Origin of the sequence: Streptomyces sp. NPDC048331 (assembly GCF_043201215.1) — a bacterium.
In the GTDB taxonomy this organism is placed as follows: domain Bacteria; phylum Actinomycetota; class Actinomycetes; order Streptomycetales; family Streptomycetaceae; genus Streptomyces.
The window spans coordinates 340,396-398,066 of the sequence record NZ_JBICYT010000003.1; the positions used below are offsets into that span (position 1 = coordinate 340,396).

Below are 57,671 nucleotides of genomic sequence, written 5' to 3' on the forward strand. Positions count from 1 at the left end.
GATCAGGCTCTCCGCGTGCCGGCGCATCCGGGTGGTCAGGTGGTCGAGGCGGAAGAGGTCGCCGAGTTCGTTCGGGTCGTCGGCACGCCGCTCCATCGAGTCGAGCAGGGTGAGCTGCTTGTGTACGAGGACCTGGCTGCGGCGGGCGAGGTTGACGAAGACGCCGGAGATCCCGCCGGCGAGTTCCGCCCGCTCGACGGCGGCGCTGAGCGCGGCCCGGTGGACGGTGCCGAGCGCCTCGCCGACCTGGGTGATCTCGTCCTCGGCCGGCGGCCCGGGCGGGGTCTCGGAGGCGACGTCGATCTCCTGGCCGGCGCGCAGCCGTTCCATCGCCTGCGGGAGTTTGCGGTGGGCGATCTCCAGGGCGGTGTTGCGCAGCGAGACGAGTTCGACGACCAGGGCCCGGCCGATCCGGACCGAGATGACGAGGGAGGCGGCGACCGCCACCAGGCCCAGGAGCACGGCGGCCCCGGCCGGGGTGAGCGCCCCTTCGGTGAACGGGTCGGCCCGGTCGGCGGCCGCGACCTGCGCCCCCGCCTCGACCTCCCGCATCGAGGAGGCGACGGCCAGGTACGCGGCCTCCCATCCGGCGGGCACCCCACGGCTCTCCTTGGCGGTACCGGCGGCCAGCGCCCGGTCCTCGGCGCCGGTGAGGTCGGCGTAGGCCGCGCTCTTCGCGGCGGACTCCCAGACGGCCTGCTGGTCGGCGGGGAGGTCGCGTGCGGCGGATTCGGTGAGCGCGCGGCGGGACTCGACGGCGCCGGTCAGCTGCCGAAGCGTTTCGGCGGTGCGCGGGCCGGAGGCGGCGAGCAGCGCGTCCTCGCGGGACAGCAGTTCGGCGGCCCGGGAGAACTCGAGCAGGACCCGGGCGTCGGGGCCGAGTTCGGCCTTCTCCCCACCGGTCAGCGCGCCGCCGACGGCGAAGGCGGAGTCGACCACGCGGGTGTAGATCGTGTAGGCCGCCTCGGGGGTGGCGCGGCGGTCGACGATGTCCTTGCGCGAGGAGCCCAGGCCTTCGGCGGCGGCGACGAACGCCTCCAGCCGGACCACGATGTCGGAGCGGTAGTCGCCCGAGTCCGCGACGGTGTGCCGGTCTCCGAGGCGCAGCCGCTGCACGGCGGCATCGGTCCGGCGGCCCTGCTGGTCCAGGGCGCCTTGGTCGGAGGCGGGGTCGGCGAGGAGCCGAACGGCGGCGCGGCGCTCGGCCTGGAGCTCGGTGACGGCGGCCGCTACGGGCGTGCGTATCTCGGTGTCGACCTGGTGGACGCGGCCGAGCCGGGCCATGTCCTGGGCGGTGTTGACGGTGGCGAAGGCCCAGAGGGCGAGGAGCGAGACGACCGGGACCATCAGCAGCGAAACGATCTTCGCGCGGACCGTGGCGGGACGCAGCCGCAGTCGGGGCCGGGGTCCGCTCGCGCGCGCGGCGGGCGGGTAGCTCGGGTGGTCCCGCAGTTCCGCGGGTTCCTCGGCCGGCGGCCCGGCGTGGGCCCGGCGGCCGCGTGCCGGGGGCGCGGGCAGCCTCGGCGCCGCTGCTTCCGGTTTTCTGCGGGGTGTTCGCATGGGCTCCTCGTTCCGGGCGGTGCCTACGGGTGCGGTGGGGCGGGGGCAGATGGGGCGGTGGGCCAGGGGGGCCAGGGGGTGGCGGCCGGTGCGCGGTGGTGCGGTGCGGTGGCGCGGGATCCGGGCGGTCGACGGACGGCCCGTGCGCGGCCGAGGGGCCGGGGTCGGGGACCGCCGGTGCACCGGCCGGTGGACGCCGCCGGTGCACCGGCGGTGCGCCCGGCCGGTGCACGCGGTCGGTGCGCGGGACCGGTACCCGTCGCCGGTTGTCGGTCAGTGGGCTGTCATGGTCCGCTCCCCCACGTGCCGGGCCGAAGCGGAGGCGGCGCGCTCGTCGACCGTCGGGGAGAGCGCGACGAAGGCGGCGGTGATGAACAGGTAGGAGCCCAGACCGACCGCGAGCGGGAAGATGAACTGCATGGCCGTGGCGCCGGGCAGGACCGCGTCCGAAGGACTGACGCCGACCGCGACGGCCATCATCCCCGTGTAGTGCATGCTGCTGACGGCGGCACCCATGACGAGCGAGGCGACGGCGACCGCCACCGGTGACTTGATGTTGAGCGCGGCCCACAGGGCGGCGGTCGCGGCGATCACGGCGATGGCGACCGAGAGCCCGACGGTGAGCGGGTCGTAGGAGACGTCTCCGTGCAGTCGCAGGGCCGCCATGCCCAGGTAGTGCATGCTGGCGACGCCGAGTCCGGTGGTGAGGCCGCCCAGCACCATGGACCGCCCGCGTTCCTTGCCGTAGCCGACGGCGAAGACGCCGGCACCGACGACCAGCACGGCGACGAGCAGACTGAGGATCGTGAGCGGCACGTCGTAGCGGATCTCGGTGCCCGTGACCTCGAAGCCGAGCATCGCGACGAAGTGCATGGTCCAGATGCCGGTGCCGATGGCGGAGGCGGCCGTGAGGAGCCAGTTGCGGCGAGAGGCTCCGGTGGTGGCGAGCGCACGGACGGTGCAGCGCAGCCCGAGGGCGGCGCCGATCGATGCCATCACATATGACAGCACGGGTGTCAGCCACCCATAGGCGGCGTGGTCCAGATGTCCCAGGTGTCCCATGGCCACGGGACGCTAGTCCGGGTGAGGGCGCGAACAGGGGGCGCATTTCGAAAGCAGCTGGAACTGCTGGAATATGACAGAGCTACGTTCATCTCCGATCGCACCACGTGCCAGCTTGCACACGGTCCACTGAGACGCGGGCGGACCGCCGTGGGGGATCATGGGCCCATGAGCGAAGACCGGACACACGTGCAGGAGTTCTTCGGGGCCCGCGCGGCCGACTGGGACCGCAAGTTCCCCGGGGACGGGCCCGCGTTCACCACCGCCGTGACCGACTTCGGACTGCGGCCCGGAGACCGCGTGCTCGACGCGGGCTGCGGCACCGGGCGGGCCATGGCCGCGCTGCGGACCGCCGTCGGACCGGGCGGGACCGTGCTCGGCGTGGACCTCACCCCGCAGATGTTGGCCGCCGCACGGCGGGCGGGGCGGGACGCCGACGGCGCCCTGCTGCTCGCCGACGTGGCCCGGCTGCCCGTGCGCGACGAGGTGCTCGACGCGGTGTTCGCCGCCGGTCTCATCGCCCACCTGCCGGACCCGGGGGCGAATCTGCGCGAGCTCGCCCGGGTGGTCCGCCCCGGTGGCGGGCTCGCGCTGTTCCACCCGATCGGGCGAGCGGCCCTCGCCGCGCGCCACGGCCGCGAGCTGACCCCGGACGACATGCGGGCCGAGCACAACCTCGGCCCGCTGATGAGCGGTTCGGGCTGGGACATGACCTCGTACGCGGACGACGACGACCGCTTTCTGGTGCTGGCCGTGCGTCACCCGTGACATACGCCGGTACGTCGACACCTCGCCCGGGGTCCGCGGAGGTGCCCGGGATCAGGCCGGAGGCTGGGCCTCGGCTCCGGCGGGCCGGCGGGGATGCGGCACGGGGCAGCCGCCCGAGCCGGGCACGGGGAACGTGCCGAGCTCACCCACGTCGTAGCCGTCCGGGTAGCCCTTGATCTCCGGGTTCTGGCGAGCGTAGTGCGGGGCCCGACGCGGCGGCAGCAGCCGTACCGCCCGGCCGCGCAGCCACAGGGCGCCCTGGACGAGGCGCCGAACCGGGGCGGGCGGGGCCGCGTACCGGAAGGCGTCCAGGAGCGACTCGTCGAGGAGGGCGAGACTCGCGCGCCGCACGGCGGGGGCGACCGGCGCCGGGTACCAGGAAGCCATGAGGTCGAGGGTGGCGTCGGCGACCTCACGGGCGCCTTCGTCCCAGCCGAAGTGGGCCTCCTCGTAGGCCGCGAGGGTGGCTTCGAACTCCTCAAAGGAGCCCGGGATGTCCGTGATGCCCAGATGACGGCCGAGGGCGGCGTAGTAGTTCGCGCAGGCCCGACGCTCGTGGTGGGTCAGCGGACGCCAGCCGTACGCGTCCAGCCAACGCGCCGGAATCACCACGAAGGTGCACAGGACGTACCGCATGTCCTCGTTCGAGATGTCGTAGCTGCGGTGCATCTGGTTGACGCGGCGGATGGCGGTGCGCGCGGTGTCGCTCTCGAAGCCGTGCTCGACGACCGCGTCCAGGAGCAGCGCGGTGTCGTCATACCGCTTCTGGGTGCGGTCGGTGAACTCGGCCGTCTCGGCCAGCAGGCCACCGATGCTGGGGACCGCGTAGGTCCGGAACAGTGCGAGTTCCAGGGCGCGGGCGAAGTCCCAGGGGAACTCGTAGGTGGCGGTGAGCCGGTAGATGGCGAGGAAATCCTTGTCGGGATCGAGACGGAGGATCTCCCTCAGCCGATCGTAACGCTGCACCTGGTGTCCCTTTCTGTGGCGGGTCCCCAACTCTACGTGCAGGTAGCAGCCTTGGAAATCGTGTCCCGCCGGCTCTCGACGGGCGGGTTACCCGCTGGTTAAGGTGCGCCGACGAGAGAGCTACCAGGAGGCCAGGTGTCCGACGACGAGGGTGGCGGCTCGCTGTACGTGCTGACCGCTGTGCTGCTGACCCCGGCGCAGTTCCCCAGCATCTTGGGCGACGACTTCCCCGAGGCCTGCGCCCTGCTGGGCGTGGCGCCGGGCGGGGAGGGGTACGGGCTGGTGCTCGGCCAGGACGAGGAGGGCGCGCGCTGGACGGTCGTCGTGGACGACGTCTCGCTCGTCGCGACGGCCATCGCCTCCTGGGACTGCGGGATGGAGTACGACCTGTCCCCCGACGAGCGGTCGATCGTGGTCTCGTTGGCGGGCTGGCCGCTGGAGTTGTCGGTGGCCGCGTCGGGGATCCCGGAGCCGCACGATCCCGCGCAGGGAGCCGACGGTACCGGGCGGGTCCCGCTCGCCCCACCCTCGGCGGACGCATGGGGTCCGGTGCAGCGGCGGATGGGTGCGGACCAGATCGCGCGGGAATGGGCGGACTGGCGGGAGCGCGAGGCCACGGACGGCGGGGCGGCCGCCGCCGCGCATCCGGGGCTCTCGCGGGCACTGGAAGAGGCCCTGGCGTACACGAAGACCCCGCCGCCGCTCGGCCGGGTGCGGTCCTCCTTCGCCGGCGAGGGGGCGCGGACGCTTCGGGTGGACGGGCCCGGCTGGTCGCTGGTGGCGCGTACCGGTGAGGCGGCCTTCGTCCTGCTGGACGAGGAACCGAGCGAGGTGCTCACCGTCCCCCGCGAGGGGAACGACCTGCCGGACCTGCCCGACCTGGCGGACCTACTGACGGAGCTGGACCGGATCGCGGTCCGCCCGTCATGAGCCGGGGCCGGAGCGGGCGGCGTCGGCGGTGACGGCGACAGCGGGCGGGATGTGCGACCCATACCGATCGGTTCGTCGACGCCCGATCCCAGGCACGGGCCGCACCGACCCCTCTTCATCGAAAAGATCCGGCCGATGAGGCCGGAAATCGCTCTGGATCCCCTTCCTCCGGAATGATCGAATCGGCCAGTCACGCGGCGCAAAGGTGTGCACCTCGCACCCGCGGCCCATTCCACGACGGAGGCCATTCTTGAATTCCATGTCCTACCTGGACCTGCACCGGGAAGTTTCGCAGGACATCGACGCGGAGATCGACACCGCGCTGGCGCGCCTCGGCCTTCTGGCCGGCACGACAAGGAACTCGGTGGCCAAGCTCTTGGAGCACCGCAAACTGAGACATCCCCTGTCGGTGCTGCCGCTCCTCACGCACGGCATAGAGACCGGCAATCCGAAACCAGCCATTCCGCTGTCCGCCGTGCATCTGCTGTGGTGGACCTCGGCCTGCTATCTCGACGACCTGGCGGACGCCGACGGCGCCTCCATCTCCGGCGAGCTCACCGAGAACGAAGCACTGCTCGCCTCCGTCATCACGGGAAACTCCCTGCCCATTCAGATCCTCATGTCGCAAGATCTCCCGGAGTCGGCGCGCGGTGCGCTGATAACCGAGATCCTCAACGGCTGGATCATCGGCGTCGACGGGCAGATCGACGACATGCGCGGGGACATCTGCGGCGCCTCGCGGAAATCGGTGGTCGAGACGTACCGCGGCAAGTCCGGCGCCCCCTTCGGAATGATCACGGCAATGGCCGCCATATTCTCGGGAACGACGGCCGAGCGGGTGGAGCTGTGGCGGGAATTCGGCTACGTCTTCGGCATCCTTTGGCAAATATTCAACGACCAGGAAGACATCCTGTCCGGTCGTAACGAAGACCTGCTCAACGGCACCGTCACCTATCTCCTCGCCTCCGTCGTCGAGGACGCCTCACCCGACCACCGGGAGCACATCCTGGGCCTGTGCGCCACCGCCGGGCGCTCACATCAGGCCAGGACGGAACTGGAGGGGCTGCTACGAACGCCCACCGCCCTGGACCGGTACCGGGCGGAGATCGACGCGTTCCGCGCCGAGGGGCACCGCATCCTGGACGAACTGGGCGGCGACGAGACCTACGTGCCGGTACTCCGGCACCTCGTGGACCACGCGTCCCAGATGCTGCTCGAAGCGGACCTCGACCTCGATCTCGTCCCGGTCGCCGCGAGTAGCGCCGCCTGACCCGACGGTCGTCGCGCGCGGCGCCGCCCGACCCTGACCCAGACCCTGACCCGGTCGTCGTCAGCGGCGCCGCCCGACCCTGCCGTCGCCCGGGCGGGCCGCACCGCTCGGGCAGGCCGCACCGCTCGAGCGTGACCGCGAGGGAGCGGATACGCACCCAGGCGGACCCCCGCCCCGCGGTCCTGCCGGGCTCCGCGCCGAAGCCGGAGCCCGGCCGCCCGGAAGGGGGACCGCGCGGCGGCTGCCCTCAGCGGCCTATCTGCTTCCTGGACACGCCTCGCAACCGACGCCGCTGGGAGGGGTCCAACAGGAGATAGGCGGCGAGCGGCACTCCGATCAGGACCAGCAACCCCGCCCAGAACCCCACGGTCCAGAACAGCGCGATGGCTGCCACGACTCCGGCAACCGCGATCTTTCCGCTCGTGGACATCTGCGGACACCTCCTTCTGCCGTCGACCACTACCACCCGCTCAACGCACCGTCACGACCGCGCGTTCCCCGACACCCGAACGGCCTTCGAAGTGACCCGGGTCACGGCCGCGCCCCCGTCGCCGGGCGCCCGCGGTGGGGTACCCTCGGCCACCCCGTACCCAGTAGTCAAGTTTGAGGAATGCGTGCGCTCCGAGATCTCCGGCCTCATCCACCACTCCGCCGTGTTCCTTCCCGCGGACCCGGCCCGCGGCGGCCGGATCGCCCTCATGCGGACCGACGGCCGGCCCCCCGTCGCCGACGTCGAGGGCAGCCGGGAGGCGCTCACGGTCATCACTCCCGACCTGCGTCGGGCCACCGTGGCCGCGCTCGTCCTGTCCATGGATGAAGCCCTACCCCTGCTCACCCGCGCCCGGTCCGTCGCGGCGGAGGCCGACACCGCGGCGACCGGGACCGACACCTCGGCGGCCGAGGCCGACGCCCTAGCGACCGGGGCCGACGCCGCGGCGTTCTGGGGCGCCGCCGCGCTGCTCGCCCTGCGCTTCGCCGCGCGCGGCCGGCTCCTGCCCGGCTTGAGTACCGCCGGCCACGACGCCTGGCGGATCGGGCCGCTGGACGCCGCCGACCTCGAAGAGATCCGCGGGCTGGCCGCGGCCATGCCGCCCGCCGCCCACTGCGTGCCGCTGAACGTCGACGGGCCGCCCCGGCTGCCCGCACCGGAGCCGCTGCTGCGGGCCTTCCTCGATGCCGTCGCCGACACCCTCCCCCGCTCCCCCGCCGCCCGCGCGGCCGCCGGGGGGCCTTCCTACGCCGACCGCCCGCCGCGGCTCCACCCCGAACTGCGCGGATGGGTCGCCGAGGTCGCCGCCGCGCACGACGCCGGGGTGCGGATCTCCCTGCGGGTCGAACTCGACCGCGTCCCCGATCCGGGCGCGGTACATCCGCCCGAATCCGCCCCCGTCTTCCGCGCCGTCCTGCAGCTGCACAGCCTGGCCGACGCCGCCCTCGTCGCCGACGCCGCCGACGTCTGGGCCGGATCCGGAGCCACCGCGGCCGCCTTCCCGCCCGGGGCCCGGATGGACGCGCTGCGCGCCCTGCGCCGCGCCGCCCGGTTGTGGCCCTCGCTCGACCCGCTGCTGGGCGCGGCCGTCCCGGACAGGGTCGAACTCGCCGACGAGGAGGTCACGGAGCTGCTCGGCGAAGCCGGCGCCGCCCTGGGCGCCGACGGGGTCCAGGTGCATTGGCCGCGCGGTCTCCTGCGCGATCTCAGCGCCCGGGCCGTCCTCGGCTCGGCCGACGACACCGCCGCGAGCACCCGCCCCTCCGGTCTGCTCTCCCCGGGCGCCCTGCTCTCCTTCAGCTGGCGCCACGCCCTGGGCGACCAGGGCGATCTGACCCGGGCCGAGCTCGACCACCTGGCCGAGTCGAAGCGCCCCCTGGTCCGGCTGCGCGACCGGTGGGTCCTGGTGGATCCCGCCGAGGCCCGCCGGGCCCGCGCCCGCCAGGACCGTAAGATCGCGGCCGCGGAGGCGCTGGCCGCCGTACTCACCGGGTCGGCGGAGATCGACGGCAAGTGGGTCGACGTAGCGGCCACCGGCCCGTTGGAAGGACTGCGTGCGCGGCTGACCGCCGACCCGCAGGAGGACCCCGCCGCCGTCGGAGCGCCGCCGGAGCTGCGCGCCACCCTGCGCGACTACCAGCTGCGCGGCCTGCGCTGGTTGGCCCGGATGACCTCGCTCGGCCTCGGCGCCTGCCTCGCCGACGACATGGGCCTCGGCAAGACCGTCACCCTCATCGCGCTCCACCTGCACCGCAACCGGCCCACGGACCTCACCACCGCCGGACCCACCCTGGTGGTGTGCCCAGCCTCTCTGCTGGGCAACTGGCAGCGGGAGATCGAGAAGTTCGCCCCCGGCACCCCCGTACGCCGCTTCCACGGCCCGGGCCGCAGCCTCACCGGACTCACCGGCCTTCCTGACCCCACCGATGCCACCGATGCCACCGACCTCACCGACCCCACCGACCTCCGCAGGGGCTTCGTCCTCACCACCTACGGCACCATGCGCCTGGACGCGCCCGAACTCGCCGCCGTCCGCTGGGGCATGGTGGTGGCCGACGAGGCCCAGCACGTCAAGAACCCGCGTGCGTCCACCGCCAAGGCCCTGCGCACCATTGCGGCCCCGGCCCGCGTGGCCCTGACCGGCACCCCCGTCGAGAACGACCTCTCCGAGCTGTGGGCCGTCCTCGACTGGACCACCCCCGGGATCCTGGGCCGCCTCGGTACCTTCCGCTCCCGCTACGCCGACCCCGTCGAAAGCGGCCGTGACCCGCAGGCCGCCGCCCGGCTCGGGGCGCTCGTGCGGCCGTTCCTGCTGCGTCGCAAGAAGTCCGACCCCGGCATCGCGCCCGAGCTGCCGCCCAAGACCGAGACCGACCACACCGTCACCCTCAGCCCCGAGCAGACCTCGCTCTACGAAGCGGTCGTACGCGAGACCCTCGCCGCGATCTCGGAGTCGGACGGGATGGAACGGCGCGGTCTGGTGGTGAAGCTGCTGACCTCCCTCAAGCAGATCTGCAACCACCCTGCCCACTACCTGCGCGAACACGACCCCACGGTCCGCGGTGCCAAGGATTCCGGTGGCAGCGCCGCCGCTCGCTCCGGGAAGCTGGAACTCCTCGACGAGTTGCTGGACACGATCCTGGCGGAGGGCGGCTCGGTGCTGGTCTTCACCCAGTACGTGGCCATGGCCCGCCTGATCGAGCGGCATCTGCAGGCCCGTGGGATCGGCTCGCAGTTGCTGCACGGGGGGACGCCGGTGCCGCGCCGTGAGGAGCTCGTCGACCGGTTCCAGGCGGGCGAGGTCCCGGTCTTCCTGCTGTCCCTGAAGGCGGCGGGCACCGGGCTGAACCTCACCCGGGCCGGGCACGTCATCCACTTCGACCGCTGGTGGAACCCGGCCGTCGAGGAACAGGCCACCGACCGCGCCTACCGCATCGGCCAGACCCAGCCCGTCCAGGTCCACCGCATCATCGCCGAAGGCACCGTCGAGGACCGGATCGCACAGCTCCTCACACGCAAACGGGCCCTCGCCGACGCCGTCCTCGCGGGCGGCGAGGGCGCGCTGACCGAACTGACCGATGCCGAACTGGCCGAACTCGTGGCGCTGCGCCCGACCACGCGCGGGGAGTGAGTGATGAACATCCGAGGCCGGGACCGAAACAGCGACCGAGACCGAGACCGAGACAGCGACCGAGACCGGGACCCGGACCGCGACCGGGACCCGGACCGCGACCGCGACCCGGACCGCGACCGCGACCGCGAGCCGGACGAGAAGACCTTCCCGGCCGTGCCGCCCACCCGCGGCCGCGGCTTCGCCCACACCTGGTGGGGTCATGCCTGGCTGCGCGCCCTGGAGGACAGCGCGCTCGACGGGACGCAGGTCAAGCAGGGCCGCCGGTACGCGCGGTCGGGTGCGGTCGGCGCGGTGTCGGTACGTCCGGGCGGGATCACCGCGGTGGTGCGCGACCCGGACGGGACCGCGCACCGGACGGACGTGCTGGTACAGGAGTTCACGGAAGCGGAATGGAACCGGCTGTTGGATCTGGCGGCCGCGGAGGCCGGGCACATCGCGGCTCTGCTCGACCGGGAGGTGCCGCCGGAACTCGCCGAGGACGCGGCCGCCGCCGGGGTGGATCCGCTGCCCGGCCTCGGAGACCTCGATCCGCGCTGCGACTGCGGCGAATGGGACCACTGCCCGCATACGGCCGCACTCTGCTACCAGGTGGCCCGGCTGCTGGACCAGGACCCGTTCGTCCTGCTGCTCCTGCGGGGCCGGGGCGAGCGGGAGCTGGTGGAGGATCTGGCGGACCGGAGCAGGGCGAAGGCGGAAGCGGAGGCCCCGGACGGGCCTGTCGACGAGGGGGTCCCGGCGGCGAAGGTCTTCGCGGCCGACGATCCACGCCCCGCGCTGCCCCCGCTCCCGGAGCTGCCCGAGGCGCCGGGCCAGCCGCCGACGCTGGACACCGAGGCGGAACCGGAACCGCCGCTCGATGTGGACGCGGTGGAGTTCCTGGCCCAGGCGGCCGTGACCGAGGCCTACCGGCGGCTCGCGGAGGCCCTGGCTCCGGGCCACGCCGATCGCGCGCCGGCGGCCCCGCTCACCTTCACCGAGGACGCCGTACGCCTCACTGCCGAGGCCGATGACGTCCGGGTCCGCTCCCGCCTGGCGGCGGCTACCGGACGCAGCCGGGCCGAGATGGAACTGGCCGTACGCGCCTGGGGCTTCGGCGCGGCCCCGGCCCTCGCGGCGCTGGAGGACGACTGGACGCCGGACCGGAGCACACTGGCCCGCGCCCGGGCGGCCCTGGCCACGGCCTGGGCGGACGGGGAGGCTCCGGTGCTCCGCCGGGTCCGCGCCCGCTGGACGCGGGCGGGCTCCGACCGCCAGCTCCGGCTGGGGCGGGAGGGACGCTGGTGGCCGTACCACCGCGAGGAGGGGCGGTGGATCCCGTCGGGCCCTTCCGCGCCGGACCCCGGCTCGGCGTCGGAGGCCGATCCCGCCCGGTGAGGTTTCGGCCCGCGCGAGCCGCGTACCGCCGCCGCCCTGGCCGACGTACTGCTTGCCGGGACCCGATCCCCGGACGACGATGGAGACGCTCGACGACTCGACGACTCGACGGCTCGGCAACTCGGCGGAGCCGCAACTCGGCGGAGCGGCCGCTCGACCACTCCGCGGCTCCGTACGTCCGTAGCCCGCACCGCGCGGCACCTCGGGAGGGTGACATGGGCGATCCGTCGGTGGCGCTGCCGGGCGGGGCCGATCCGGCGGCGCGCACCCGCGAACTACGGCGCGCCCATGCCGCGTTCACACGCGACGGGCGGGTCGACGCCCCGGTGCGGGCGGTCATCGCGCGGTCCTGGCGGCGGTGCGCGCGGGCCCGGCTCAGCCCGGAATGCGCGCCGCGGGTGGAACTCGCGGAGGCGGAGCTGCGGTCGTACCGGGAGGAGCACCCGCTGGCCCCGGTGATGCCGCTGTTCCGAGATCTCGTCGGGGCGTTCGCCGCGCAGGGGGCGCACCTGCTGGCGGTGTGCGACGCCCGGGGCAGCCTGTTGTGGGTGGAGGGCGAACCGGGCACCCTGCGGCGCGCCGAGGGCCTCGGGTTCGTCCCGGGCGCGCGCTGGGCGGAGTCGGCGATGGGGACCAACGCCCCCGGGACGGCGGTCGCGACCGGCGAGCCGGTGCAGGTCTTCGGGGCCGAGCACTTCAGCCGTCGGGCGCATCCGTGGACGTGCGCGGCGGCCCCGGTGCGGGATCCCCGGACGGGCAGGCTGCTGGGCGCGGTGGACATCACCGGGGGCGACGGCCTGGCCCACCCGCACTCCCTCGGCTTCGTTCGAGCGGTGGCCCGGGCGGCGGAAGCCCAGTTGACCCTGCTCGCACCGGAACCGCCGGCCGCCCCGGACACCCTGACCGCACTGGGTCAGGACGAGGCGCTGCTGGTGACCGCCGGTCGCACGCTCCGACTGGGACGGCGGCACAGCGAAATCATGGCGCTGCTGGCGCACCACCGCGAAGGCCTCTCGGGCGAGGAGTTGACGATCGCCCTGTACGAGGACGAGTCGGTGTCACCGGTGACACTGCGCGCCGAGATATCCCGGTTACGCGCCCTGCTCGGACCGTCGGCGCCGCTCTCGCGCCCGTACCGGACCGCCGCGCCGTTGGAGGCGGATTTCACCGCCCTGACCCGGCAGTTGGCCGCCGGGGCGGTGTCCGCGGCCCTCCACCACTACCCCGGGCCGCTGTTGCCCGCGTCCACGGCGCCGGGCATCGTCCGGCTGCGGCGTCGGATCGAGGACCAGGCGCGGGCTGCGGTGATCGCGCGGGCCGATGCCGGGCTGCTGACCGACTGGGTGTGCGGCCCGTGGGGCGCGGACGATCCGGAGGCGTGGCGGGCGCTGGCGGCGGCGCTGCCGCCGGAGCGCCGACCGGCCGCGCTGGCCCGCGTACAGGCCCTGGACCGGGAGCTCGGCACACGTCCGGACCCTCGCGCCGGGACGCGTGCAACGTATCCGCAACCTGCCCGCTCCTAGCCTCCGTCCGAGCGCTGTCCGACGGCGGCCGGCGCCCGGCAAGGGGAGGACACCATGGCCCGCTACGCTGCGCCCGGAACCGAGGGGGCGCTCATGACGTACGCGCCCCGCTACGACCACTTCATCGGCGGCGCGTACGCTCCGCCCGCCCGTGGCCGGTACTTCGAGAACCCCTCCCCCGTCAACGGCCAGGTCTTCACGGAGGTCGCCCGGGGCACCGCCGAGGACGTGGAGCGGGCCCTGGACGCGGCCCACGCGGCGGCGCCCGGGTGGGGGCGTACTTCGGCGACCGAGCGGGCGTCGATCCTGCTGCGCATCGCCGACCGGACGGAACAGCACCTGGAGGCCCTCGCGGTCGCGGAGACCTGGGAGAACGGCAAGCCGGTGCGCGAGACCCTGGCGGCCGACCTGCCCCTGGCCGTCGACCAGTTCCGGTATTTCGCGGGAGCCCTGCGGGCGCAGGAGGGCGCGCTGAGCCAGCTCGACGACGACACCGTCGCCTACCACTTCCACGAACCGCTGGGCGTGGTCGGTCAGATCATCCCGTGGAACTTCCCGATCCTGATGGCGGTGTGGAAGCTGGCCCCGGCGCTGGCGGCGGGCAACACCGTGGTCCTCAAGCCGGCCGAGCAGACCCCGGCCTCCGTCCACTACTGGCTGAGCCTGGTGGCGGACCTGCTGCCGCCGGGCGTGGTCAACATCGTCAACGGTTTCGGGGAGGAGGCGGGCAAGCCCCTCGCGTCCAGCCCTCGGGTGGCGAAGATCGCCTTCACCGGGGAGACGGCCACCGGCCGGCTGATCATGCAGTACGCGGCCGAGCACCTGAAGCCGGTCACCCTGGAGCTCGGCGGCAAGAGCCCGAACCTCTTCTTCGACGACATCTGGTCCACGGACGACGACCTGCGCGACAAGGCCCTGGAGGGCTTCACCATGTTCGCCCTGAACCAGGGCGAGGTGTGCACGAGCCCGTCGCGCGCCCTGGTCGAGCGGGGCCGGTACGGGGACTTCCTCGACGCTGCCGTCGCCCGTACCGAACTGATCGTGCCGGGGCACCCGTTGGACACGGACACGATGATCGGGGCACAGGCCTCCGAGGAGCAGCTGAAGAAGGTCCTGTCGTACGTGGAGATCGGCCGGCGGGAGGGGGCGAAGATCCTCACGGGCGGCGAGCGCCGACAGCTGGAGGGCGACCTCGCGGGCGGCTTCTACGTCGAGCCGACCGTGTTCGAGGGCGACAACCGCATGCGGATCTTCCAGGAGGAGATCTTCGGTCCGGTGGTGTCGGTGACCTCGTTCCATGACTTCGAGGACGCCGTCCGGATCGCGAACGACACAGCGTACGGCCTGGGCGCGGGCGTCTGGACCAGGGACATCAACACGGCCTACCGCGCGGGCCGTGCGATCCAGGCGGGCCGGGTCTGGACGAACTGCTACCACGCGTACCCGGCGCACGCCGCTTTCGGCGGCTACAAGCAGTCGGGCATCGGCCGGGAGACCCACAAAATGATGCTGGAGCACTACCAGCAGACGAAGAACCTCCTGGTGTCCTACTCGCCGAAGCGTCTCGGCTTCTTCTAGGGCCGCAGGAAGGCGCCTGACCTGGGTGTTGTCCGGCAGGCGCCTTCGGCTCGACCCGCTCGAAGCCGGCATCACGCCGGGAGCGCCCGCCGGAGGGGCCGAAGCGGTACCGGGAGTCAGGCCGCGGCGAGCTCCGGCTCGCGGTCCGGCGTCGTGACCTTGGGCTTCCTGTTCGGCAGCGAGAGCCGGACGACCTTGCGCCACGCGGAGTACACCTGCTTGGGCAGGGGCCCGGTGACGTACTCCAGCTCGTACTTCTCGAACAAGGCGCGCACCTTCACCGCGACCTCGGCGTACCGGTTGCTCGGCAGGTCCGGGAACAGGTGGTGCTCGATCTGGTGCGACAGGTTGCCGGTCATGAAGTGCATGGCCTTGCTGCCGCTGATGTTCGCCGAGCCCATCATCTGGCGCAGGTACCACTGGCCGCGCGTCTCGCCCTTGATCGACCGGCGCTCGAAGACCTGCACACCCTCGGGGAAGTGCCCGCACATGATCACCGAGTGGGACCAGATGTTGCGGACCAGGTTCGCGGTGAACGTGGCGGCGAGCGTGGTGAGGAACGACGGGCCCGAAAGGAGCGGGTGGATCACGTAGTCCTTGAGCACCTGCTTGCGGATCTTGCGGCCCACGGCCCTGGCCCGCGCGCGGAACTCCGGGTTGTTGCGGCGGCGCTTGTGCAGGTTCTTGCCGAGTTCCAGGTCGTAGGCGGCGATGCCGTACTCGAAGAAGCAGGCGTTGATGAAGTTCCACAGCGGCTGGCCGAGGTGGAAGGGGTGCCACCGCTGGTCCTCGTCGACTCGCATGATGCCGTAACCGAGGTCGTTGTCCTTGCCGATCACGTTGGTGTATGTGTGGTGCAGCTCGTTGTGCGAGTGCTTCCACTGGTCGGCCGGTGAGACGTGATCCCACTCCCAGGTGGTGGAGTGGATCTTCGGGTCCCGCATCCAGTCCCACTGGCCGTGCAGGATGTTGTGGCCGATCTCCATGTTGTCCATGATCTTCGCCACGGACAGCCCGGCGGTGCCGATCAGCCACGCGGGCGGGAAGAACGAGAACAGCAGGACGCCCCTGCTGACCAGTTCGAGCTTGCGCTGCGCCGAGATGACCTTGCGGATGTAGGCGGCGTCCTTCTCACCCCGGCTGGCGATCACCTCGTCGCGGATCGCGTCCAGCTCGCGGCCGAGCTCCTCGATCTGCTCCGCGGTCAGGTGGGCGGTGGGGTCGATGGCGGTCAAGGTGCTCCTACCGTTCGATGTCGCAGGGGCCCGCCGCGGCGGACACGCAGGTCTGGATGAGGACGCCGGGCTCGGCCTCGGTGATCTCGCCGGTGCGCAGGTCGCGGACGGCGCCCGCCGTGAGCGGTGTGACGCAGCCGAAGCAGATGCCCATGCGACACCCGGACGGCATGAGTACGCCGGCCTCCTCGCCGACGTCCAGCAACGGCGTGGCGCCGTCCGCGTCGACGGTCTTGCCGGTGGTGCTGAACGTGACCTGGCCACCGTCGCCGGTGACGACGACGCCGGGGCGGAAGCGTTCGGTGTGCAGGCGCTCCGGGACGCCGTGCTCGGTCCAGTGCTTCTCGGCGGCGTCGAGCAGGCCCGTGGGCCCGCACGCCCAGGTCTCGCGCTCGGCCCAGTCGGGGACGAGTTCGCCGAGACGGGCGATGTCGAGCATGCCGTCCGTGTCGGTGTGCAGCTCGGTGAGACGCAGCTTCTTGTCCGCGACCAGGTCGTGCAGCTCGTTGCGGAAGATCACGTCGTGCGGCTGAGGTGCGGAGTGGACCATGACGACGTCGTCGAACTCGCTGTCGCGCAGCATGCCCATCACTGGCGTGATGCCGCTGCCGGCCGTCAGGTAGAGCACCTTGGCGGGCTTGACCTCCGGCAGCACGAAGTCACCGGTCGCCTGGTCGAGCTGGATCAGCGTGCCCGGTTCCGCCTTGCGGACCAGGTGGTTGCTGACCTTGCCGTCCGGGATCGCCTTCACGGTGATCGTGATCCGGCCGTCCCCGCGGTGTGTCGGCGAGGTGACCGAGTAGGCACGCCACAGGCGTACCCCGTCGACGTCGACCCCGATCCGTACGTACTGACCGGCCGTGTGGCCGCGCCAGCCCCGTCCCGGCCTGATCACGATCGTCGCGGCGTCACCCGTCTCGGGGTGCACGGCCTCGATGCGCCCCCGCAGATCTCCCCCCGCACGCAGCGGGCTGACCAGGTCGAGGTAGTCCGACGGCAGCACCGGCGTCGTGACCATCTCCAGCAGTTTCCACGCCCTACTGCGGAGGGCTGCACTCGTCATGAGCCCAGCTTGATGCGCTTCGGAGGGTAAAGTCCTGTCCGTAGGACGTGAATCTGATCGGTTGAGTTGTTCGCAGGGAACAAAAAGTGAGCCATGCAGTCCGGAGGGCCAGCGAGCTGGTCCTGGATGAGACGACGGTCACCGCGCTTCGGGCCGCGCTGAGGACCACCGCCGACGAGGTCGTCCAGGCGATCATCGACGAGGTCCCGCCCTACGCCAACGCCCTTTCGGGCCGTATGGGCGCCACCATCCGCCGAGCCGTCCGCACCGCCCTGGGCCTCTACCTCGACCTCGCGAGCGGGAACGCCACCGGCGGCGACGCCGGCGCCGCGGCCTACGAGCTGGGCCGTGGCGAGGTCCGCGACGGCCGTTCCATGGACGCCCTGCTCAGCGCCTACCGGGTCGGCGCCCGCGTGGCCTGGCGAGGCCTGGCCGCGGGTGCCGTACCCGCAGGCCTGCCCGCCGCCCAGGTCGCCAAGTTCGCCGAGCTGACCTTCGCCTACATCGACGAGCTCTCCGCCGCGAGCGCCGCGGGCCACGCCGACGAGCTGGCGGCGCGTGGTCGGGCCCACGAGCGCCACCTGGAACAACTGGCCCGCGACCTGCTCTCCGGGGCGAGCCCGGACGTGCTCCTCGCCGCTGCCGGGCGGGCCGGGTGGCAGCCGCCGGTTTCGCTGACCGCCGTCCTGCTGCCCGCCGCCCAGGCCCGGCCGGCCTACCGCACGCTCGACCCGAACACCCTTGTCCTCGACGATCTGCCGGACGCCTCCGGCGTGCTGCTCGTCCCCGATGCCGACCGGGCGCACCTCCTGAGGCGGCTGCCCGACCGCACCGCCGTGGTCGGCCCGGCCCGGCCGTGGACGCGTGCGTCCGCCTCGTACGCGCGAGCCGTACGCGCGCGGTCCCTCTCCGCCGACATCCGCGACACCGAGGACCACCTGCCCGAGCTGGTACTGAGCGCCGACGCGGACGCGTTCGCCGACCTGCGTGCCCGAGCCCTCGCACCGTTGCGGACCTTGCGGGCCGCGACCGCGCGGCGGCTCGAGGAGACGTTGCGGGCGTGGCTGCTGCACCAGGGCAGGCGGGACGAGGTGGCGGCGGCGCTGTTCGTCCATCCCCAGACCGTCCGGTACCGGATGTCGCAGCTGCGGGAGCTGTTCCCGGATCTCGGGTCGCCGCACCGGGTTCTCGAACTGACGCTGGCGGTCGGTCTCCGGGTGGGCTGACCGACCCCTGGCCCCCAGGCCGTCTCTTCCGGATCACGCCCTAGCAGTGGCAGAGCCCCGGATCCGCGATCCGGGGCTCTGCCGCTGCCGGCGCCGATCCGTCCGCGAGTCCCGCGTGTCGACCGAGCCCACCCCCGTGAAGCTCGGCCACGTTTCGGCCGGCGCCGCCGCCCCTCGACACTTCAGTGGCGCGGAAGCATTGGTAACGTACACCAGAGTAACTGTTCGGCGTCAACCACAGTGTGGCCGGAATCGAACTGACGGGCTCCGACGAACACTGTGGTGGATTTGGACCCGGCATCGCACCAAGGAGGTCGTGTACGTGGAGGATGACCGGTCGCCCACCTTCGCCCAGCTCCTGGACCACCTGTTCCGCGAGGTGCACCCGCCCTCCCGGGGGCCCTACACCTATGCCGAGGTCGCCGAGGGGATCCGTAAGGCCGCGACCGGCGAGGGACGCGGGGTGACGGCGAGCGCCATCCAGCAACTGCGCACCGGCGCCAAGCGGAACCCGACGCGGCACACCATCAAGGCCCTGGCCGATTTTTTCGGTGTGCCCGCGGGCTACTTCGTCGACAGCGCGGCGGCCGAACGCACCAAGGCGGAGATCGGCCTCCTCGCGGCCATGCGCGACCGGGACGTCCGCAAGGTGGCCCTGCGCGCCAACGGCCTGAGCGTGGACAGCCTGAAGATGCTGTCCACCGTGATCGAACAGGCCCGGAAGCTCGAAGGGCTCACCACCGACGACGACGCGCCGGACCTGAACCTGGACGACTGAACCCCGCCCTCGAAGCGAGGTCGCGGACATGTCAACATGGGGGCGCGCGCACCGGCTTCCAGGGAGAGGTGCGCCCCGGCCGCCCGGCGTCGTCAGAGTGAGGACATGGACCTTGAGCAGCTGCGCGCCAGATGTGAGGCGCGCGTCGAAGCCCTTGGACTCCCGCACCGTTTCAGCACCCGCGACCTCCGCGACGCCGTGGCCGAGCAACGCGGACGCCCGATCATCCTGCGCCCCCTGAGCACCCTGGGCGCCATGGACGCTCCGTGCGGCATCCGTCTGGAGACCCAGGACGCCGACCTGTTGTTCTACGAGGAGGCCACCTCCCCCCTCCACCAGAACCACATCCTCGCCCACGAGATCAGCCACATCATCTGCGACCACCCCGGCAGCCTGGAGCTGGACCCGGACACCCTGCGCGCGATCGGGTTCGACCCCACCCTCGTGCAGCGCATGTCCGGTCGGACCAGCTACGCGGGCGAGGACGAGCGCGAGGCCGAGGTGATGGCCAGCGTGATCCGACAACTCATGTACCGGGGACGCGAAGTCCCGTCGAGTCGGCCCGCCAGCGGCGCCGAGAGCTGGGACGCGTTGTTCGCCGAGCCGCACAGGAAGAAGAAGCGCCACCCGAAATGATCAACATCCTCTTCACCGGCACGGCCGTCGTGCTGCTGTGCTTCGCCGCCTACTGGGTGCGCGGGCGCGGCGGCCACCGCCCCACGGGCACCTGGGCGATGGCGGCGCTGCTGACCTCGTTCGCCCTCGCCTTCGCCTCCTACGCCCCCGCCGTGGAGCGCGCGGTCGAATCGGTGGTCCCCCACGTCGCGCGGCTCCTCAGCAACACCTTCACCCTGACGGCGGCCACCTCGGTCCTCGCCTTCCTCTTCCAGCTCAACCTGGAGCGCGAGCGGGCCCACCGGCAGATCCGACTGCGCGTCATCGCCCTCGCGATCTGCGTCGCCGGCATGACGGCCTTCTTCCTCGCCGAACAACTCAGCGGCCGCAACCCGCTGTTGTACGCGTGCTACGTACTCGTCTACATCTCCTACCTGGGGTACACGGCCAAGGACTTCCTGCTCCAGACCTGGGCCCAGTCCAAGCGCTCGACCCGCCGCAGTCAGCGCTGGGGCCTGCGTACCACCTCGGTCGGCTGTGGTTTCGCGCTCGCCTACGCCGCGTACAAGCTCTTCGCCCTGGTCTCCATCGGCCTCGGCCTGGGACTGGTACCCGACCACGCCCGCTGCTCGACGCCGCTGACCCCCATCCGCTGCACGTTCAGCGTGACCGCGCCCGCCGTCGCCGTGCTGCTCATCACCGTCGGACTCACCCTCCCCGCCCTGCTGTGGCCGGTCAGCCAACTGCGCCGCCGCCGCTGGGAACGGAACTCCTTCACCGCGCTGGAACCCCTGTGGCGGGAGGTCACCGCCGCGGTCCCCGAGGTCGTGCTCGACCCGGGCCGCACCGAGGCCGAGGCCGACAGCCACGACCTCGACTTCCACCTCCACCGCCGGGTCATCGAAATCAACGACTGTGTGCTGGCCCTGCGCCGCTACCGCCGGACAGCGGTACGGGACCTGGCGCTGGCCGAAGTCGCCCGCCGGGGCGCGGCCGACACCCCCGAGGGCGACGCCGAGGTGGAGGCGGCGGTCATCGCCGCGGCCGTCCACGCGAAGCGCTCCGGGCTCCCGCTCGGCGGCCACGAGGCCCCGCCCGCCGCCGGCACCCGCTCACGCAAGGGCGACCTCCAGGCGGAGACCGCGTGGTTGCTGCTCGTGGCGGAGGCCTTCGCACGCCGCCCGGCGGCCGAGCCCGCGGGGGCGGCCTCATGACCGCCCCGCGGCAGGACCCCCTGCGCGATCCGCGCTTCTTCACCGACCCCTATCCGACCTACGACCGGCTGCGCGAAGGTTGCCCGGTGCGGCGGATCCCCACCGGTTCGGGCGGCCACCACGCGTACCTGATCACCGGCCACGGCGAGGCCCGCGAGGCGTTCACCGACCCCCGTCTGTCCAAGGACACGGCCCGCTTCTTCGCCGACCGGCCCTCGAACCGCGACCTGCACCCGGCGATCTCCCGCAACATGCTGGCGAGCGACCCACCCGGGCACACCCGCCACCGGCGGGTGGCGACGCCTCTGTTCAGGCCCGGACGCGTCCGGGAGCTGCGCCCGTACATCACCCGGGTCGTCGACGACCTCGTGGCCGGGTGGCGACCGGGGGCGGAGGTCGACCTGGTGGCGGACCTGGCGGTACCCCTGCCGGTCACCGTCGTCTGCGAACTGCTGGGCGTACCGGAAGCCGACCGCGACGCGCTCGCCGGCTGGTCCCACGACCTCTTCGACGCCACCGACACCGACCGTGTCGACGCCGCCTCGCACCGCATCGGCGACTACCTCACCGCGCTCGTGGACGCGGCCCTCGCGAACCCCGGCGACGGCCCGCTCCACTCCCTCCTGCGCGACTGCGACGCGGGGGGCCTGGACCGCGACGAGAGCGTCTCCCTGGCCGCCCTCCTCCTGGTCGCCGGGCACGAGACCACCAGCCACTTCATCGGCAACGCCGTCCTCGCCCTGCTCCGGCATCCGGAGGCCTTCGACCGCCTGCGCCGGGATCCGGACCTGATCCCCGGCGCGCTGGACGAGCTGCTCCGCTTCGATTCCCCGGTGAGCGTGGCCACCTTCCGCCACAGCACGGAGGACCTGCGCGTCGGCGGGGTCGACATCCCGGCGGGCTTCCCGGTGCTCATCGCTCCCGGAGCGGCGAACCGTGACCCCGCGGTGTTCCCCGACCCGCACCGCCTCGACCTCGACCGCGACGCCGGAGGCCACCTCTCCTTCGGCCACGGCATCCACCGCTGCCCGGGTGCCCCTCTGGCCCGCGCGGAGGCGGAGATCGCGCTGCGCAGCCTGGTGACCCGCTTCCCGGACACCCGCCTGGCCGTCCCCGAGGAATCCCTGACCTGGCGCCGGACCCGCCTCACCCGCGGCCTGACCGCCCTTCCCCTGACCCTCTGAGCCCCGAACACGACTGCCGTCCCTGTGGGGGTGGTCGGCGTCGTCATCCCTTCGTTTCGGATGTCACCCGATGGGCTGACCGAGCCCATTCCCGTGCATGGCGCATCGATGCGGTTCTAACCTGAGCGGGCAGCGCGTTCCGCGCGCTGCGGCCCCTCCCGGCTTGCCCCGAATGCAGGATTCGGGAGAGGGCCCGGCCGCGCCGCATCAGCCCTCCCCCCTGCGGCCGCGGTCGGCCGGCCTCGTCCCGAGATGCCGAGCGGCGGATATGGGACTAGCGTCACTAAGTGAGAACCGCAACTGCGGGGAACACTCAGCCCGCAGGAGTGCGCCCAAGCGTCACGCTTGAGGATGCGCGCGTCGGCCCGAAGGTCCGCGGCCCCAACAGGCGGCGTTGACAGGGGAATCGCGCGTGGCAGCCATGCGGTCGTCCACGCACCCGCGCTCCATCCCACAGCGCGGGAGGGCGTTCTTGATCGCGTCCCGAAGTGTGTGGCACGTCAACGACAAGAAGGGTTCGGAATCATGCAAGCACTGAGAGTGAAGCGGCTCTTCGCCGTGTCCGCCATCGGTGTCCTGATGGCAGGCGGCGCCGCCCTCGGAGCCGCAGGTACGGCCTCGGCAGCGGCCCCCACGCACTCGGTCACGTACGTCAGCGGCGGCGGCTGGGACGACGACGACCACGGGTACGGCGGCCACCACGGTTACGGCGGCCACGGCCACGGCTACTACGACGACGATGACGACTGGGGCGACTGCTGATCGCCTACCTCTCGGCAGGAAGGGCCGGCGCGGGTGCACCGCGCCGGCCCTTCCCGTGCCGAAGCGGGTTCGACCGGGAGACGGGTTTCCGGGGCCCGGGTGCCCCACCGGGGTGTCAGGGCGGCGGCCGATCCTCGGGCGGATGGCGGTAGGAGTCGGGCCGCGGTTCCATCCGGGACACCAGTTCCCCGAGTCGCGCGCAGAGCTGCTTGATCTCCTCATGTGTTCTGTCGCGTTCGGTGATGACGGCCGCGATCAGGAGAGCCGTCAGCGCGGTCGTGCCGTTGAAGGCCTGGAGCGTGACCATGCCGGCGACGACGTCCTCGCCGACGAACGGGCCTCTGTCCCCGTCGGCGGCCAGGATCGCCAGCGTCACCACGGCGAGCGCGCACGGCGCCGCCCCGGCCAGTCGGAAGCGGAAGGCCGCCCAGATCAAGAACGGCGAAATGAGGAAGAGCAGGCTCGAGTCGCGCGTGCGCGTCGCCAGGAGCGTGACGCCGACGGTACCGATCGCCAGCGCCACGGCCTCGACCCAGCGGCCGAGTCCGGCCCGCACCGGCCACCGCGCCTTGCGCAGCACCAGCAGGAAGGGCGTGACGACGAGGATTCCCATCGCGTCACCGGTCCACCAGACCGACCACGTCGGCCAGAAGTCGCCCGCCTCCAGTGCTCCGGAGAGGACCAGTACACCGCTGCCGATGGTCGAGCTGATCGACATTCCGGCGAGCGCGCCGAGGAAGACCAGGCCCAGTACGTCCCGCAGCCGGTCCAGATCGTTCCTGAAGCCGGCTCTGCGCAGCATCAGACAGGCGAGGACCGGCGCCAGGGTGTTGCCCGCGGTGATGACCAGTACGGAGATCAACGTCGGCCCGAGGGACACGTTGACCAGGAACGCGCCGAGGGCGATGCCCGGCCAGACGCGCAACCCCATCAGGAGCAGCGCGGCGAGGGCGACGCCCGTCGGCGGCCACAGGGGGGTGACCTGGTCGCGTACCAGCTGCTGGAGCAGGCCGATCTGGGCGGCCCCGTAGTAGACGGCGGCGACGGCGAGGACGCGCAGCGCGGCGGACCCGAGCCGACCCATCTCCGCGCTGCCCACGACAGCAGTCTGCGCTCGGATCCCGGCGCCGGCGACCGCAGCGGCGTGTCGACCGGACCGTGCGCGGCTACCGCCGCCGGGCGGCCATGGTGGTTCAGCCCGGCTCCGGCGGGCCGTCGTAGCGGACGACGAGGACGGCGGCGTCGTCGCGGTGTCCCGTCAGGTCGGCGACCTTGACGACGGCGGCGGCCAGCACGTCCGGATCGGCGTCGAACCCCGCGCGCACCAGCTTCTCCACCTCGGCCAGACCGGACTCCATCGGGTAGTGCGGGCCCTCCACCACGCCGTCGGTGAGCAGGACGAGGACCCCTGCCTCGGTCAGCCGCCGGTGGGTCACCGGGTACCGCTCACCCGGCACGATGCCCAGCGGTGGGCCGCCACGGTCGAGTGCGATGCCGTACCGGCCTCCGGCCGTGGCCCAGACCATCGGGACATGGCCGGCCCTGGAGACCGCGAGTTCGCGGCTGACCGGGTCGAGCCGAAGGAAGCAGCACGTCGCGAAGAGACCTCGCCCCATGGCGATCAGCAGCTCGTTGGCGCGGCCCAGTACCTCTCGGGTGTCGCTCGTCGTCTGTGCCAGGGCGCGCAGACTGGTGCGCACCTGCCCCATGAAGGCGATGGCCTCCACATCGTGCCCCTGTACGTCGCCGACCGTGAGCCCCAGTGACCCGTCGTGCATGACGAAGGCGTCGTACCAGTCGCCGCCCACCTCCAGACCGCCCCGTGAGGGCGCGTACCGGGCGGCCAGCCGCAGCCCGGGCAGTTCGGGCAGCTCGGGCGGGAGCATGTGGCGTTGCAGCGCCTCGGCCAGTTCGACCCTGGCCCGTTGGTACTCGATCCGGTCCAGGGCCTGGTCCACGAGTTGCCCGAGGGCGACCAGAAGTTCCTGAACGTTGTCGGGCTCCTCGGGACGGTGTCCGCGCATCACCGCTCCAGGCTCTCAGGAACCGATCTCGAACTCGGGTGCCTTCAGGCTGTTCAGGCATGCGGTCTTCGGTGCGGCCGGGTCGTCGAAGAAGGAGACGGTGATCTCCTGGGCGCACTGGGAGGTGGCGAAGACGACGTGCGGCTCGTACGGGACCGTGACGACCTTGGCCTTGCCCAGTGTGCTCGCGACGTACGGTCCGTTGTCGGCCCCGGTCTGGGAGTCGAACCCGCCCGACAGGGCGAGGGTCGGGATGTCACCGCGGGTGACGTCCCGGATGGAGGGCGCCGCCGCAGGGACGTTCCAGGCCTCGCAGTCCGGCCGGAGGAAGGTGAGCTGTGGAGCCTGGGCCTGTACGGAGCGGGGGTACGACGGGAAGGCCTGCTGCCCGCCCCGGAGCGCCTCCTGCTGGGTCTCGTACGGAGTCCACTCGCTGCAGAAGACGCCGTAGACGAGACCGTGCGCGACCCTTCCCATGGCCTGGGGGCTGAGCTTGCCGCCCGCCCACTGCTGGGCGATCCGCTGCGGTTTGCCGTGCGCCAGTTCGTCGAGCGCGGCGGGTACCTGGGGCGCCACGTGGGTGGCCGAGGTCATCCAGTTCACCAGGGCTCCGCCGTCCAGGACGACCTTCACCGGCTTGTCGCTGCCGGGGAGGGTGACGGTGGTGGTGACCGGGTGGGCTTCGAGTTCGCGGACGAGTCGGTCGAAGGTGGCCGACAGGTTCGGATACCGCTTGTTGCAGGCGGGCTGTTCGGCGCAGGCCTTGAACAGGCCGTCGAAGCCCTGCCGGGCGCTGCTCCAGGTCGCCGCCGACCCGGACGTGGAGGGCGGGAGGATGCCGTCGATGCCCACCGAGCGGAGGCCCTCGGGGTGCAGGCGCATGTAGACCAGCGCCAGGTGGGTGCCGTAGGAGATCCCGAACAGGTTCCACTTCTCGATGCCGAGGGCCTTGCGCAGGTCCTCGTAGTCGGCGGCGCTCTCGGTGTCGTTGTAGGTGCCGAGGTCGATCCCGCGGGCCGCCAGCTGGTCGCGGCAGGCCTTCGTGGCCTCGACGTGCAGGCGTTCGGTGGACGGGGCGTCGTAGACGAGGCCGACGGATCGTGCGTTGAACTCGTCGATGTTGGGGCACAGGAGGTTCGGCTCGGCCGAGTACGTTCCGCGTTGGGACATGAAGATCACGTCACGGTCGCGGTTGAGGCCTCCGTCGATCGCCATCTTCGCCTCTCCGACGGCGTCGTCGCCGGGGCCGCCCGCGAGCCACACGATGGGGTCGGCTTTCGGTTCGTCGGTCGCGGCGGGCACGATCGCGACGCCGAGTTCTATCGTCCGACCGCTCGGTTCGGCTCGGTTCTCGGGAACGGTGAGCGTTCCGCAGCGGGCCGTGTCGAGCGCCTCGATCGGTTCCGGTGTCTTCGGGCAGGGGCCCGGTCGGAAGTGGGCGTCGCCCACCGTCCGGGCGACCGTGCCGATCGGCGCGTCGGGGGTGGGGCCCGTGTCGGTCCGGGACTGTGCCTGGGCGGGGGCCGCGAGCAGGCCGGTGACGAGGAGACCGCTCACCAGGCCGGCCGATGGGGCCAGGAGTCGTCGTGCGGTGCGGCGCCGACGGGGCGCGGGGTGGAGTGCCATGTGCCCTCCTGGTCATTTCGGGATGATCGTGAACGGTTCGGGTTCGAGGCCGTCCACGCAGGCGGTGTCGGGCGCGGTGGGGTTCGCGAGGAACGACGCCAGGACGCGTTGCGCGCAGGGCGACTGCGGGACCACCCAGTGGCCGATTCCGGGGATCCGCACGGCGGTCGAGCGGGACAGGTCGCGGGCCACGTCCTTTGCCCAACTCGCCCCGGTCTTCGCGTCGAACGTGCCGGAGACGACGAGCGCCGGGACCGAGCTGACGGTGGCCACCCGCTGGACGGCCGCGCGGTCCGGAACGTCCCAGATCCGGCAGGCCGGGTACTGGAAGGGAAGTTGCGGGACCTGGGCCAGGACCGTGTCCGGCCACCCGGGGAAGGCCTTGCGCCCCGCCTTCAGCACGTCGGACTCCGAGTACCCCGGAGCCCACTCGCTGCAGGCCACCGACTCCGTCAGGCCGTGCGCGAACAGGCCGACGTTCTGGATCGAGCCGGCCGCCCGCGCCTGCGCGAAGCGCTGCGGGTCGCCGCGGCTGAGTTCGTCGAGCGCCGCCGGGACGTCCTTGGGCCGGGGGGTGGACGCGACGATCAGGTTCAGCAAGGCGCCTCCGTCGAGGACGACCTCGACGGGCTTTCCTCCGCCCGGCGGCGGGACGTTCAGGGTCAGGGGATGCGCCTCCAGTTCGCGGACCTGCTCCGTCAGCAGGCGCGGCAGGTCCGGGTACCGGTTCTTGCAGGCGGGCTGCGCGGCACACGCCGCGAAGATGTTGTCGATCCCCTCGGCGGCGCTGCTCCATCCCCACGGCAGGGCCGCGTCCCGAGGGGGCGTGACCGAGTCGATCGCGACGGCGCGGATTCCCTCGGGGTGCAGGCGCAGGTAGGTGAGGGCCAGGTCGCTGCCGTAGGAGTACCCGTAGACGTTCCAGCGGGGGATGCCCAGCGCCCGACGGAGGTCGGCGAAGTCGGCGGCGTTCTCGGTGGTGTTGTAGGCGCTCAGGTCGACGCCTTCGGCGGTGAGGCGGTCCCGGCATTCCCGCACCGCCTTCAGCATGAGCTGTTCCGCCCGCTCGGCGTCATGACCGAGGCCCACGGCCTGGGCGTTGAAGCGGTCGAGCTCCGGGCAGGCGAGGTTCGGCCGGTCGTAGAGGTTGCCGCGTTGGGCCATGACGATCAGATCGCGGTCCTTGTTCAGGCCTGACTCGACGAGGAACGGGATGTCGTCGAACGTGTCGCCACCGGGGCCGCCCGCCATGAACACCACGGGGTCCTGGGCCGGCTTCGCCGCTCGCACGGCCGGAATCACCGCCGCGGCCAGCTCGATGGTCCGGCCGCCGGGGCGGGAGCGGTTCTCGGGAACCTCCAGGTGGCCGCAACGCGCCCGGCCGAGTGCTTCGATCGGCTGGGGCGGCTTCGGACAGGGACCGGGGACGAACCGGGACGGGGCTGCGGTACCGGTCCGGACGGCTGCCTGCGCGGAGGACGCGAAGGGTGCGGAGGGTGACGCGGCGGCACTGGTGCTCGGTGCGGGCCCGAATGCTGCCAGGCAGACCAGAGCGGCCGCGGCGGTCACCGCGTGGGCGGCGTGCTGTGGCATGTGATCTCGTTCCTCTGCCGACAGCGGCGGCTGCCCCGCCGGTCCAGGCGGCAGCGGTTCGGACGGAACGCTCGCTCTCGACGCTACCGGCTGGACCATGCGCGCGCACGCGGAGCGATCAGCACCCCGCGCCCCGGGCCCGTCGGGGCGCGGGGCGGGGCCTGGAGGGGTGGGGGTGCCCTCCAGGCCCTCGGGTCAGGACGGGAGCCACTGCCGCCAGGTGGCCTCGTTCCGCTTCGCCCAGCGGGCCGCCGCGTCCTCGGGGGACAGTTTCTCCTCGGCGATCATCAGGGCGACGTCGTTCTGCATCTCGGTCGTCCACCGGAACTTCTTCAGGAAGGCCGCGGCGTCGCCTCCGTCCGCCGCGAAGCGGGCGTTGAGGAACTTCTGCAACGGTGTGTGCGGGTACGCGCAGGCCACCTTCTGGGGGTCGGCGTCACAGCCCTCCTTGTAGTCGGGCAGCTTCACCTCCGTCATCGGGACCCGCTCGAACAGCCACTGGGGCTTGTACCAGTAGCTCAGGAACGGCTTCTTCTCCTTGGCGAACTGTTTGATCTGCGTGATCTGCGCCGCCTCGGAGCCCGCGAACACGACCTGGTAGTCGAGGTCCAGGTTCTTCACGAGGGCCTTGTCGTTCGTCACGTAGGACGGGGAGCCGTCCAGCAACTGCCCCTTGCCGCCGCTCTCCGCGGTGCGGAGCTGGTCGGCGTACTTGTTCAGGTTCTTCCAGTCGGTGACGTCCGGGTGCTGCTCGGCGAAGTACGTCGGCACGAACCAGCCGATGTGGCCGGTCACCCCGAGGTCGCCACCCCGCTCGATCGTCGCCTTGTCGTCGATGTACCGCTTCTCCTGCTCCGGGTGGCCCCAGTCCTCCAGGATGGCGTCCACCCGGCCCTGGCTGAGGGCGTCCCAGGCGGGGACCTCGTCGATCTGGACGGTGTCCACCCGGTAGCCGAGCTCGTGCTCCAGCAGGTACTGGGCGACGGCGACGTTGGCCTGCGCGCCCACCCACGACTGCACGGACAGCGTCACCGTGCGGGAGCCCTTGGCGTCGGCGTACGGGGAGGCCTGGCGGGTCATGTCGGCGGCGCCGCAGCCCGTGAGGGCCGTCAGGGCGACGGAGACGGCGGCTGCCGCCGCGAGGACGGCGGTGCGTGTGGTGCGAGCCATGTCAGGCCCCCTTTCCGGTGAGGTCGCGGCGTCCGGTCGGCTGGGTGACGCGGTCGAGCATCAGGCCGAGGCAGACGATCGCCGCACCGGCGACCAGACCGGTCGCGAGATCACCCTGGGCGAGGCCGAAGACCGCGTCGTAGCCGAGCGCGCCGCCGCCCACGAGGCCGCCGATGACGACCACCGCGAGGACCAGCACCACGCCCTGGTTGACGGCGAGCAGGAGCGCGGGCCGGGCCAACGGCAGCTGCACCTGGAGCAGTTGCTGGCGACCGGTCGCGCCCATCGAGCGCGCGGACTCCAGCGCGCCCGGGTCCACCGCGCGCACGCCCTGGGCCGTGATGCGCACGACCGCGGGCAGCGCGTAGACCACGGCGGCCGCGGCGGCCGGGGCGCGCCCCACACCGAACAGGGCGACGACGGGGATCAGGTAGACGAACTGCGGCATCGTCTGGAAGACGTCGAGCACCGGACGCAGCGCGCGCCCCAGCCGGGTGCTGCGGGCCGCGGCGACGCCGAGGGCGAAGCCGATCAGCAGGGTCACGGTGACGGCGGCGAGGACCTGGGACAGGGTGTCGAGCGCCGGGTCCCAGACGCCGAGGACACCGATCGCGGCCATCGCGAGGACGGCGGTCGCGGCGGTGCGCCAGGTGCCGATGAGCAGGGCGAGGGCGCCGACGGTGAGCAGGACCGCCCACCAGGGCAACCACTGCAGTCCGTCGCGCAGGGGGTTCAGGACCCAGGTGGTGAAGTGCGCCGCCCAGTCGGCGGTGCCGCCGACGAGGGGCACGCCGGAGTAGAGGTGGGCGGTCATCCAGTCGACCGCGCCGTTGACGGGCTCGGCGATGTCCACCGTCCACGCGTCGGGCCAGGAGAGCCGGTCGAGGAGGCGGGCTCCGACGGCGACGACGGCGGTCACCAGGGCGGCGGCGGCCCAGCGGAGCCGGGACCGGTCGGCCGGGGCCTCGCCGATCCGCTGCCCGGCGGCGGCGGTGACCCGGTCCAGGACGATGGCGAGCAGCACGATCGGGACGCCGGCGGCGAGCGCGGCGCCGACGTCGACGGAGGCCAGGGCCTGGTAGACGCGGTCACCGAGGCCACCCGCGCCGATGACGGACGCGATGACGGCCATGCCGAGCGCCATCATGATCGACTGGTTGACGCCGAGCAGTAGTTCCTTGCGGGCCAGCGGCAGCCGGGCGGTCAGCAGCCGCTGCCGGCCGGTGGCGCCGAGGGAGGTGGCGGCCTCCACGACCCCGGCGTCCGCGTCGCGCAGTCCGAGCGCGGTCAGGCGGGCCATGGGCGGAGCGGCGTAGACGACGGTCGCGAGGACGGCGGCGGGCACGCCGATGCCGAAGACCAGGACGACGGGCAGCAGGTACGCGAAGGCCGGCAGCACCTGCATGGTGTCCAGTACGGGCCGCAGGATCCGGTGCATCCGGTCCGACAGGCCGGCGGCCAGCCCGAGGAGACCTCCGAGCAGCACGGACGCGGCGACGGCGACCACCATCAGGGCGAGGGTCTGCATGGTGGGCACCCACATGCCGAGCAGTCCGCACACGGCGAAGGCGGCGACGGAGGTCAACGCGAGCCGGACGCCGGCGACACGCCAGGCCAGCAGGGCGGCGCCGGCGGTGACTCCGGCCCAGCCGAGTGCGAGCAGCACCAGGTACACGGCGCGGACGGCCACGACGACGACGTTGCTGACGTGCCCGAGGAAGTAGAGGAAGAGCGGGTGGCCGTCGCGGTTGTCGATGATCCAGTCGCTGGTGCGTTCGAGCGGTCCGGACAGGTCGACGGAGAGCGAAGCCGGCCAGTTCCCGGCACCGAGGAGCGCCCAGCCGAGGACGAGCGCGACGGCCGCGCAGGCGACGACGAGCCGGCCGCGGTGGCGCGTGAGCGTACGCAGCAGCACAGCGGGTCCGGTGTCGGCCGGGGGCGTGGGGGCGGTCGCGGTCGGAGTGGTGGTCGCGGTGGTCATGGCCGCGCTGGTGCTGCTGGTGCTCGCGGGGTCAGGCGGAGCGGGGGTGGCGGTGGTGGTCATCGGCCGCACCGCCCGGCGTGGGTCGCCGCAGCGGCGGCGGTCATAGCGGTCCTGCCGCACGGCGGCGGCCAGGTCGTATGGTCGTACATCAGGCCACCGCCTTCCCGGTCGAGGTCGGGACCCCGGCGACGACGCCGAGGAGTCCCGCCTGGTCGACCACGCCGAGGCACCTGCCGTCCTCGACGACCCGCGCGTTCTCGCCGGTACGGGCGACGGCCTCGATGGCCTCGTGAACGGTGGCGCTCGGGGCGAGTGCCGGGCCCGTGGCGTCGGACTCGGCGGCGAGAGCGGGGCGCATCGCCGAGCGGACGGTGAGCACCTGCTCGCGCGGCACGTCCCGGACGAAGTCCCTGACGTAGTCGTCGGCGGGGGATCCGACGATCTCCTCCGGCGTGCCGAGCTGGACGATCCGGCCGTCGCGCATGAGCGCGATGCGGTCGCCGAGCTTCAGCGCCTCGTTCAGGTCGTGCGTGATGAAGACCATCGTGCGTCCCTCCTCCCGGTGCAGGCGTACGACCTCTTCCTGCATGTCCCGGCGGATGAGCGGGTCCAGCGCGCTGAACGGCTCGTCGAACAGCAGGACTTCGGGGTCCACGGCCAGGGCGCGGGCCAGTCCTACGCGCTGCTGCTGACCGCCGGACAGCTGGCTCGGCCGGCGGTGCTCCATGCCGTCCAGGCCGACCTTGGCGACGAACTCGGCCGCGCGTTCCCGCCGTTCACCGCGTCCCACGCCCTGGATCTCCAGCCCGTAGGCGATGTTGTCGAGCACCGTCCGGTGCGGGAGCAGCCCGAAGTGCTGGAAGACCATGGCCGCCCGGTGTCGGCGTAGCTCGCGGAGCCGGCCGGTGTCCATGGACAGCACGTCCTCTCCGTCGATGGAGATCGTGCCCGAGGTCGGTTCGATGAGCCGGGTGAGGCAGCGTACGAGCGTCGACTTGCCGGAGCCGGAGAGGCCCATCACGACGAACACCTCGCCCTTGCGGACGTCGAAGGAGACATCGCGGACGGCGGCGGTGCAGCCGGTACGCTCGCGCAGCTCGGCGGCGTCGAGGGCCCCGAGCTCCTGGTCGGCGGGCACGCGGTCGGCCTTCGGGCCGAACACCTTCCACAGGTCGCGCACGGAGAAGACGGACTCCGCGGTCGCGTCCGGCGTCTTCGTCAGGGGGGTTACGAGGTGGTTCATCGGGTGGTTCCTCCCAGCAGGTCGGCGCATTTCTCGCCGACCATGAGCACGCCGATCATGGGATTCACGGCGGTCATGGTGGGGAAAACTGACGCGTCGGCTATCCGGATGCCGTCGAGGCCCCGGATCTTCAGGTCGGGTGAGACGACGGCGAGTTCGTCGTCCGCGGCCCCCATGCGGCAGGTGCCGGCCGGGTGGTAGACGGTGTGCGCGACCTGGCGGGCGTACGCGCTGAGTTCCTCGTCGGAGGTCACCTCGGGGCCCGGGCACACCTCGCGCTTGAGCCAGCCGGCCAGCGGTTCGCTCGCCGCGATCTGTCGGGCGATGCGGATCCCGTCGACGAGGGTCCGTCCGTCGTAGTCGTCCTCGTCGGTGAAGTACCGGAAGTCGAGCGCGGGCTTGACCTCGGGGTCGGCGCTCGTCAGGTAGAGCCGGCCGCGGCTGCGCGGCTTGGGGATGTTCGGGGTCATCGACACGCCGTGCGCGGGCCGTTCGTAGCCCAGGCGCTCCGGATTGTCGGTGAAGGGGATCTGGTAGAAGTGGAACATCAGGTCCGGGCCCTCGGCCGCCGGGTCCCGGCGGACGAACAGCCCGGCGTCGGAGTCCATCGCGGAGTTCTCCGGGATCGGCCCGTGGGTCTCCCACACGATGACCGACTCGGGGTGGTCGAGCAGGTTCTCCCCGACTCCCGGCAGGTCGTGCACGACCGGGATACCGAGCTTCTCCAGGTCGGCGCGCGGCCCGATGCCGGAGTGCAGCAGCAGGCGCGGGGTGTCCACGGCCCCGGCGCACACGAGGACCTCGCGCCGGGCGCGCACGACGTGCTCCGCGCCCTCCTTGGTACGGATGTGCACGCCGGTGGCGCGGGCGCCTTCCAGTTCCAGCCGGAACGCCCAGGTCTCCAGGGCGATGTGCAGGTTGGGCCGGTCCAGGAACGGGTGCAGGTAGGCGACGGAGGCCGACGAGCGCTTGTTGTTCTCCGGGTGGTAGGCGAGGTCGAAGAAGCCGGCGCCCTCGTGGAAGGGGGCCTTGTTGAAGCCCTCGACCCGCGGCACACCGAGTGCGGTCCGCGCCGCGTCGACGAAGTCCCGGGCGATCGCGTTCCGGTCGGCCTCGCCGACGGGGACGATGTTGTTGCGCAGCCGGTCGAAGTAGGGGTCCATGGCCGCCGCGTCCCACCCGTCGGCACCGGCCTCGGCCCACTCGTCCCAGTCGGAGGGAAGGGGCTTGAAGGCGATGAGGGTGTTGTGCGAGGAACAGCCGCCCAGCACCCGCGCGCGGCTGTGGCGGATGTGCGAGTTGCCACGGGGCTGCTCGGTGGTGGGGTAGTCGTAGTCGAGCTCACCGCCGAGCAGGCCCATCCAGCGGCGCAGGGTGAGGACGTCGTCGCGGCCGACGTCGCTGGGGCCGCCCTCGATGACGGCGACGCTGACGTCCGGGTCCTCGGTCAGCCGGGAGGCGATGACGGAGCCGGCGGTGCCACCGCCGACGACGACATAGTCGTACACGTGCTGGTCGTTCACCTGCTGGTCGTTCATGTGCTGGTCGTTCATGTTCAGCCCTTCGCCGTCGCGCCCGCGAACCAGCGCACGGGGCGCGGGGCGAGGTTCTGGTAGATGTGCTTGGCCTCGCGGTATTCGGCGAAGCCGCCGGGGCCCAGCTCGCGGCCGATGCCGGACTTCCCGAAGCCGCCCCATTCCGCCTGCGGCAGGTAGGGGTGGAAGTCGTTGATCCAGACGGTGCCGTGCCGCAGCAGGCCGGCGACCCGTCGGGCCCGGTGTTCGTCGGAGGTCCAGACCGCTCCGGCGAGGCCGTACTCGGTGTCGTTGGCGAGGGCGACGGCCTCTTCCTCGGTGCGGAAGGTCTCGACGGTGAGGACGGGGCCGAAGACCTCTTCGCGGACGACGCGCATGCCGCGGTGGCACCGGTCGAGGACCGTGGGCCGGAAGAAGTAGCCGGGACCGGCCGGCCTTCCGCCGCCCGCGCGCAGGACCGCGCCCTCGCCGATGGCGGAGGCCACGTACGCCTCGGTCCGCGCCAGCTGGGCCGCGGAGACGAGCGGACCGCACTCGACGCCCTGGTCGGTTCCGCGTCCCAGCCGGATCAGTTCGGCCCGGCGGGCGAGCTCGGCGACGAACCGGTCGCGCAGCGGTTCCTCGATGATGAGGCGGGAGCCGGCGGAGCAGACCTGGCCACTGTGGATGAAGGCGGCGTTGAGCGCCTGGTCGACGGCGGTGTCGAAGCCCTCGGGCGTCGAACAGGCGTCGGCGAAGACGACGTTGGGGTTCTTGCCACCCAGTTCGAGGGCGACCTTCTTCACGCTGTCGGCGGCGGACCGGGCGACCTTGGTACCGCTGACGAGACCACCCGTGAACGAGACGAGGTCCACGTCGGGGTGCTCGGCGAGGCGGGCGCCGACCGTGTCGCCGGGACCGGTGACGATGTTGGCCGCACCGAGCGGGAGTCCGGCCTCCAGGAGCAGTTCGACCAGCACCACGGTGGTCAGCGGGGTGATCTCGCTGGGCTTGATCACGAAGGTGTTGCCGGCGGCGAGCGCCGGCGCGATCTTCCAGCTGGCCTGGAGCAGCGGATAGTTCCAAGGGGTGATGAGGGCGCAGACGCCGACCGGCTCGTGCACGACGACGCTGTGGATCTCGGTCGAACCGGCGTCGACGATCCGTCCGCCGTCCTCCTTCTCCACGAGGTCGGCGAAGTACAGGAAGGCGTCGCGGACGCAGTCGACGTCGACGCGGCCCTCTTCGAGGGTCTTGCCCGCGTCCCGGCTCTCCAGGGCGCCGATCCGCTCCCGGTCGCGCTCCAGCAGTGCGGCGACCCTACGCAGGAGGGCGGCCCGCTCGGCGACGGGCGTGCGCGGCCAGGCACCGGCGTCGAAGGCGGCCCGTGCGGCGGCCACGGCGTCGTCGGTGTCCAGGACACCGCCTTCCGCCACGACCTCGAAGGGCGTCGCGTCGACGGGGTCGATGATCTCGCGCGTGGCCCCGGACAGGGCTGCGCGCCACTCTCCGCCCACGTGGATGGTCTGCTGTGCTGCCGTCACGGTACGTATTGCCTTTCGTTCCTTTGAGTCCCCCTGTCGGTCAGACCGACTTGATCCGGCCGCCTGCCCCGACTCCCGGAATCCATGCGCAATGCATTGCGGAGAGTGTGCTGGTTCACTCTCAAAAACACCCCAAATATGGACATGCGACACATGTCTCCCACGCGAGGCCGACGTACCGGGCGGCCGGGGTGGGTGCGGGAGGGATGGGTGCGGAAAGGGTGGCTGCGGGAGCTGCCGCAGCCGAGTCGGTGTCGTGCCCCGGCCGGTCTTCCGTGTGGAGGGGAAGGCCGTGCGGCCGGTCCGCGGGTTCCTGATCGGCTTCATCGCCGGGGAGGATCGGCCGGGCGGCGTGAGCAGGTCCACAAAGGTGCGGGGCTTCGTGCCCTGGCTCAGGGCCGCGACGAAGCCCCGCGGGTCGACCGGATCACTCCGTGCCGGTCAGGCACTCGGCGAGCAGGTCGACGACGTCGCGCCAGGCTCGCCGCGCGTGCCGGGGGTGGTAGCCGACGCCGGGAACCACGGGGTGGTCGACCGGCGGGTGGTGGAAGGCGTGCAAGGCGCCGCCGTAGACCACGAGGCGCCAGTCGACGCCCGCGGCCCGCATCTCTTCGGTGAACGCGACCCGTTGCGCGGGCGGCATGATCGGGTCTTCCGACCCGACCCCGGCCCACACCGGGCAGCGAATGCGCGCCGCCTCGCCCGGTCGGCCCGTGGTCAGCGCGTTGATGGTCCCGATGGCGCGCAGGTCGACGCCGTCGCGCCCGAGTTCCAGCCCGACGGCGCCCCCGGTGCCGTAGCCGACGGCGGCGATCCGGTCGGGGTCGGTCCGCGGCTCGGCGCGCAACACGTCGAGCGCCGCGTGACCGATCCCCCGCATCCGGTCGGGGTCGGCGAGCAGCGGCATGCAACGGGCCAGCATCTCCTCGGGGTCACCCAGATAGCGCCCGCCGTGCAGGTCGAAGGCCAACGCCACGTATCCCAGCTCGGCGAGAGCATCGGCCCGGCGGCGCTCGACATCGCTGAGCCCCATGCCCTCCGGCCCGAGCAGCACCGCGGGCCGGCGATCGACTCCGGCCGGGAGTGCGAGGTGCCCGACCATCGTCAGACCGTCTGCCGGGTACGCGACCGTGCGCGTGGTGATCGTCGTCATGCGACCGGACGGTAGTGATCGTCCAGTCCGGTCGGGCCCCTTTTCTGCCGCCGGCAGAGGCGGGTGTTCCTCTGCGACAGGGCGACGGCCCCTCCTCGACCTCCCGTCGCCCGCGCCGGGGCTACTTCTCCACGATCGGCTCCAGCACCACGGAACCGGGCAGGGCCGCGGCCATGTCGTGGGCGTAGACCCCGGGCCGCACCCAGATGAACCAGTTTCCGGCGGCGACGAAGGTGTGCCGGTAGGCCCGACGCCCTGTGGCGATCGAATCGCCGACCTCGTCCCGGCTGAACCGGTCCGGGCTCAGCACCTTGACCTCGTTGTAGACGGTCGTCCCGCGGTGCTGCACCTCGCAGGTGGCGTTCGACCCGTACGCGTAGTGGTTGACCAACGTGGTTCTGCAGTCGAATCCGCCCTTCACCAGAGCGGCGACGACGTCTTCGGCCGTCGCGTACTCCGGTCCGGTCGGCACCTCGCTCGGCATCGGCGTCAGCGGCCGGGGACCCTTGTCACCGCCGACGAGACCGCATCCGCTCAGGGTCAGCACGAGACACAGCAGCAGCGGGACGGTCTTCCGTGTGCGCATGCGTCAGTTGCTCCTCGGCGGTGTGGGTGCCGGACCCGGGCTCGGGGAAGGGGTACCGGGCTCCGCGGGACCGGTGCCCGTACCGGTGTGCGGTCCTCCGCCCTCATGGTAGATCGGGTCGATGGAGACGTGGTGGCCGGCCGGCGTCTGCGACTCCAGCTGCCGCACGGCGGTGGCCCGCTGCTCGTCCGTCAGCGCGTACCAGGCCATCGCATCGTCCAGGTGCGGCTCCACCTTGTCCCAGTTCCCTCCCCGGGCCTTGATGTCGCCTCCCCGGCTGCCCGACTCGTCACCGTACTGCTCGTTGAGCTCCCGGACCTCCGGGGTGTCCGCCGCGTACAGGGTGAAGAGCTGCTTGTCGGTCCTCGCGCCGTAGGGGTTCTCCTGGAGGTCCTTGAGGAGATACGCGCTCATGCGGATGTTCTCGTCCGGGTTCTCCTCGATGTACTTGGTGAGTTCCGCGTCGCCGAGGCTCCCGAGGTACGTCCCGTCGGGAAGTGTGAACGCCTCCTGGTTCTGCCGCATCACCTCCCTCGCCGTGTCCGGCTTCATGTGCGTGATACCGAGGGACTTGTCGGGCTTGAGGGACTGCTGGAGCGTCCAGTCGAAGATCCGCCCCACCTGGGCCAGCGGGCCGGTCAGGCCGGGGCTGAAGTTCTGGTACCACTGCTGTTCCTGCCACAGGATCGCCAGCAGCAGCTTTCGACTGATGCCCGTCTCGGCCGATGCCCGGTTCACCGCGGCGAACTGCGCCGGGGGGACGTTGATCGGGTGCAGGCCGTCGGTGCCGCCCGAGAGGGACAGGGCGATGGCGAGCGGGGAGCCCGGGGTCAGGGCCTCCTTGGCCAGGGCCGGATCGGAGATGGCGGTCAGGCCCTCGATCGTGCGCAGGGCGCTCGCCGCGTCCACGTCGGCCTGGGTGGCCTTGCGCAGGGCCTCGACGATGATCCCCTGCGCGTGGTTGACCGGTTCGAGGTGCTCGGTGCTGCCCGCGGGAACCATGACGGGGCGCGACAGTTGGACCCGGCCGCTGTCGTCGACCTTCAGCTCGTGGGTGCGGGCATAGTCCAGGGCGCTGTTGAGGTCCCGCTGCGCCCCCACGATCGCGTCTGCCAGGTCGTCGTAGACCTTCGCCATCGCGCGCAGGGCCAGCCCGGACGTCTCGTAGTCGTCGGCGTGCTTCACGAACCGTTCGGTGGCGGCTCGGCCGGACTCGCCGGTCCAGCACCGGCTGACGGTGCGGGCGACGTCCTGGCGCGCGTAGGTGGCGAGGCCGTCGCACTCCTTCGCCACGGCCACCGCGTCGTCGGCGGCGGTCCGCCACTTCTGCGGGTCGGCCTGCTTCAGCTCGGGGACGGATACCATCAGGAGTCCTCCAGTACGCCACCGGCCGCGCGCAGTCGGTCCGCTATCGCCCGGTCCTCGGCGGTGATGCCGTTCGCTCCCGTGGTCAGGGCGTCGGCCGCATCGTCGACGAGGTCCGCGAGCTGTTTCAGCCTGCGCTGCCAGCCGGCCACGCAGTCGTTGCTCGCCGGACCGGCCGCCCATCCGGAGTGGCTCTTGCCCACGGCTTCGGCGTCGTCGAGCGTGGACCTGCCCCGCGCCTCCGCGTTCGCCGTACGGAGGCCGGACGCCTTGGAGTGCACGGGTCCGGCGGACAGGCCGAGGTCCGGCTTTCCCCCGAACGGGGCCGAGGTCGGACCGGGTTGCGGAGTCGGTCCGGGCGACGGTTCGGCCGAGGCGAGGCGCATCGCCGCCTCCCCCTTGGCCCGTGTCCACTCCGCGTCGAATTCGAACGTCATTTCCCTAGCCTCGCACACCCGGATTGCCCCTGCCGCACCCCTTTCTGACCGGCCATCACGCCGGATCGTGCGACGTTCACCCGCCGATGTCGGATCACGTCTGCCGAAGCGGTGCGTACGCCTCGGGTTCGAGACCGAATGTCCAGGCCACTCCCTGACGGGCCGTACGGGTCGTCGGCGGCACCCGCAGCCAGTAGGTACGGCTGGTGCCGTCCGGCTCGGGTGTCGAGTTGACGACCTCCACCATCACGACGGGCTCGTCGTCCGGCATGGGTATCCGCCACAGGACACCCGTCTCGTCCTGGTACACGGGGGTGGCACCGGACTCCCGCAGATAGCGGTCGTACCCGTAGAACTCCAGCATCACGCGCCGCAGTTCGGCGTTCTCCTCCTCCCGGATCCGCTCCGGCGTCAGCGTGCCCAGTCCCGCCAGGAATTCGGCCGGAACGGGCATGCCCCGCCAGGCGTGCAGGGCGAACCCGTCAGGGAACGCCAGTGCCGGGCCGTCCCCGCGGTCCAGCCTGCCCGCCTCGTCGCGGTGCAGCTCCACCGGGCGCTCGCACAGCACGGCCACCCGTTCGTAGGGCCACCACCAGCCGGCCGATCCGGCCAGGAGCGCGAGCCCGTGCAGAGGGGTGCCCTCCTGTGTGTCGAACGCGCACAGCCAGGCCGCGTCGTGCTGTCCGAGTACCGCGTCCAGGAGCAGCAGCCGCAGCGAGCGCTCCGCGGCCACGGGTTCGGCGGCCCCGGCCGTCAACTCCTCGACGAGACCGCTGCGGACCCGGTCCGCAAGGCGTTCCGTGTGCTCCCACAGGCGGGCGCCCGTCGCTCCCCAGTGCCGGCCCCATCCCTGCGGGCCGAGCCGCCGCTGCGCGCGGTCCCGTTCGGCCGCCCACGGCGCGCTGCGCACCGCCTCCCGTACGCCGCGCCCGCGCGCGGCCGGCCCGCACGGCCCGTCGTCCGCGCCGAGCAGACGCACCGCGGCCCGGGGCGAGTTCGTCCAGACGATCCGCTCCGGCTCCACCAGCCCCGCGGCTCTGTAGGCGAGGCGCACCCCGGCCTCCGCGGCCGCCCGATCGGCCGGCCCGGTGGCCGCCGCGGCGGCCCTCCACACGTCGATGTCCGTCAACACGATCCTGATCCCCCCACTGTCCGACACGCTGTCAGTCCGCCACGATCCGTACCGCTCCCGGGATGTACTCCCGCTGCCGCACCACCCGGTACCAGCCCTTGGGCAGCGGTATCGCGGCGTGCTCCTCGTGCACCACCCGCCCGCCGTCCGGCAGATGCAGCAGCATCGGGCCGAAGATTCCCGGCTCGCGGACGAGCCGGCCGGGCCCGAGCACGGCGTGCGCGTGCCCGGTGACCTCGCCGAGCGCGAGGACCATCCGGCCCCGCCCGTCCCGCGGTTCCTGCTCGGCGTCGACCGCGTGCGGCGGTACCGCCGACTCGTCGAGCGGCACGATGAGCACGTCCCCCTGCCGGTACATGGGTGTCCCCTTCCCCCCGCGCCGCCCGGTGCGCCGCGTTCTTCTCCGAAGGTAGGGCGCGGGTCTGACAACGGCCCTCCGCCCGCCGGTGTCGGCCGCCGGTGCCGTGCCGTCGTGGATGATGAGGCGGTGTTCGTCCGTACGGAGATCCTGCCGCAGGCCCCTCGGCACCACATGACCGTTCGGGTGCACACCCCCGTCGGGTCCGCCGTGGTGCTCTGGCGCGGCGATCCGCGCGAAGCCGACGGTCGGCACCTCGTCGAATGGACCGTCGACGCGGACATCCACTGGGACCGGAACACCCGTCCGGTCGCCGCCACCGGGCCGGAGCTCCGGCAGGAAGGCGACCGGGTGTTCCTGCGCGGCCGGCTCCACCTGACCGAGGACGGAGCCGCCCGCCTCGAGATGGGTGACGGGTCCGTGCTGTTCGACCTGGCATCACCCGTCCCCGGCGACGCGGACGGGTCCTGGGTGGAGATCGGCGTCGGATCGCGGGACGTCGCTCTCCACCCCTACCGGGTCTGACCGGACCACTTCCAAGGTCTCGGCCGCCCGCGCCGCCCCCTGCCTCGGCCTCTGTCAGTGGCCCTTGGTACAACTTGCAGCACATCGGACGCGACAGGCGAGGAACGGCGGGCACCCCATGAGTTACCCGAGACACCTGACGGAATCGTGCGGGCTGCCCGTCTTCGACTTCCCGACCCCGGAGGACGCGGAGACGACCCCGCTGCCCGCGGCGGACGCCGTCGCGTGGCGGATCTCCTGCGACAGCTACGACAGCGAGGAGAGCTGGACCGAGGCGTTCGCCCGGTTCGTCGCCGCGGTCGACACCACCCTGGTCCGTGCGATCGTGGTCGGCTCCTGGGAGGACGCCTACGAGACCGGGCCCGAGGAGATCATCGGCGCCCTCGTCGACGCGCGTACGCGGCTGCCCGCGCTCCGCGGCCTGTTCCTCGGGGACATGGAGTCCGAGCAGTGCGAGATCTCGTGGATCAACCAGAGTGACGTCGGCCCGCTCCTCGACGGGTTCCCGGAGCTGGAGCGGTTCGGCGTGCGCGGCGGCACCGGGCTGGTCTTCCCCGCCGTCACGCACCACAAGCTGCGCTCCCTGACCGTGGAGACGGGTGGCATGCCCGCCGAGGCGGTGCGTGGCGTGGCCGGCAGTGACCTGCCCGCCCTGGAGCACCTCGATCTGTGGCTCGGCACGGACAACTACGGCGGAGACGCGGCGATCACCGACGTGGCGCCGATCCTCGACGGCGACCGCCTGCCGCGTCTGCGTCACCTGGGGCTGCGCAACAGCGACATCCAGGACGAGATCGCCACGGCCGTCGCGTCCGCTCCGGTCGTCGCCCGCCTGGAGATCCTCGACCTGTCCATGGGCGTCCTCACCGAGCAGGGGGGCGCCGCCCTGCTCACCGGTCAGCCCCTGACGCACCTCAAGAAGCTGGACCTGCACCACAACTACCTCGGTGAGCCCCTGCGCGAGCGCCTCCAGGAGGTACTCGGCGGCGCCGGCGTCACTCTCGACCTCGACCGCGGCCGCGCCGACGAGGACGAGGACGACGGCCGGATCTGGCGCTACGTCGCCGTCGGCGAATAGCGCGTCGCGGACCATGACGGACCAGGCGCCACCGCCGCGCTGGGCGGTCGTCGGCAACCCGGAGAACCGGCGCGTCGCCCTGTTCTCCGGGGCGCTGCGCGACGCCGGGCTGCCCGCGCCACGTGTCGTGCCCTGGACGGATGTCCTGCGCGGCGGCGGCGCGGCCTTCGCCGCCGACGAGATCGTCCGGATCGAGTCGCCCGGGGAGAACGCGGAGGTGGACCGGCTCCTGCGCGGCGCGGGTGACCCCACCCGGGTCGAGGGCGGGGCCCGCTGGTACGCCGCCTTCACGGCGGCCGTCCGCTCGCTGACCGGCGGCCGGCGCCTCGACGACCCCGACGAACTGGCCGTCCTCTTCGACAAGCGGCTCTGCCACGAGACCCTCGCCCGCGCCCAGGTGCCCGTTCCGCGGTCGCCGACCTCCGGCGGCGGCGCTCCGGTGCAAGGCTGGGACGACGTACGGGCCCTGATGGCCGCGCACGGCATGCCGCGGGTGTTCCTGAAGCCCGCCCACGGGTCCTCGGCCTCGGGTGTGGTGGCCGTCGAAACGGCCGGCGGGGGCCGGATCAGGGCGACCACCTCCGTGGAGAGCGCGGAGGGCGGCCGGCTGCACAACTCCCTGCGGGTCCGGCTCCTCACCCGCGAGCCGGAGGTCGCCGCGCTGGTCGACGCCCTCGCCCCCGACGGACTCCACATGGAACGCTGGTGGCCCAAGGCCTCCCTCGGGGACGGGGCGACCGACCTGCGCGTGGTCGTCGTGGCCGGGCGGGCCACCCACGCCGTGGTGCGCACCAGCCGGACCCCCATGACCAACCTCCATCTCGGCGGCCGGCGCGGCGATCTCGCCGCCGTCGTCCGGGCGGCGGGTCCCGCCTGGGCCGAGGCGCTGCGGACCTGCGAGCGGGCCGCGGCCTGCTTCCCGGGCACCCTGTGCGTCGGTGTCGACCTGCTGCCCGCCGTCGGCTGGCGCCGGTTCGCCGTCGCCGAGGTCAACGCCTTCGGCGATCTGCTGCCGGGTCTGACCGGGCTGCCCGGCAACGGCGCCGAGGGCCAGGACACCTACGCCGCGCAAGTGGCGGCCGCCATCCGAAGACACGTACAGCACCACCCTTGAGGAACCACCGTGCACCCGCCTGAGATCCCATCGCTCCCGCTGCCCGACATGAACGAGGTCGTCGGCCGCGACGACCTGCTCCTGCTCACCCTGGACACCCTGCGCCACGACGTCGCCGTCGAACTGGCCGCCGCCGGGCGCATTCCGAACCTGGCCCGGCACCTGCCCGGGGGCGTCTGGGAGGAACGGCACGCTCCCGGCAGCTTCACCTACGCCTCGCACCAGGCGATGTTCGCCGGTTTCCTGCCCACCCCCGCCCGGCCCGGTCCTCATCCGCGCCTGTTCGCCGCCCGGTTCGCGGGCAGCGAGAGCACCGCCGGCCGTACCTACGTCTTCGACACCCCCGACCTGATCTCCGGCCTCGCCGCGGCCGGGTACCGCACGGTGTGCGTCGGCGGCGTCGGCTTCTTCAACAAGCAGGGCGCGCTGGGTGACGTGCTCCCGGGCATGTTCCAGGAGAGCCATTGGGAGCCGTCGTTCGGCGTCGCCTCCCCCACCTCCTTCGAGGCCCAGGTCGAGCGGGCCGAACAGGTCGTCGCCGCGCTCCCCGCCGAACAGCGGCTGTTCCTCTTCGTCAACGCCTCCGCGCTGCACCAGCCCAACTGGTTCCACCTCCCCGGCGCCACCGCCGAGGCGGGCGACACCCGTGCCACGCACGCCGCCGCCCTCGAATACATCGACCGGCACATCGGCCGGCTGCTCACCGCCATGAGCTCCCGCCGCCGGTGCTTCGCCATCGTCTGCTCCGACCACGGCACCACCTACGGCGACGACGGCTACACCGGCCACCGACTCGCCCACCAGGCCGTCTGGACCGTGCCGTACGCCCACTTCTTCCTGGAGCCGTCCGTATGACCGCCCTCGCGCCCGCCCCGACCGCGGCCACCGCACCGCCCGAGATCCGCCCGTACAGCGCCTACGTGTACGCCTACCCCCACAAGACGGCCTACCGCCCGCTGCCCGACCGGCCGGTACTGCGCGACCTGTGGCGCGACGAACGCAAGGACGCCCTCTCCCTCTACCTCCACATACCCTTCTGCGAGGTCCGCTGCGGCTTCTGCAACCTCTTCACCCGCATCGGCGCCCCCGACGGGCTCACCGGCCGCTACCTGGACGCCCTGGAGCGGCAGGCCGTCGCCGTCCGTGAGGCCCTCGGCGACGACGGTCCGGTCTCCTTCGCCAACGCGGCCTTCGGCGGTGGGACCCCCACTTTCCTGACGGCGCTCGAACTGGAACGGCTCTGCGACATCGCCGAGCGGCGGATGGGCGCCGATCTGCGCGCCGTCCCGCTGTCCGTCGAGACCTCCCCCGCCACCGCCACCGCGGACCGGCTCGCCGTCCTCGCCGAGCGCGGGGCCACCCGCGTCAGCATCGGCGTCCAGAGCTTCCTGCCCGACGAGGCCCGGGCGGCCGTACGCCCCCAGCGCCGCGCCGACGTCGAGGCGGCGCTCGGCCGGATCCGCGACGCCGGCGTCCCCGTCCTCAACATCGACCTCATCTACGGCATCGACGGCCAGACCCCCGCCACCTGGCGCACCTCCCTGGACGCCGCCCTGGCCTGGCGTCCCGAGGAGCTGTACCTGTACCCCCTGTACGTGCGTCCCCTCACCGGGCTCGCCCGGCGCACCGCGCTGACCGACCGGGCCTGGGACGAACAGCGTCTGAACCTCTACCGGCAGGGCCGCGACCACCTCCTCGCGCACGGCTACGAGCAGGTGTCGATGCGCATGTTCCGGCTGGCCGGTACGGCGCCCCAGGGACCGGACGACCACGCCTGCCAGACCGACGGCATGATCGGCCTGGGCTGCGGTGCCCGTTCCTACACCTCCGGCCTGCACTACTCGTTCGACTACGCGGTCGAGATGGGCGAGATCCGCGGGATCATCGACGACTACACCGCCACCGACGACTTCAGCCGCGCCGTCCACGGCCGGCCCACCGACGGCGACGAGGCGCGCCGCCGCCACCTCCTGCAGTCGCTGCTTCAGGCTCAGGGCATGCCGGTCGCCGACTACCGGGAGCGGTTCGGCACCGGCCCGCACGAGGACTTCCCCGCCGAACTGGCCGCGTTCGCCGCCCGCGGCTGGCTCGACCAGGGCGGCACGGGCCCGCTCCTGCGCCTCTCCCCCGAAGGTCTCGCCCACTCCGACGCGCTCGGCCCCGAGCTGTTCTCACCGGCCGTACGGGCCGCGATGGCCGCCTACGAGGCCAAGTAGCCGCCGTGGACCTGACCCTGCTCTACCGCGGACCGCTCGCCTCCTGCGACTACGACTGCCCGTACTGTCCCTTCGCCAAGCGGCGTGACACCACGGCCCAGCTGCGCGCCGACCGGGCCGCCCTCGAACGGTTCACCGGCTGGGCGCACTCCCGCTCCGGGGAGGACCGGCTCTCGATCCTGTTCACGCCGTGGGGCGAGGGGCTCGTCCGCTCCTGGTACCGCCGCGCCCTCGTCGACCTCTCGCACCGGCCGCACGTCGAGCGCGTGGCCATCCAGACCAACCTGAGCTGCCGCACGGACTGGCTCGCGGAGGCCGACCCCGCCACGCTCGCCCTGTGGTGCACCTACCATCCGGGGCAGACCCCGTACGACCGCTTCCTCACCAAGCTGCGCGACCTCGCCGACCGGGGCATCCGGCACAGCGTCGGCATCGTCGGCCTCCCCGAGAACCTGGAGCACGCCCGCCGGCTGCGCGCCGCCCTGCCGTCCCACGTCTACCTGTGGGTGAACGCGGCCGACGGCCACACGTACGGCGACGCCGAGGCCGAGACGTGGACCGCCCTCGATCCGTTGTTCCCGTACAGCCGGCACCCGCACCGCTCGGCCGGGCTGCCGTGCCGCACGGGCGAGTCGGTGATCTCGGTGGACGGAGACGGCACGGTCCGCCGCTGCCACTTCGTCCGTGCCGAGCTGGGCAATCTGTACGACGGCTCCTACCGGACCGCGCTCGGCCCCCGTCCGTGCCCGCTGACCACGTGCGACTGCCACATCGGCTACGTCCACCTGGAGACGCTGCCGCTCTACGACGTCTTCGCGGGCGGCGTCCTGGAACGTGTCCCGGCGGCCGGCCCGCCCACGGTGCCCGTGCCCCTCGTCCTCAGGAAGGGCCCGCCGACCGAGCGGCCGTCCGCCCACCGGCCACGACCATCCTGACCGCACGCAGTGCGGCGAGGTCGGTGAGCGGATCGCCGTCGACCACCAACAGGTCGGCCCGCAGTCCGGGCGCCAGTCGGCCGGTGTCGCCGTCGATCCCCAGGGCCCGCGCCGCGCCCGTCGTGGCCAGGTCGAGGATCTCGGCCGGATCGAGCCCGATGTGTCCGAAGAACTCCAGGCTGGAGACGAACCCGTCGAACACGGCGTGCGGGACGCCCGCGTCCGTGCCGGGCAGCAGCCGTACGCCGCGCTCCGCCATCCACCGGAGCCGGCCGAACATCTCCTCGGCCCGCTCACGACCGAACCGCTCGGCGAAACCCCGCCAGTCGGGGCTCGCCGCGGGGCAGACGGCGATACCGCGCGCCGCGATCGCGTCGACCAGGTCCTCACGGACGTCGAACCCGGTCCGCCCCATCCAGGTGCAGTGCTCGATGGTGTCCACGCCGGCGGCCACGGCGGCGGCGATGCCCTCGGTCCCGTGGGCGTGCGCGGCCACCGGCAAGCCCAGGCGCCGCGCCTCCGCCACGATCGATGCCAGCTCCACCGGGGTGAACTGGGCCTGCCAGCTGGGCGGTCCACCCTTGGTGATGCCTCCTCCGGTGGCCATCACCTTGATGAGGTCCACCCCGGCGGCGGCGTTGCGGCGGATCGCCGCGCGGATCGCGTCGACCCCCTCGACCTCGCCGCCCATGAACCAGCAGTGCCCGCCCGGGACGGTCACGGGTGTTCCGGCGGAGAGCAGGCGCGGCCCCGGCACGTGCCCGGCCGCGATCTCGTCCCGCAGCCGCACGGCGAGACCGCCCCGGTCGCCGAGATCGCGTGCGGTGGTCACGCCCGTGGCGAGCAACCGCCCCGCCCGCTCGGCCATCCCGGCGTAGAGCTCGGCGTCCGAGGCGGCCTGGAGGCAGGCCACGGGGTCGGGGCCGGCGTCGAGCGCGAGATGGACGTGGGAGTCGATCAGGCCGGGCAACAAGGTGCCGTCGGGGAAGGCCGATCGGGGCACGTCGGGCCCGGCCTGCGCCTCGACCTCCGTGCGCGGGCCGGCCGCCACGATCCGCCCCCCGTCGTACAGGACGGCCCCGTCGACGGTCACCCGCCCGCCAGGACCCGTCAGCGTCCGCCCCGCCGATACCACTGCCCGCACGATGCTCCTCACGCCGATCCACGTGCCCCCGCCGGCGCTGGGCGCCTCCGGAGATCCCCTCGAAGGTCATCCTCTCCCCGACCCTCGGCCGGGCCGTCACATTCGAGCCGCCGGCGGGCGGGCCGGCAGGACGGGGTGGTCTTCGGCGGCGATGACCGGTTTCCAGGCCCGACTCCACCGGAAGGACGATAAAGTTAGGGTCACCTCACTACGCCCCTCGCAAGGAGACTTCATGCCCGTGGAGCACGCCTTCACCGCATTCGGGCTGCCCGGTGAACCAGGTTCCGAGGAGTTCTGGGCGGCGGCGGGGGCTCCCGCGTCGGTGCCCGCCGACGGCGGTGGTTGGGTGACCCTGTTCCTGTGGCGGGGCTCCGCGGCCCGCATCGGCTTCGAGAGCTGGTCGCCGGAGGTCCCCCTGCGCCGCTGGAACGACACGGACTGCTGGTACGCCGAGGTCCGGATGCCCGCCCGGCTGCGGGTGACCTACCAGTTCCTCGTGGACGGCACCGCGTACGCCGATCCGTTCAACCCGGCCGGGGCGGGCGGTGACCGCTCCGTCGCCGCCACCCCGGACGCCCCGGCCCAGCCGCACTGGGCTGCCCTCGGGGCCGGCGCCGACGCCGTGCTGCCCCTCCCGCGGGCCCGGATCCGCTGGGCGAGCGAGCGGCTCGGTGGGCGGCGGACCGTACGGGTCCACCCGGCGGGCGGCGGCGGACCCGTGGTGCTGCTGCTGGACGGGGACGACTGGCTGTATCTGCACCCGGCCATGACGGCCTTCGACTCCGCCGTCGCGGCCGGCGAGATGCCGCCCGTCACCCTCGTCTTCCTGCCGACGCGGGACCGGGAGGCCGAGTTCGGGTGCGGGCCGGAGCTGTGGGAGGCGGTCCGGGACGAACTCCTGCCGCTGGTCGCGGAGTCCGGCGTACCCGCCGACGTGGGGCGTCCGGTGGTCGCCGGGCAGAGCCTCGGCGGACTGAGCGCGGTGTACGCGGCACTGGAGTTCCCCGACCTGGTGTCCCGGGTCGCCTGCCAGTCGGCGTCGTTGTGGTGGACGCCCGAGGCCGTGAAGTCGGCGGACCCGCTGGGCGGTCCGGTCGGCGGCTCCGTCGCCGCACGGCTACGGGAGCGCCGCCCCGACCTGTCCGGCCTGCGGATCGCCTTCGACGTGGGGGAACACGAGACGCGCATGCTGCCCCACTGCGAGCTGGTCGAGTCCCTGACCGAGCGGGCCGGAGCGAGCGTGCGGACCTCCCGGTCGGCGTCGGCCCACGACCGTGCGGGCTGGCGCCAGGCCCTGCTCCGGGACGTGGCCTGGGCGCTCGGCTGAGCGCGGTCCGGACGGGCGGCTCAACGAGTCGACGGGCCGGCGGGTCGACGGGCCGGCGGGTCGACGGGCCGGCGGCTCAACGGATCGACGGGCCGGCGGGTCAACAGGTCAACGGGCCACCGCCAGGCAGTACTCCGCGTCCCCGGCGAGGAGGTTGCGGTGGGTGTCCTCCGCCGTGATGACCCCGTCGTCCAGGACGAGCACCCGGTCGGCCGCGTCCAGGAGGGCCGGGCTGCTGGTGATCACGACGGTGGTGCGGCCGCGGCGCAGCTTCGCGATGTTGCGGGCGATGAGCTGCTCGGTGACGGCGTCGACGGCCGTGGTCGGATCGTGCAGGACGAGGATGTCGGAGTCGGCGGCCAGCGCGCGGGCCAGGGAGAGCCGTTGGCGCTGCCCGCCGGAGAGGTTGGCGCCGCGGTCGCGGACGCCGTGGTCGAGTCCTTCGCGGTGCAGGGCGACGACGTCGGTCAGCATGGACGCCTCGACGGCCTCGGCGACCGTGCGGCTGGTGCCCGAGGGGTCGATGTTGGTGCGGAGGGTGCCCGCGAAGATCTCCCCGTCGTACGGGTTCACCAGCATGTGCTCGCGGACCGCCTCGATCGACAGCGCGGCGAGCTCCTCCCCGCCGACGCGTACGGCTCCCTCGTACGCGTGCGGCGGGACCTGTACGGCCAGGATCGCGGCAAGGTCGGCGGCCGCACGCGGCCGGTAGACGGCGATCGCCACGAACTCGCCCGCCGGGACCTGGAACTTCAGGTCGCGCAGGGCGCCGTACCGGACGCAGTCGATCTCCAGGTTCCCGCCGGGGGCCGGGCGCTCCGGGCCGTGGGTCGCGACGGGGGGCGCGACCAGTACCAGTGCCATCCGCTCGGCGGACGCGCGGGCCATCATCACGTACTTGGGCATGTCCGAGAACAGCTTCAGCGGTTCCATGATGAATTGGGCGAGCCCCACGGCCATGACGAGTTCCCCGACGGTGATGTCGCCGTTGAAGGCCAACCAGCCGGCCGTCAGGGTCACGCCGACGGCGAGCACCGCGTTGAGGGCCGTCGCGGTGCCGGCGTAGGCGCCGTTCACGCCGGCCACGGTGATCGCCTGGTGCTTGGCCTCCGTGCTGACCTTGCGGTAGGAGCGGAAGGCGGCGTGGTTGCCGCCGAAGCCGTGCAGCGGGCGCAGGCCGGTGATCAGGTCGGCGACCTTCGCGCCCGCCCGGGCCACGCGGGCCTGCTGTTCGCGGGTGCTGGAGCCGATCCGCCTGGACATCACGCTGAGGATGGACAGGATCAGGGCGGTGCCCACGATCACCAGCAGTCCGAGCCGGAGGTCGGCCAGCCCGAGCGCGACCGCCGCGACCAGCACCGCGACGAGTGAGCTGATCAGCAGCGGCACCACCTCGATGATGTCGGCCGTCTGGTCGGCGTCCTCGGTGGCGATGGTCAGCACCTCGCCGGACTTGAGGCCCGCGTCCCTCGCGACGGGCTCCAGGCCGCAGTCCGCGACCCGCACGCGCCAGCGGTGCGCCTCGGTCGTGTTGGCCTTCTGCAGGATGCGCATGCCGAACCGCCACGACAGCGACACGGTCGTGATGATCACGGCCAGTGCGCCGATCGACAGGGCGAGCGCACCGGGGCCGCGGTCCTGCATGGTGTGCTCGACGATCAGGCCGAGCGCGATGGGGAAGGCGGTCTCACCGGCCTGGTACAGGCCCATGAGGATGGTGCCCCAGGTCATGGCGCCGATGTTGCGGCGCAGGGCCGTCCGGAGGATGTCGGACCCCGGTCGGGGCCGCTGCGTGTCAGGAGTTTTCATCGAGGTGGCGGGCAATCATCTCGGGGGTTCGCAGGGTGAACAGATCACGGACCGTGATCACAGGACCGTACTCCCGGCGGAGGAGGCCGATCAGCCGCACCGCCAGCATGGAGTGTCCTCCCAGGGACACGAAATCGCTCAACGCGCTCACCTCGTCGTCGTCCAGGTCGAGTGCTTCGGCGAAGAACTCGCAGACCACGGTCTCGGTCTCGGTCTCCGGTCCGCGCTCCGCCGCCGTGGTCAGCGTGCCGAGCGGCCTGGCCTCCGGCAAGGCCTTGGTGTCCGCCTTTCCGTTCACCGTCAGCGGGATGCGGTCGACCTGGGCGTAGTGCGTCGGACGGAGGAAGTCCGGCAGCGCCGCGCCCACCTCGGCGGCGACCGCCGCCAGGTCCGGGCCGCCGGGGCCGCCGAGGACGACGTAGGCGGCCAGCCGGTAGGCGCCGTCGACCTGCGGGTCGGGCTGGGCGACCGCGGCGACGAAGCGGACCGCCGGGTGTGCGGCGAACGCGGCCTCGACCTCGCCGAGTTCGACGCGGTGGCCGCGGATCTTGACCTGCTGGTCGGTGCGGCCCAGGTAGGCGATGTTCCCGTCGGGTCGTCGGGCCACCAGGTCCCCGGTGCGGTACATGCGGTCGCCGGGTGCGCCGAACGGGCAGGCGACGAACCGGTCCGCGGTCTGGGCGGGCTGCCCGAGGTAGCCGCGCGCGATCCCGATGCCCGCCACGTACAGCTCGCCCTGGACTCCGTCCGGCAGCGGCCGCAGCCACGGGTCCAGGACGAACACGTCCGTGTTGTCGATGGCCACGCCGACCACCGGGTCCTGGCATTCGAAGGTGCCGACGCCCAGGGTGTTGATGGTGTACTCGGTGGGTCCGTACAGGTTGTAGCCGGCCGTGCCCTCGGTCTCGGCGAGCCGCTGCCACAGGGTCGGGGTGACGGCCTCGCCGCCCAGCAGCACCAGCGCCGGCCGCCGCTCGGGGTGGTCGAGCAGGCCCTCGGCCACCAGTTGCTGCGCGTAGGTCGGGGTCACGTTGATGACGTCGATCCCGTGCTCCAGGCAGTACTCGACCAGGCGCGGGGCGTCGCGGCGCAGTTCCTCGTCGCAGATGTGCACCTCGTGGCCGTCGGCGAGCCAGAGCAGTTCCTCCCACGACATGTCGAAGGCGAAGGACACGGTGTGGGCGATGCGGAACACGCGGTGGTCGTGCTCGGCCAGCACCGGCTCGAAGATCCGGCGCTGGTGGTTGATCAGCATGTTGGTGAGCCCCGCGTATTCGGTGACCACACCCTTCGGCCGGCCGGTGGAGCCGGAGGTGTAGATCGTGTACGCGGGGTGGCGCAGGCGGTCCGGGTCGTCGGGTGCGAAGGTCACGAACGGTTCCGCATCGGGCAGGGGCCGGTCCAGTTCGATGAGGTCGCCGGTCAGCCGGGGGGCCACGGCGCTCACGGTGAGGGTCACGTCCGGGCGGGCGTCCGCGACGATGGCGGCGATCCGTTCGTCCGGATGGTCGAGCTCCAACGGCACGTAGGCGGCGCCCACGCGTAGTACGGCGAACAGCGCCACGATCGAGTCGAGGGAGCGCGGGACGGCGAGGGCCACCGTCGTCCCGGGTCCGATGCCGCGTGCGGCGAGTACTCCCGCGAGGTCCCGGCTGCGGTCGCGGAGCAGGCCGAAGGTCATGCTCGCGCCGTGGGCGACGAGCGCGACCCGCGACGGATCGCGGTCGGCCGCCCGGTCGAACCGGTCGACGACGGTGTCCGTGCCGACCTCCGTGCGGGCGGCGGGCACCGGCTCGGGTCCCGCGCCCGGCAGCGCGCCCACCGGCCCGGTGGAGCGGGCCAGGTCCGCGAGCACCCGCAGGTAGTCGTCGAGGAGCGCGCGGGCGGCCGCGGTGTCGTGGTCGCGGTACTCCAGCTTGATCGTGAGCCGGTCGCCGGGGGTGACGACCCAGGTGAACGGGTAGTGCGTGGAGTCGTCGGCCCGTACCGCGGTGATGCCGTGCCGGGCGTTCATCTCGGCGAAGGCGTCCATGTCCAGGAAGTTCTGGAGCACGAACAGGTTGTCGAACAGGGTGTCGTGGCCGCCTGCCCGCTGGATCTCGCCGAGCCCGAGGTGCTCGTGCTCCATCGCCTCGACCCGGGCCGCCTGTACGGCCGTCAGGTAGTCCCGGACGGTGTCGTCCGGCCGGGCCCGCGTCCACATGGGCACGGTGTTGAGCAGCACGCCGACGACCTCGGAGAGGTTCTCGCCCTCGCGGCCGGAGACGGTCACGCCGAACACCGCGTCGGAGCGGCCCGTGCGGGCGCCGAGCAGGAGGCCGAACGCGCCGGTCAGTACCGAGTTGAGGGTGACGCCGTGCGTGCGGGCGAGGTCCCGCAGCAGCTGCGACTCCTCGGCGGTGAGGGCGTGCACGAGGGTCCGGGGCAGGTCGTCGACCAGGGCCGGCGCGGGTCCGGCGAGCAGCGTCGGTCCGGGCAGGCCGGTCAGGTGCTGGGCCCAGAAGCGTTCCGAGACGGCCGGGTCCTTGGCGTCGAGCGCCCGAGCGTAGTCCTCGAAGCCTGGTGTCGCCGGGACCGCGGGCGTCAACTCGCCCGCGACGGCGGCCTCGTAGGCGTCGAACAGGTCGCGCAGGACGATCTCGCGGGACCAGCCGTCCCACAGCAGCAGGTGGTAGCTCAACAGGAGGCCGTCGCGGTCGCCCGGCAGCCGCACCACGGTCAGGCGGATCAGGGGCGGCTCGCCGGGTTCGAAGCCGGTGTCGCGGTCGCGGGCGAGCAGGGCCTCGATCTCGGCGTCCGTCGCCAGGTCGAGCGTACGGACGCCGACCCGCCGGCCCGCGCCCAGGACCTGGACGGCCGTGCCGTCGTCGTCGGTGGTGAAGCCGGCGCCCACGACCGGGTGCCGGGCGATCACCCAGGCCATGGCCTCGGCCAGCGCCTCGGTGTCCAGGCGCCGGTCGAAGGTGAACCAGCTCTGCGCGACGTAGTGTCCGGCCGGACCGGCCAGCTGCGCCTGGAAGAACAGGCCGCGCTGGAGCGGGGTGACCGGCGCGGTGCGCTCGGCGGTCGTGGCGGCGACCGCGATGTGTTCCAGGGCGGCACGCCAGTGCTCGGTGAGCGAGTCGGGTACGCCCTCGGCGAGGGTGAAGACCGCGTGCAGGCTTCCGGTGGCCGCGTCCGTCCAGGCGTTGACCTCGACGGCGTACGGGCTGCCCTCGTCCACGCCGGTGAGGTGCGGGGCCTGTGATGCGCCGCCCCGGCCGAGGTAGTTGAACAGCACCTGCGGGCGGGCGGTCAGCAGCGGGGCCGTCTGCGGGTTGAGGTACCGCAGGCCGCCGTACGCGACGTGCGCGCGCTCGTCCGGCTGGCGGGCGGCGACCTCGTGGGCCGCGGCGACGGGGTCGGTGTGCGCCGTGAGCCGGACCGGAGCGATGGCGGTGAACCAGCCGACGGTACGGGTGTAGTCGTGGTGCGGCGACGCCGGGACGCGGCCGTGTCGCTCCAGCTCGATCGCGAGATCGGTGGGCGAGGGCTGGACGTGGGTCAGCGCGGTGCGCAGCGCACCGCACAGCAGCTCGGTGAGGCCGAGGCCGAGTGCGGCGGGCGCGGTCCGTGTCACGTGGTCGCTGACCTCGGGTGCGAGGACGACCGTGGTCTCGCGCGGCCGCTCGGCCACGGGCAGCAGCGGGGGCGCCTGGAGGGTGGTGATCCACTGCCCGAGGTCGTCGCTCTCGTGGGCGGACCGGTCGGCCAGGGCCCGCGCGTACGCGGCGTAGGAGGTGGTGGGTGGGGCGAGCGGGGTCCCGCGCAGAGCGGCGGCGAGGTCGTCCAGCAGGATCAGCCAGGAGACGGCGTCGACGGCGAGGTGGTGCACGGTGACCACGAGGGTCCGGGACTCCTCCAGCCAGGTGAAGGCGATGACCTCCCCGGACTCGGGGTCGAGCCGTCCGGCCGCCTCGTTCGCCGCGGCCGTCGCGTCGGGCGCGGCGCCGGGTACGACGGTGACCGGGCGGGCGGGTTCGGTGCGCAGGGCCCACACACCGTGTTCGGTACGCAGACGCAGGCGCAGGGCCGGGTGGGCGGCGACGACGGCGTTCGCGGCGCGCTCCACGTCGGCGAGGCCGGTGCCCTCGGGCGCGGCCAGGGTGCGGGCCTGGGCGAACCGGGCGAGGGATCCGCCGAGTTCGCGTCGGCGCAGGATGATCGGGGTCGGTGTCAGCGGGCCGTCCTCGACGGGTGCGGCCGGGGCGGGCGCGGCGGCCGGCGGGGTGCTCGTCGCCAGGTGCTCGGCGAGCGCGCGCGGGGTCCTGAGCAGGAACACGTCCCGGGGGGCGACGGCGAGGCCCAGTGCCCTGGCCCGGTTGACGACGGTGATGGCGAGGATGCTGTCGCCGCCGGCCCGGAAGAAGTCGCTGTCGGCGTCGACGGCGGTGCCGGGCAGGGTCTCGGTGAAGATGTCGACCAGTGCGGTGAGCGCGGCGCCGGACGCGGCCGCGGCCACGGCGTGCGCTACGGGGTGCGCCGCGGCGTGCGACGTGGCCCGTGCGGTCAGGGCCGCGCGGTCCAGTTTGCCGTTGACGGTCAGCGGCAGGGCGTCGACGGGCAGGACCAGGCCGGGCACCATGTGGACGGGGAGCTTCGGGGCCAGCAGTGCGGCGAGGGTGGTGACGTCGAGGGGGACCCGGCTCACGACGTGCGCGACCAGGTGGTCCGCGCTGTCGGCGACGGTGACGGCCACGTCGACCACACCGTCGAGTTCCCGGATCGCGGACTCCACCTCGCCGAGCTCGATGCGGAAGCCCTTGAGCTGCACCTGGTCGTCCGCGCGGCCGGTGAACTCCAGTTCGCCGTCGAGCGTACGCCGGGCGAGGTCGCCCGTGTGGTACATCCGTGAGCCGTCGCCCGCGAACGGGTCCGCGACGAACCGTCCCGCGGTGAGGGAGGGCCGGCCCAGGTAGCCGAGGGAGAGCTGGTCGCCGGCGACGTAGATGGCGCCCACCCGGCCCGGCGGGACGGGGCGAAGCCGGTCGTCGAGCAGGTAGGTGACGAGGCCGGGGATCGGGCCCCCGATGGGGCTGGCGTCGTCGCCGGCGCGGAAGTCCTCGTCGGTCAGGACCCGGTGGGTGACGTGCACGGTGGTCTCGGTGATGCCGTACATGTTGACCAGCTCGGGCGAGGCCGTCCCGTGCCGCTCGACCCAGCCGCGCAGCCGTCCGAGGTCCAGGGCCTCGCCCCCGAAGATGATCCGGCGCAGGGCGGTGGCGGGCTCGTCGGCGTGCCGATCGGCCTCGATGAACCGGTAGAAGGCCGACGGGGTCTGGTTGAGGACGGTCACCCGGCGCTCGCGCACCAGGCGGTGGAAGTCCACGGGTGAGCGGGTGAGTCCGTAGTCCGGCACGAGCAGTTCGGCGCCGTGGGCCAGCGCGCCCCACAGTTCCCACACCGCGAAGTCGAAGGAGTACGAGTGGAACTGGACCCACACGTCGTGCGGGCCGAAGTCCATGTCGGGCCGGGTGTTCGCGAGCAGGGTCACCACGGCGGCGTGCGGGACGACGACGCCCTTGGGCCGGCCGGTCGACCCGGACGTGTAGATGACGTACGCCGGATCGTGCGGGTCGGGCACGGGCACGTCGGCGGGATCAGGGGTGACCCGGGCGTTCCGGGCGTCGTCCGGCGGTGGCTGCTCCCCCTGTACGAGGACCCTGGCGGGTACGCCCGCCCGCGCCAGCAGCCGCGTGAAGCGGTCCCGGTGCTCCCGGTCCACGAGGACCACCTGCGGGGTCGCGTCGGCGAGGACGTACTCCAGCCGTGCGTCCGGGTAGGCGAGGTCCAGCGGTACGTAGGCACCGCCCGCGGTGACCACGGCGACGAGGGCGACGACCTGTTCGAGGGAGCGCGGGACGGCTACGGCGACCCGTTCGCCCGGTCGGACGCCGGCGGCGCGCAGGACCGCGGCCAGCTCGTCCTTCGCGTCGGCCAGTTCGCCGTAGGTCAGTGACCGGGTGCCGCCGTCGAGGGCGCACTGGGTCACGGCGGTGGCGGCGGGATCGCGGTGCGCGGCGGCGTCGAACAGCCCGCCCAGCGTCGTCGGGGTGATGCGTGCGGGGGCCCGGGTGCCGGTGGCCGCCAGGTCGTCGACGAGGTCGTCGGGCCGGGTGAGCAGGCCGGTGAGGGTGCGGGTGAAGGTCCGCAGGATCGTCCGGGCGGTCGACTCCCGCACCAGCGCGCCGTCGTGGATCAGGTTGAAGCGTGGCCGGCCGTCGAGGGAGCGCTCCACCACGAGGGTCAACGGGTAGTGCGGCGCGCCCTCGTTCACGATGTCGCCGATGACGAGGGTGTCCTCGGGCCCGCGCAGGGCGGCGACGTCGGTCGCCACGTCGAAGACCACCAGGGTGTCGAAGAGCGGGCCGGCGCCGCGCAGGCGACTGATGCGGGCGAGCGAGACGTGCTGGTGCGCCAGCACCGCGCTCTGGTGGTCCCGTACCGAGGCGAGCAGGTCACGTGCCGTGGTGGTGGCGTCCCACCGCGCGCGTACGGGGATCGTGTTGATGAACAGACCCACCATGTCCTCGATGCCGGGCACGTCCGCGTCGCGCCCGGACACCGTGGAGCCGAAGACGACGTCCTTGTCCTGCAGGAGCCCGCCGAGCGTCGCCGCCCAGGCGCTGTGCACGGCCACGCTGAGCGGGACGCCGGCGGACCGGGCGGCCTCGTCGATGTCGCCCTCGGGCGAGGTGACGGTGTCGGCGAAGCGGTCGGACGGAGTGTGGCCCTCGGCGACCAGCGAGGGGCCGGGCAGTCCGGCGAGCTGTTCGCTCCACACCCGGTCGCTCTCGTTCTCGTCGCGTTCGACGAGCCGGCGTACGTAGTCGCCGAAGCCGCCGATCACGTGCACGGAACCGGGCGCGTGGTACTCGGTCAGCAGCGCGCGGAGCATCGGCGGCACCGACCAGCCGTCGGCGATGATGTGGTGCACGGTCTGCACCAGGACGCCGCGGCCGGCGCCGGTGCGGATCAGTGTGTACCGCATCAGCGGGCCGCTCGCCAGGTCGAACCCGGCGCG

At 72.7% G+C, this 57,671-nt stretch carries 44 protein-coding genes (2 of these 44 only partly in view); 20 read left to right on the forward strand and 24 right to left on the reverse strand.

Annotated elements, in window-relative coordinates; translation table 11 throughout:
• Together ACGFYY_RS07520 and ACGFYY_RS07525 are read right to left on the reverse strand one after the other, a co-directional pair.
• On the reverse strand, window positions 1–1,560 hold the 5' portion of the coding sequence (locus ACGFYY_RS07520) for a nitrate- and nitrite sensing domain-containing protein (protein ID WP_393707553.1). Its footprint begins 1,164 nt before the window's first position; 1,560 of the gene's 2,724 nt are visible here — the first part of the coding sequence; the start codon lies at window positions 1,558–1,560; its stop codon lies off the left edge, out of view.
• Window positions 1,561–1,833: 273 nt separating this feature from the next.
• Complete coding sequence (locus ACGFYY_RS07525; protein WP_393707638.1) at window positions 1,834–2,613, reverse strand: MHYT domain-containing protein; 780 nt, start codon at window positions 2,611–2,613, stop codon at window positions 1,834–1,836.
• A 177-nt stretch (window positions 2,614–2,790) separates the two neighbouring features.
• Between ACGFYY_RS07525 and ACGFYY_RS07530 the strand changes: the two genes are divergently transcribed.
• Window positions 2,791–3,390, forward strand: a complete 600-nt coding sequence (locus ACGFYY_RS07530) for a class I SAM-dependent methyltransferase (protein WP_393707554.1) — start codon at window positions 2,791–2,793, stop codon at window positions 3,388–3,390.
• A gap of 51 nt (window positions 3,391–3,441) precedes the next feature.
• Here the strand turns inward: ACGFYY_RS07530 and ACGFYY_RS07535 are convergent, their stop codons facing one another.
• Window positions 3,442–4,356, reverse strand: a complete 915-nt coding sequence (locus ACGFYY_RS07535; RefSeq protein ID WP_393707555.1) for an oxygenase MpaB family protein — start codon at window positions 4,354–4,356, stop codon at window positions 3,442–3,444.
• Between the two features lie 135 nt (window positions 4,357–4,491).
• On the opposite strand from ACGFYY_RS07535, the gene ACGFYY_RS07540 reads away from it, so the two are divergent.
• Window positions 4,492–5,286, forward strand: a complete 795-nt coding sequence (locus ACGFYY_RS07540) for a hypothetical protein (RefSeq protein ID WP_393707556.1) — start codon at window positions 4,492–4,494, stop codon at window positions 5,284–5,286.
• A gap of 259 nt (window positions 5,287–5,545) precedes the next feature.
• Window positions 5,546–6,556 carry a polyprenyl synthetase family protein gene (locus ACGFYY_RS07545; RefSeq protein ID WP_393707557.1) on the forward strand — a complete coding sequence of 337 codons (1,011 nt, stop codon included), beginning with the start codon at window positions 5,546–5,548 and terminating at the stop codon, window positions 6,554–6,556.
• A gap of 247 nt (window positions 6,557–6,803) precedes the next feature.
• On the opposite strand, the gene ACGFYY_RS07550 is transcribed toward ACGFYY_RS07545, so the two are convergent.
• A complete protein-coding gene (locus ACGFYY_RS07550) occupies window positions 6,804–6,986 on the reverse strand; it encodes a hypothetical protein (RefSeq protein ID WP_030767739.1) in 183 nt (60 codons plus the stop codon).
• 184 nt (window positions 6,987–7,170) lie between these two features.
• On the opposite strand from ACGFYY_RS07550, the gene ACGFYY_RS07555 reads away from it, so the two are divergent.
• The 4 genes from ACGFYY_RS07555 to ACGFYY_RS07570 all read left to right on the forward strand — a co-directional run bounded on the left by ACGFYY_RS07555 (window position 7,171) and on the right by ACGFYY_RS07570 (window position 14,654).
• Window positions 7,171–10,176 carry a DEAD/DEAH box helicase gene (locus tag ACGFYY_RS07555; RefSeq protein WP_393707558.1) on the forward strand — a complete coding sequence of 1,002 codons (3,006 nt, stop codon included), beginning with the start codon at window positions 7,171–7,173 and terminating at the stop codon, window positions 10,174–10,176.
• Between the two features lie 3 nt (window positions 10,177–10,179).
• Window positions 10,180–11,553, forward strand: coding sequence for an SWF or SNF family helicase (locus ACGFYY_RS07560; RefSeq protein WP_393707559.1), 1,374 nt, complete (start codon window positions 10,180–10,182; stop codon window positions 11,551–11,553).
• Window positions 11,554–11,768: 215 nt separating this feature from the next.
• Complete coding sequence (locus tag ACGFYY_RS07565; RefSeq protein ID WP_393707560.1) at window positions 11,769–13,076, forward strand: GAF domain-containing protein; 1,308 nt, start codon at window positions 11,769–11,771, stop codon at window positions 13,074–13,076.
• 54 nt (window positions 13,077–13,130) lie between these two features.
• On the forward strand, window positions 13,131–14,654 hold the full coding sequence (locus ACGFYY_RS07570; RefSeq protein ID WP_393707561.1) for an aldehyde dehydrogenase family protein: 1,524 nt from the start codon (window positions 13,131–13,133) through the stop codon (window positions 14,652–14,654).
• A 116-nt stretch (window positions 14,655–14,770) separates the two neighbouring features.
• Here ACGFYY_RS07570 and ACGFYY_RS07575 read toward each other — a convergent pair whose 3' ends face one another.
• Together ACGFYY_RS07575 and ACGFYY_RS07580 are read right to left on the reverse strand one after the other, a co-directional pair.
• Complete coding sequence (locus ACGFYY_RS07575; RefSeq protein WP_365264979.1) at window positions 14,771–15,889, reverse strand: acyl-CoA desaturase; 1,119 nt, start codon at window positions 15,887–15,889, stop codon at window positions 14,771–14,773.
• A gap of 7 nt (window positions 15,890–15,896) precedes the next feature.
• Entirely contained in the window at window positions 15,897–16,952 is a 1,056-nt protein-coding gene (locus ACGFYY_RS07580) for a ferredoxin reductase (protein WP_393707562.1), read from the reverse strand.
• Window positions 16,953–17,038: 86 nt separating this feature from the next.
• Here ACGFYY_RS07580 and ACGFYY_RS07585 point away from each other — a divergent pair, with 86 nt between their 5' ends.
• The 6 genes from ACGFYY_RS07585 (at window position 17,039) to ACGFYY_RS07610 (ending at window position 22,731) form a co-directional block, all read left to right on the forward strand.
• Window positions 17,039–18,178 (forward strand): PucR family transcriptional regulator, encoded by a 1,140-nt coding sequence (locus ACGFYY_RS07585; protein WP_393707563.1) that lies wholly within the window; start codon window positions 17,039–17,041, stop codon window positions 18,176–18,178.
• 322 nt (window positions 18,179–18,500) lie between these two features.
• A complete protein-coding gene (locus ACGFYY_RS07590) occupies window positions 18,501–18,956 on the forward strand; it encodes a helix-turn-helix domain-containing protein (RefSeq protein WP_393707564.1) in 456 nt (151 codons plus the stop codon).
• Window positions 18,957–19,061: 105 nt separating this feature from the next.
• Window positions 19,062–19,592, forward strand: a complete 531-nt coding sequence (locus tag ACGFYY_RS07595) for a regulator component (RefSeq protein ID WP_365264971.1) — start codon at window positions 19,062–19,064, stop codon at window positions 19,590–19,592.
• On the forward strand, window positions 19,589–20,785 hold the full coding sequence (locus tag ACGFYY_RS07600) for an MAB_1171c family putative transporter (RefSeq protein ID WP_393707565.1): 1,197 nt from the start codon (window positions 19,589–19,591) through the stop codon (window positions 20,783–20,785). Before ACGFYY_RS07595 ends, ACGFYY_RS07600 begins: the two co-directional genes overlap by 4 nt.
• On the forward strand, window positions 20,782–21,969 hold the full coding sequence (locus tag ACGFYY_RS07605; protein ID WP_393707566.1) for a cytochrome P450: 1,188 nt from the start codon (window positions 20,782–20,784) through the stop codon (window positions 21,967–21,969). Before ACGFYY_RS07600 ends, ACGFYY_RS07605 begins: the two co-directional genes overlap by 4 nt.
• Before the next feature lie 525 nt (window positions 21,970–22,494).
• Window positions 22,495–22,731 carry a hypothetical protein gene (locus ACGFYY_RS07610; RefSeq protein WP_365264965.1) on the forward strand — a complete coding sequence of 79 codons (237 nt, stop codon included), beginning with the start codon at window positions 22,495–22,497 and terminating at the stop codon, window positions 22,729–22,731.
• 115 nt (window positions 22,732–22,846) lie between these two features.
• On the opposite strand, the gene ACGFYY_RS07615 is transcribed toward ACGFYY_RS07610, so the two are convergent.
• From ACGFYY_RS07615 to ACGFYY_RS07685, 15 genes are all read right to left on the reverse strand, one after another.
• A complete protein-coding gene (locus ACGFYY_RS07615; RefSeq protein ID WP_393707639.1) occupies window positions 22,847–23,815 on the reverse strand; it encodes an MASE1 domain-containing protein in 969 nt (322 codons plus the stop codon).
• A gap of 109 nt (window positions 23,816–23,924) precedes the next feature.
• A complete protein-coding gene (locus ACGFYY_RS07620) occupies window positions 23,925–24,755 on the reverse strand; it encodes a PP2C family protein-serine/threonine phosphatase (protein ID WP_393707567.1) in 831 nt (276 codons plus the stop codon).
• 15 nt (window positions 24,756–24,770) lie between these two features.
• Window positions 24,771–26,381, reverse strand: coding sequence for an alpha/beta fold hydrolase (locus ACGFYY_RS07625; protein WP_393707568.1), 1,611 nt, complete (start codon window positions 26,379–26,381; stop codon window positions 24,771–24,773).
• Between the two features lie 12 nt (window positions 26,382–26,393).
• On the reverse strand, window positions 26,394–27,974 hold the full coding sequence (locus tag ACGFYY_RS07630; RefSeq protein WP_393707569.1) for an alpha/beta fold hydrolase: 1,581 nt from the start codon (window positions 27,972–27,974) through the stop codon (window positions 26,394–26,396).
• 195 nt (window positions 27,975–28,169) lie between these two features.
• Window positions 28,170–29,144 carry an ABC transporter substrate-binding protein gene (locus tag ACGFYY_RS07635; RefSeq protein ID WP_393707570.1) on the reverse strand — a complete coding sequence of 325 codons (975 nt, stop codon included), beginning with the start codon at window positions 29,142–29,144 and terminating at the stop codon, window positions 28,170–28,172.
• A 1-nt stretch (window position 29,145) separates the two neighbouring features.
• Window positions 29,146–31,188: an ABC transporter permease subunit gene (locus ACGFYY_RS07640; protein WP_393707571.1), complete on the reverse strand. Its 2,043-nt coding sequence runs from the start codon at window positions 31,186–31,188 to the stop codon at window positions 29,146–29,148.
• Window positions 31,189–31,276: 88 nt separating this feature from the next.
• Entirely contained in the window at window positions 31,277–32,371 is a 1,095-nt protein-coding gene (locus ACGFYY_RS07645; RefSeq protein WP_393707572.1) for a glycine betaine/L-proline ABC transporter ATP-binding protein, read from the reverse strand.
• The gene (locus ACGFYY_RS07650) at window positions 32,368–33,924 is read right to left on the reverse strand and encodes a GMC family oxidoreductase (RefSeq protein ID WP_393707573.1); all 1,557 of its coding nucleotides are present in this window, start codon (window positions 33,922–33,924) and stop codon (window positions 32,368–32,370) included. The genes ACGFYY_RS07645 and ACGFYY_RS07650 overlap by 4 nt, the downstream gene beginning before the upstream one ends.
• A gap of 2 nt (window positions 33,925–33,926) precedes the next feature.
• Window positions 33,927–35,429, reverse strand: coding sequence for an aldehyde dehydrogenase family protein (locus ACGFYY_RS07655; RefSeq protein WP_393707574.1), 1,503 nt, complete (start codon window positions 35,427–35,429; stop codon window positions 33,927–33,929).
• A gap of 427 nt (window positions 35,430–35,856) precedes the next feature.
• On the reverse strand, window positions 35,857–36,582 hold the full coding sequence (locus ACGFYY_RS07660; protein ID WP_393707575.1) for a dienelactone hydrolase family protein: 726 nt from the start codon (window positions 36,580–36,582) through the stop codon (window positions 35,857–35,859).
• Between the two features lie 121 nt (window positions 36,583–36,703).
• The gene (locus tag ACGFYY_RS07665) at window positions 36,704–37,168 is read right to left on the reverse strand and encodes a hypothetical protein (protein ID WP_393707576.1); all 465 of its coding nucleotides are present in this window, start codon (window positions 37,166–37,168) and stop codon (window positions 36,704–36,706) included.
• 3 nt (window positions 37,169–37,171) lie between these two features.
• Window positions 37,172–38,533, reverse strand: coding sequence for a hypothetical protein (locus ACGFYY_RS07670; protein ID WP_393707577.1), 1,362 nt, complete (start codon window positions 38,531–38,533; stop codon window positions 37,172–37,174).
• On the reverse strand, window positions 38,533–38,970 hold the full coding sequence (locus ACGFYY_RS07675) for a hypothetical protein (protein WP_365270080.1): 438 nt from the start codon (window positions 38,968–38,970) through the stop codon (window positions 38,533–38,535). The genes ACGFYY_RS07670 and ACGFYY_RS07675 overlap by 1 nt, the downstream gene beginning before the upstream one ends.
• Window positions 38,971–39,064: 94 nt before the next feature.
• Window positions 39,065–40,099: a DUF6745 domain-containing protein gene (locus ACGFYY_RS07680; RefSeq protein WP_393707640.1), complete on the reverse strand. Its 1,035-nt coding sequence runs from the start codon at window positions 40,097–40,099 to the stop codon at window positions 39,065–39,067.
• A 34-nt stretch (window positions 40,100–40,133) separates the two neighbouring features.
• On the reverse strand, window positions 40,134–40,460 hold the full coding sequence (locus tag ACGFYY_RS07685) for a hypothetical protein (RefSeq protein ID WP_365270083.1): 327 nt from the start codon (window positions 40,458–40,460) through the stop codon (window positions 40,134–40,136).
• Window positions 40,461–40,574: 114 nt separating this feature from the next.
• Here ACGFYY_RS07685 and ACGFYY_RS07690 point away from each other — a divergent pair, with 114 nt between their 5' ends.
• The 6 genes from ACGFYY_RS07690 to ACGFYY_RS07715 all read left to right on the forward strand — a co-directional run bounded on the left by ACGFYY_RS07690 (window position 40,575) and on the right by ACGFYY_RS07715 (window position 46,328).
• On the forward strand, window positions 40,575–40,985 hold the full coding sequence (locus ACGFYY_RS07690; protein WP_393707578.1) for a hypothetical protein: 411 nt from the start codon (window positions 40,575–40,577) through the stop codon (window positions 40,983–40,985).
• 118 nt (window positions 40,986–41,103) lie between these two features.
• A complete protein-coding gene (locus tag ACGFYY_RS07695) occupies window positions 41,104–42,063 on the forward strand; it encodes an STM4015 family protein (RefSeq protein ID WP_365270089.1) in 960 nt (319 codons plus the stop codon).
• A 13-nt stretch (window positions 42,064–42,076) separates the two neighbouring features.
• Window positions 42,077–43,177 (forward strand): STM4014 family protein, encoded by a 1,101-nt coding sequence (locus tag ACGFYY_RS07700; protein WP_393707579.1) that lies wholly within the window; start codon window positions 42,077–42,079, stop codon window positions 43,175–43,177.
• Window positions 43,178–43,225: 48 nt separating this feature from the next.
• A complete protein-coding gene (locus ACGFYY_RS07705) occupies window positions 43,226–44,032 on the forward strand; it encodes an STM4013/SEN3800 family hydrolase (protein ID WP_393707641.1) in 807 nt (268 codons plus the stop codon).
• Entirely contained in the window at window positions 44,029–45,393 is a 1,365-nt protein-coding gene (locus ACGFYY_RS07710; RefSeq protein WP_393707580.1) for an STM4012 family radical SAM protein, read from the forward strand. Before ACGFYY_RS07705 ends, ACGFYY_RS07710 begins: the two co-directional genes overlap by 4 nt.
• Window positions 45,394–45,398: 5 nt before the next feature.
• A complete protein-coding gene (locus ACGFYY_RS07715) occupies window positions 45,399–46,328 on the forward strand; it encodes an STM4011 family radical SAM protein (RefSeq protein WP_393707581.1) in 930 nt (309 codons plus the stop codon).
• Here the strand turns inward: ACGFYY_RS07715 and ACGFYY_RS07720 are convergent.
• Window positions 46,273–47,472, reverse strand: coding sequence for an amidohydrolase family protein (locus tag ACGFYY_RS07720; protein ID WP_393707582.1), 1,200 nt, complete (start codon window positions 47,470–47,472; stop codon window positions 46,273–46,275). The genes ACGFYY_RS07715 and ACGFYY_RS07720 overlap by 56 nt on opposite strands.
• A gap of 232 nt (window positions 47,473–47,704) precedes the next feature.
• Between ACGFYY_RS07720 and ACGFYY_RS07725 the strand changes: the two genes are divergently transcribed.
• The gene (locus ACGFYY_RS07725; RefSeq protein WP_393707583.1) at window positions 47,705–48,799 is read left to right on the forward strand and encodes an alpha/beta hydrolase-fold protein; all 1,095 of its coding nucleotides are present in this window, start codon (window positions 47,705–47,707) and stop codon (window positions 48,797–48,799) included.
• A gap of 108 nt (window positions 48,800–48,907) precedes the next feature.
• Here the strand turns inward: ACGFYY_RS07725 and ACGFYY_RS07730 are convergent, their stop codons facing one another.
• Window positions 48,908–50,608, reverse strand: coding sequence for an ABC transporter ATP-binding protein (locus ACGFYY_RS07730; protein ID WP_393707584.1), 1,701 nt, complete (start codon window positions 50,606–50,608; stop codon window positions 48,908–48,910).
• Window positions 50,595–57,671 carry the 3' portion of an amino acid adenylation domain-containing protein gene (locus ACGFYY_RS07735; protein ID WP_393707585.1) on the reverse strand. Its footprint extends 3,915 nt past the window's final position, so 7,077 of the gene's 10,992 nt are visible here — the last part of the coding sequence; its start codon lies beyond the right edge, outside the window — the gene reads right to left on this strand; it ends in the stop codon at window positions 50,595–50,597. Before ACGFYY_RS07735 ends, ACGFYY_RS07730 begins: the two co-directional genes overlap by 14 nt.

Bases quoted from the DNA above. Each gene is read 5' to 3' on its own strand.
- ACGFYY_RS07530 (WP_393707554.1), top strand. From the start codon at position 2,791: ATGAGCGAAGACCGGACACACGTGCAGGAGTTCTTCGGGGCCCGCGCG.
- ACGFYY_RS07560 (WP_393707559.1), top strand. From the start codon at position 10,180: ATGAACATCCGAGGCCGGGACCGAAACAGCGACCGAGACCGAGACCGA.
- ACGFYY_RS07550 (WP_030767739.1), bottom strand. From the start codon at position 6,986: ATGTCCACGAGCGGAAAGATCGCGGTTGCCGGAGTCGTGGCAGCCATC.
- ACGFYY_RS07650 (WP_393707573.1), bottom strand. From the start codon at position 33,924: ATGAACGACCAGCACATGAACGACCAGCAGGTGAACGACCAGCACGTG.
- ACGFYY_RS07710 (WP_393707580.1), top strand. From the start codon at position 44,029: ATGACCGCCCTCGCGCCCGCCCCGACCGCGGCCACCGCACCGCCCGAG.
- ACGFYY_RS07545 (WP_393707557.1), top strand. From the start codon at position 5,546: ATGTCCTACCTGGACCTGCACCGGGAAGTTTCGCAGGACATCGACGCG.
- ACGFYY_RS07620 (WP_393707567.1), bottom strand. From the start codon at position 24,755: ATGCGCGGACACCGTCCCGAGGAGCCCGACAACGTTCAGGAACTTCTG.
- ACGFYY_RS07605 (WP_393707566.1), top strand. From the start codon at position 20,782: ATGACCGCCCCGCGGCAGGACCCCCTGCGCGATCCGCGCTTCTTCACC.
- ACGFYY_RS07645 (WP_393707572.1), bottom strand. From the start codon at position 32,371: ATGAACCACCTCGTAACCCCCCTGACGAAGACGCCGGACGCGACCGCG.
- ACGFYY_RS07700 (WP_393707579.1), top strand. From the start codon at position 42,077: ATGACGGACCAGGCGCCACCGCCGCGCTGGGCGGTCGTCGGCAACCCG.
- ACGFYY_RS07640 (WP_393707571.1), bottom strand. From the start codon at position 31,188: ATGACCACCACCGCCACCCCCGCTCCGCCTGACCCCGCGAGCACCAGC.
- ACGFYY_RS07570 (WP_393707561.1), top strand. From the start codon at position 13,131: ATGGCCCGCTACGCTGCGCCCGGAACCGAGGGGGCGCTCATGACGTAC.
- ACGFYY_RS07685 (WP_365270083.1), bottom strand. From the start codon at position 40,460: ATGTACCGGCAGGGGGACGTGCTCATCGTGCCGCTCGACGAGTCGGCG.
- ACGFYY_RS07630 (WP_393707569.1), bottom strand. From the start codon at position 27,974: ATGCCACAGCACGCCGCCCACGCGGTGACCGCCGCGGCCGCTCTGGTC.
- ACGFYY_RS07665 (WP_393707576.1), bottom strand. From the start codon at position 37,168: ATGCGCACACGGAAGACCGTCCCGCTGCTGCTGTGTCTCGTGCTGACC.
- ACGFYY_RS07615 (WP_393707639.1), bottom strand. From the start codon at position 23,815: ATGGGTCGGCTCGGGTCCGCCGCGCTGCGCGTCCTCGCCGTCGCCGCC.
- ACGFYY_RS07660 (WP_393707575.1), bottom strand. From the start codon at position 36,582: ATGACGACGATCACCACGCGCACGGTCGCGTACCCGGCAGACGGTCTG.
- ACGFYY_RS07705 (WP_393707641.1), top strand. From the start codon at position 43,226: ATGAACGAGGTCGTCGGCCGCGACGACCTGCTCCTGCTCACCCTGGAC.
- ACGFYY_RS07635 (WP_393707570.1), bottom strand. From the start codon at position 29,144: ATGGCTCGCACCACACGCACCGCCGTCCTCGCGGCGGCAGCCGCCGTC.
- ACGFYY_RS07580 (WP_393707562.1), bottom strand. From the start codon at position 16,952: ATGACGAGTGCAGCCCTCCGCAGTAGGGCGTGGAAACTGCTGGAGATG.
- ACGFYY_RS07695 (WP_365270089.1), top strand. From the start codon at position 41,104: ATGAGTTACCCGAGACACCTGACGGAATCGTGCGGGCTGCCCGTCTTC.
- ACGFYY_RS07565 (WP_393707560.1), top strand. From the start codon at position 11,769: ATGGGCGATCCGTCGGTGGCGCTGCCGGGCGGGGCCGATCCGGCGGCG.
- ACGFYY_RS07610 (WP_365264965.1), top strand. From the start codon at position 22,495: ATGCAAGCACTGAGAGTGAAGCGGCTCTTCGCCGTGTCCGCCATCGGT.
- ACGFYY_RS07625 (WP_393707568.1), bottom strand. From the start codon at position 26,381: ATGGCACTCCACCCCGCGCCCCGTCGGCGCCGCACCGCACGACGACTC.
- ACGFYY_RS07600 (WP_393707565.1), top strand. From the start codon at position 19,589: ATGATCAACATCCTCTTCACCGGCACGGCCGTCGTGCTGCTGTGCTTC.
- ACGFYY_RS07595 (WP_365264971.1), top strand. From the start codon at position 19,062: ATGGACCTTGAGCAGCTGCGCGCCAGATGTGAGGCGCGCGTCGAAGCC.
- ACGFYY_RS07675 (WP_365270080.1), bottom strand. From the start codon at position 38,970: ATGACGTTCGAATTCGACGCGGAGTGGACACGGGCCAAGGGGGAGGCG.
- ACGFYY_RS07730 (WP_393707584.1), bottom strand. From the start codon at position 50,608: ATGAAAACTCCTGACACGCAGCGGCCCCGACCGGGGTCCGACATCCTC.
- ACGFYY_RS07725 (WP_393707583.1), top strand. From the start codon at position 47,705: ATGCCCGTGGAGCACGCCTTCACCGCATTCGGGCTGCCCGGTGAACCA.
- ACGFYY_RS07670 (WP_393707577.1), bottom strand. From the start codon at position 38,533: ATGGTATCCGTCCCCGAGCTGAAGCAGGCCGACCCGCAGAAGTGGCGG.